Source organism: Mesorhizobium sp. CA8 (assembly GCF_020164955.1).
GTDB lineage: Bacteria > Pseudomonadota > Alphaproteobacteria > Rhizobiales > Rhizobiaceae > Mesorhizobium.
In genome coordinates this window covers 166,724-222,758 of record NZ_JAIUHG010000006.1, presented here as the reverse complement: position 1 = coordinate 222,758, position 56,035 = coordinate 166,724, and the positions used below count along the sequence as shown (strand labels likewise).

55 protein-coding genes and 1 pseudogene (2 of these 56 cut by a window edge) are annotated in these 56,035 nt (G+C 64.0%); 29 read left to right on the top strand and 27 right to left on the bottom strand.

The genetic code is table 11. From position 1 onward, the window contains the following. Both LB553_RS09640 and LB553_RS09635 read right to left on the bottom strand, forming a co-directional pair. Positions 1-341 carry the 5' portion of a DNA polymerase III subunit chi gene (locus tag LB553_RS09640; protein WP_224512617.1) on the bottom strand. Its footprint begins 109 nt before the window's first position, so the window shows 341 of its 450 coding nt (coding positions 1-341); it begins with the start codon at positions 339-341; its stop codon lies beyond the left edge, outside the window. A 3-nt stretch (positions 342-344) separates the two neighbouring features. Next, positions 345-1,886 (bottom strand): leucyl aminopeptidase, encoded by a 1,542-nt coding sequence (locus tag LB553_RS09635; protein WP_224512615.1) that lies wholly within the window; start codon positions 1,884-1,886, stop codon positions 345-347. Between the two features lie 355 nt (positions 1,887-2,241). Here LB553_RS09635 and lptF point away from each other — a divergent pair, with 355 nt between their 5' ends. The 6 genes from lptF (at position 2,242) to rsmA (ending at position 10,046) form a co-directional block, all read left to right on the top strand. Then, positions 2,242-3,438 carry an LPS export ABC transporter permease LptF gene (lptF, locus tag LB553_RS09630; RefSeq protein ID WP_224512613.1) on the top strand — a complete coding sequence of 399 codons (1,197 nt, stop codon included), beginning with the start codon at positions 2,242-2,244 and terminating at the stop codon, positions 3,436-3,438. Positions 3,439-3,440: 2 nt separating this feature from the next. Further along, positions 3,441-4,523: an LPS export ABC transporter permease LptG gene (gene lptG, locus LB553_RS09625; protein WP_224512611.1), complete on the top strand. Its 1,083-nt coding sequence runs from the start codon at positions 3,441-3,443 to the stop codon at positions 4,521-4,523. After that, on the top strand, positions 4,523-6,937 hold the full coding sequence (locus LB553_RS09620) for an LPS-assembly protein LptD (RefSeq protein WP_224512609.1): 2,415 nt from the start codon (positions 4,523-4,525) through the stop codon (positions 6,935-6,937). Before lptG ends, LB553_RS09620 begins: the two co-directional genes overlap by 1 nt. Positions 6,938-7,160: 223 nt before the next feature. Further along, entirely contained in the window at positions 7,161-8,084 is a 924-nt protein-coding gene (locus LB553_RS09615; RefSeq protein WP_224512607.1) for a SurA N-terminal domain-containing protein, read from the top strand. Between the two features lie 74 nt (positions 8,085-8,158). Beyond that, positions 8,159-9,193 (top strand): 4-hydroxythreonine-4-phosphate dehydrogenase PdxA, encoded by a 1,035-nt coding sequence (pdxA, locus tag LB553_RS09610; protein WP_224512605.1) that lies wholly within the window; start codon positions 8,159-8,161, stop codon positions 9,191-9,193. Between the two features lie 7 nt (positions 9,194-9,200). Beyond that, positions 9,201-10,046 carry a 16S rRNA (adenine(1518)-N(6)/adenine(1519)-N(6))-dimethyltransferase RsmA gene (gene rsmA / locus LB553_RS09605; protein WP_224512604.1) on the top strand — a complete coding sequence of 282 codons (846 nt, stop codon included), beginning with the start codon at positions 9,201-9,203 and terminating at the stop codon, positions 10,044-10,046. A gap of 204 nt (positions 10,047-10,250) precedes the next feature. Here rsmA and gmk read toward each other — a convergent pair whose 3' ends face one another. The 7 genes from gmk to fabD all read right to left on the bottom strand — a co-directional run bounded on the left by gmk (position 10,251) and on the right by fabD (position 17,139). Beyond that, on the bottom strand, positions 10,251-10,925 hold the full coding sequence (gene gmk / locus LB553_RS09600; protein ID WP_224512601.1) for a guanylate kinase: 675 nt from the start codon (positions 10,923-10,925) through the stop codon (positions 10,251-10,253). Positions 10,926-10,930: 5 nt separating this feature from the next. Then, positions 10,931-11,821, bottom strand: coding sequence for a YicC/YloC family endoribonuclease (locus tag LB553_RS09595; protein ID WP_224512600.1), 891 nt, complete (start codon positions 11,819-11,821; stop codon positions 10,931-10,933). 241 nt (positions 11,822-12,062) lie between these two features. After that, positions 12,063-13,313 (bottom strand): endolytic transglycosylase MltG, encoded by a 1,251-nt coding sequence (gene mltG, locus LB553_RS09590; protein WP_224512598.1) that lies wholly within the window; start codon positions 13,311-13,313, stop codon positions 12,063-12,065. Between the two features lie 159 nt (positions 13,314-13,472). Then, positions 13,473-14,735: a beta-ketoacyl-ACP synthase II gene (gene fabF, locus LB553_RS09585; protein WP_224512597.1), complete on the bottom strand. Its 1,263-nt coding sequence runs from the start codon at positions 14,733-14,735 to the stop codon at positions 13,473-13,475. 34 nt (positions 14,736-14,769) lie between these two features. Beyond that, a complete protein-coding gene (locus tag LB553_RS09580) occupies positions 14,770-15,006 on the bottom strand; it encodes an acyl carrier protein (RefSeq protein WP_006203723.1) in 237 nt (78 codons plus the stop codon). Positions 15,007-15,226: 220 nt separating this feature from the next. Then, a complete protein-coding gene (gene fabG / locus LB553_RS09575; RefSeq protein WP_224512595.1) occupies positions 15,227-15,964 on the bottom strand; it encodes a 3-oxoacyl-[acyl-carrier-protein] reductase in 738 nt (245 codons plus the stop codon). 233 nt (positions 15,965-16,197) lie between these two features. Continuing rightward, positions 16,198-17,139: an ACP S-malonyltransferase gene (fabD, locus tag LB553_RS09570; RefSeq protein WP_224512594.1), complete on the bottom strand. Its 942-nt coding sequence runs from the start codon at positions 17,137-17,139 to the stop codon at positions 16,198-16,200. Positions 17,140-17,417: 278 nt separating this feature from the next. Between fabD and LB553_RS09565 the strand changes: the two genes are divergently transcribed. Next, positions 17,418-19,346 carry an LTA synthase family protein gene (locus LB553_RS09565; RefSeq protein WP_224512593.1) on the top strand — a complete coding sequence of 643 codons (1,929 nt, stop codon included), beginning with the start codon at positions 17,418-17,420 and terminating at the stop codon, positions 19,344-19,346. A 64-nt stretch (positions 19,347-19,410) separates the two neighbouring features. On the opposite strand, the gene LB553_RS09560 is transcribed toward LB553_RS09565, so the two are convergent. The 7 genes from LB553_RS09560 to LB553_RS09530 form a co-directional block, all read right to left on the bottom strand. Continuing rightward, positions 19,411-21,189, bottom strand: a complete 1,779-nt coding sequence (locus LB553_RS09560) for an ABC transporter ATP-binding protein (RefSeq protein ID WP_224512592.1) — start codon at positions 21,187-21,189, stop codon at positions 19,411-19,413. After that, on the bottom strand, positions 21,186-22,205 hold the full coding sequence (locus LB553_RS09555; RefSeq protein WP_224512591.1) for a glycosyltransferase family 2 protein: 1,020 nt from the start codon (positions 22,203-22,205) through the stop codon (positions 21,186-21,188). Before LB553_RS09555 ends, LB553_RS09560 begins: the two co-directional genes overlap by 4 nt. Then, the gene (locus LB553_RS09550; RefSeq protein WP_224512590.1) at positions 22,202-23,308 is read right to left on the bottom strand and encodes a glycosyltransferase family 2 protein; all 1,107 of its coding nucleotides are present in this window, start codon (positions 23,306-23,308) and stop codon (positions 22,202-22,204) included. Before LB553_RS09550 ends, LB553_RS09555 begins: the two co-directional genes overlap by 4 nt. Next, entirely contained in the window at positions 23,305-24,465 is a 1,161-nt protein-coding gene (locus LB553_RS09545) for an acyltransferase family protein (RefSeq protein ID WP_224512680.1), read from the bottom strand. Before LB553_RS09545 ends, LB553_RS09550 begins: the two co-directional genes overlap by 4 nt. Positions 24,466-24,842: 377 nt before the next feature. After that, entirely contained in the window at positions 24,843-25,658 is an 816-nt protein-coding gene (locus LB553_RS09540) for an oxidoreductase (protein ID WP_224512589.1), read from the bottom strand. A gap of 46 nt (positions 25,659-25,704) precedes the next feature. Beyond that, entirely contained in the window at positions 25,705-27,003 is a 1,299-nt protein-coding gene (gene fabF / locus LB553_RS09535; protein WP_224512588.1) for a beta-ketoacyl-ACP synthase II, read from the bottom strand. Between the two features lie 38 nt (positions 27,004-27,041). Beyond that, positions 27,042-27,620 carry a TetR/AcrR family transcriptional regulator gene (locus LB553_RS09530; protein ID WP_224512586.1) on the bottom strand — a complete coding sequence of 193 codons (579 nt, stop codon included), beginning with the start codon at positions 27,618-27,620 and terminating at the stop codon, positions 27,042-27,044. 85 nt (positions 27,621-27,705) lie between these two features. Between LB553_RS09530 and LB553_RS09525 the strand changes: the two genes are divergently transcribed. From LB553_RS09525 to LB553_RS09515, 3 genes are all read left to right on the top strand, one after another. Then, the gene (locus LB553_RS09525) at positions 27,706-28,830 is read left to right on the top strand and encodes an efflux RND transporter periplasmic adaptor subunit (protein WP_224512584.1); all 1,125 of its coding nucleotides are present in this window, start codon (positions 27,706-27,708) and stop codon (positions 28,828-28,830) included. A gap of 2 nt (positions 28,831-28,832) precedes the next feature. Continuing rightward, entirely contained in the window at positions 28,833-31,949 is a 3,117-nt protein-coding gene (locus tag LB553_RS09520) for an efflux RND transporter permease subunit (RefSeq protein ID WP_224512583.1), read from the top strand. Between the two features lie 131 nt (positions 31,950-32,080). Next, entirely contained in the window at positions 32,081-32,695 is a 615-nt protein-coding gene (locus tag LB553_RS09515) for a TetR family transcriptional regulator (protein ID WP_224512578.1), read from the top strand. Between the two features lie 347 nt (positions 32,696-33,042). Here LB553_RS09515 and LB553_RS09510 read toward each other — a convergent pair. After that, positions 33,043-33,736 (bottom strand): annotated as a pseudogene (locus tag LB553_RS09510) (NYN domain-containing protein). Here LB553_RS09510 and LB553_RS09505 point away from each other — a divergent pair. After that, the gene (locus LB553_RS09505) at positions 33,690-34,061 is read left to right on the top strand and encodes a hypothetical protein (protein WP_224512684.1); all 372 of its coding nucleotides are present in this window, start codon (positions 33,690-33,692) and stop codon (positions 34,059-34,061) included. The pseudogene LB553_RS09510 and the gene LB553_RS09505 overlap by 47 nt on opposite strands. On the opposite strand, the gene LB553_RS09500 is transcribed toward LB553_RS09505, so the two are convergent. The 6 genes from LB553_RS09500 to LB553_RS09475 all read right to left on the bottom strand — a co-directional run bounded on the left by LB553_RS09500 (position 34,011) and on the right by LB553_RS09475 (position 35,919). Beyond that, positions 34,011-34,166, bottom strand: coding sequence for a hypothetical protein (locus LB553_RS09500; protein WP_224512577.1), 156 nt, complete (start codon positions 34,164-34,166; stop codon positions 34,011-34,013). The genes LB553_RS09505 and LB553_RS09500 overlap by 51 nt on opposite strands. Positions 34,167-34,296: 130 nt before the next feature. Continuing rightward, complete coding sequence (locus LB553_RS09495) at positions 34,297-34,548, bottom strand: DUF982 domain-containing protein (protein WP_140756641.1); 252 nt, start codon at positions 34,546-34,548, stop codon at positions 34,297-34,299. Between the two features lie 83 nt (positions 34,549-34,631). Further along, positions 34,632-34,907, bottom strand: a complete 276-nt coding sequence (locus LB553_RS09490; RefSeq protein WP_224512576.1) for a DUF1488 domain-containing protein — start codon at positions 34,905-34,907, stop codon at positions 34,632-34,634. Next, positions 34,904-35,230 (bottom strand): hypothetical protein, encoded by a 327-nt coding sequence (locus LB553_RS09485; protein ID WP_224512575.1) that lies wholly within the window; start codon positions 35,228-35,230, stop codon positions 34,904-34,906. Before LB553_RS09485 ends, LB553_RS09490 begins: the two co-directional genes overlap by 4 nt. Then, entirely contained in the window at positions 35,227-35,469 is a 243-nt protein-coding gene (locus LB553_RS09480) for a hypothetical protein (protein ID WP_224512574.1), read from the bottom strand. Before LB553_RS09480 ends, LB553_RS09485 begins: the two co-directional genes overlap by 4 nt. Positions 35,470-35,559: 90 nt before the next feature. After that, the gene (locus LB553_RS09475; RefSeq protein ID WP_224512573.1) at positions 35,560-35,919 is read right to left on the bottom strand and encodes a hypothetical protein; all 360 of its coding nucleotides are present in this window, start codon (positions 35,917-35,919) and stop codon (positions 35,560-35,562) included. Positions 35,920-36,465: 546 nt separating this feature from the next. Between LB553_RS09475 and LB553_RS09470 the strand changes: the two genes are divergently transcribed. After that, positions 36,466-36,648 (top strand): hypothetical protein, encoded by a 183-nt coding sequence (locus LB553_RS09470; protein WP_224512571.1) that lies wholly within the window; start codon positions 36,466-36,468, stop codon positions 36,646-36,648. Positions 36,649-37,079: 431 nt separating this feature from the next. On the opposite strand, the gene LB553_RS09465 is transcribed toward LB553_RS09470, so the two are convergent. Next, complete coding sequence (locus tag LB553_RS09465; RefSeq protein WP_224512569.1) at positions 37,080-37,418, bottom strand: DUF2188 domain-containing protein; 339 nt, start codon at positions 37,416-37,418, stop codon at positions 37,080-37,082. 56 nt (positions 37,419-37,474) lie between these two features. Next, complete coding sequence (locus LB553_RS09460; protein WP_224512567.1) at positions 37,475-37,630, bottom strand: hypothetical protein; 156 nt, start codon at positions 37,628-37,630, stop codon at positions 37,475-37,477. Positions 37,631-38,002: 372 nt separating this feature from the next. Here LB553_RS09460 and rpsF point away from each other — a divergent pair, with 372 nt between their 5' ends. The 13 genes from rpsF (at position 38,003) to LB553_RS09395 (ending at position 50,045) form a co-directional block, all read left to right on the top strand. Beyond that, positions 38,003-38,497, top strand: coding sequence for a 30S ribosomal protein S6 (rpsF, locus tag LB553_RS09455; protein WP_224512564.1), 495 nt, complete (start codon positions 38,003-38,005; stop codon positions 38,495-38,497). Continuing rightward, positions 38,497-38,745 carry a 30S ribosomal protein S18 gene (rpsR, locus tag LB553_RS09450; protein ID WP_006203718.1) on the top strand — a complete coding sequence of 83 codons (249 nt, stop codon included), beginning with the start codon at positions 38,497-38,499 and terminating at the stop codon, positions 38,743-38,745. The genes rpsF and rpsR overlap by 1 nt, the downstream gene beginning before the upstream one ends. A 215-nt stretch (positions 38,746-38,960) precedes the next feature. Continuing rightward, on the top strand, positions 38,961-39,545 hold the full coding sequence (rplI, locus tag LB553_RS09445; protein WP_224512562.1) for a 50S ribosomal protein L9: 585 nt from the start codon (positions 38,961-38,963) through the stop codon (positions 39,543-39,545). A 294-nt stretch (positions 39,546-39,839) separates the two neighbouring features. Then, the gene (locus LB553_RS09440; protein ID WP_224512561.1) at positions 39,840-41,126 is read left to right on the top strand and encodes an SAM-dependent methyltransferase; all 1,287 of its coding nucleotides are present in this window, start codon (positions 39,840-39,842) and stop codon (positions 41,124-41,126) included. Positions 41,127-41,279: 153 nt separating this feature from the next. Further along, positions 41,280-41,603, top strand: a complete 324-nt coding sequence (locus LB553_RS09435) for a YnfA family protein (RefSeq protein ID WP_224512559.1) — start codon at positions 41,280-41,282, stop codon at positions 41,601-41,603. A 1-nt stretch (position 41,604) separates the two neighbouring features. Further along, positions 41,605-42,570 (top strand): small ribosomal subunit Rsm22 family protein, encoded by a 966-nt coding sequence (locus tag LB553_RS09430; RefSeq protein ID WP_224512557.1) that lies wholly within the window; start codon positions 41,605-41,607, stop codon positions 42,568-42,570. 197 nt (positions 42,571-42,767) lie between these two features. Next, positions 42,768-44,258, top strand: coding sequence for a replicative DNA helicase (locus tag LB553_RS09425; protein ID WP_224512555.1), 1,491 nt, complete (start codon positions 42,768-42,770; stop codon positions 44,256-44,258). Positions 44,259-44,479: 221 nt separating this feature from the next. After that, the gene (radA, locus tag LB553_RS09420) at positions 44,480-45,883 is read left to right on the top strand and encodes a DNA repair protein RadA (RefSeq protein WP_224512553.1); all 1,404 of its coding nucleotides are present in this window, start codon (positions 44,480-44,482) and stop codon (positions 45,881-45,883) included. Between the two features lie 42 nt (positions 45,884-45,925). Beyond that, positions 45,926-46,603 (top strand): CvpA family protein, encoded by a 678-nt coding sequence (locus LB553_RS09415; RefSeq protein WP_224512550.1) that lies wholly within the window; start codon positions 45,926-45,928, stop codon positions 46,601-46,603. A 114-nt stretch (positions 46,604-46,717) separates the two neighbouring features. Continuing rightward, positions 46,718-48,199, top strand: a complete 1,482-nt coding sequence (gene purF / locus LB553_RS09410; protein WP_224512549.1) for an amidophosphoribosyltransferase — start codon at positions 46,718-46,720, stop codon at positions 48,197-48,199. Positions 48,200-48,222: 23 nt separating this feature from the next. Beyond that, positions 48,223-48,966 carry an SDR family NAD(P)-dependent oxidoreductase gene (locus tag LB553_RS09405; RefSeq protein ID WP_224512547.1) on the top strand — a complete coding sequence of 248 codons (744 nt, stop codon included), beginning with the start codon at positions 48,223-48,225 and terminating at the stop codon, positions 48,964-48,966. Between the two features lie 76 nt (positions 48,967-49,042). Further along, a complete protein-coding gene (locus tag LB553_RS09400) occupies positions 49,043-49,684 on the top strand; it encodes a hypothetical protein (protein ID WP_224512546.1) in 642 nt (213 codons plus the stop codon). Positions 49,685-49,820: 136 nt separating this feature from the next. Then, positions 49,821-50,045, top strand: a complete 225-nt coding sequence (locus LB553_RS09395) for a hypothetical protein (RefSeq protein ID WP_041008353.1) — start codon at positions 49,821-49,823, stop codon at positions 50,043-50,045. Positions 50,046-50,212: 167 nt separating this feature from the next. Here the strand turns inward: LB553_RS09395 and LB553_RS09390 are convergent, their stop codons facing one another. After that, entirely contained in the window at positions 50,213-50,716 is a 504-nt protein-coding gene (locus LB553_RS09390; RefSeq protein WP_224512544.1) for an OsmC family protein, read from the bottom strand. Positions 50,717-51,105: 389 nt separating this feature from the next. Between LB553_RS09390 and LB553_RS09385 the strand changes: the two genes are divergently transcribed. The 3 genes from LB553_RS09385 to LB553_RS09375 all read left to right on the top strand — a co-directional run bounded on the left by LB553_RS09385 (position 51,106) and on the right by LB553_RS09375 (position 54,593). Then, complete coding sequence (locus tag LB553_RS09385; RefSeq protein WP_224512542.1) at positions 51,106-52,602, top strand: S10 family peptidase; 1,497 nt, start codon at positions 51,106-51,108, stop codon at positions 52,600-52,602. A gap of 139 nt (positions 52,603-52,741) precedes the next feature. Continuing rightward, positions 52,742-53,638, top strand: coding sequence for a DMT family transporter (locus LB553_RS09380; RefSeq protein ID WP_224512539.1), 897 nt, complete (start codon positions 52,742-52,744; stop codon positions 53,636-53,638). Positions 53,639-53,675: 37 nt separating this feature from the next. After that, a complete protein-coding gene (locus LB553_RS09375; protein WP_224512537.1) occupies positions 53,676-54,593 on the top strand; it encodes a DMT family transporter in 918 nt (305 codons plus the stop codon). A gap of 148 nt (positions 54,594-54,741) precedes the next feature. On the opposite strand, the gene LB553_RS09370 is transcribed toward LB553_RS09375, so the two are convergent. Further along, positions 54,742-55,596 (bottom strand): LysR substrate-binding domain-containing protein, encoded by an 855-nt coding sequence (locus LB553_RS09370; RefSeq protein ID WP_224512535.1) that lies wholly within the window; start codon positions 55,594-55,596, stop codon positions 54,742-54,744. 112 nt (positions 55,597-55,708) lie between these two features. Here LB553_RS09370 and LB553_RS09365 point away from each other — a divergent pair, with 112 nt between their 5' ends. Continuing rightward, positions 55,709-56,035 carry the 5' portion of a tautomerase family protein gene (locus tag LB553_RS09365; RefSeq protein WP_224512533.1) on the top strand. The gene runs 81 nt beyond the window's last position, so 327 of the gene's 408 nt are visible here — the first part of the coding sequence; the start codon lies at positions 55,709-55,711; the stop codon falls past the right edge of the window.

Genomic DNA, 56,035 nt, shown 5'->3' with positions numbered 1-56,035 from the left:
GCATCATGGCCGTCGAACAGGAAGACGGCACGCTCATATCCCGATAGCTCGGGCGGGCTGGCGCCGTCGACAAGGAAACGGATCTGCGCCGCGTTCTGGTTGCCCTCGCCCGTGGTGAGCAGGATCGGCTGCTCGGCCGGATAGGCCTCGCGGTCGGTGGCATGCGCCAAGAAAGAATCGTCGCGGAAAGTCCACAGATGCTGGTCGAGCGCGTCGCGCCGCTCTTCCGTGCCGGTCTGCACCACAGCACGCCAGCCACGCTCGAGGCTGCGCTCGAGCAGGCCGGGCAGCGCCTCCTCCAGCGTCGATTCGGTCAAATGGTAAAACAGGATGTCGGCCATCCCCTAACCTTCGTAGTGATCGCGCACCAGCCTATCGAGCAGCCTCACGCCGAAACCCGAGCCCCAGGACTGGTTGATCTCGCTCGATGGCGCGCCCATCGCGGTGCCGGCGATGTCGAGATGCGCCCAGGGCGTGTCCTTGACGAAGCGCTGCAGGAACTGCGCGGCGATGATGGCACCGCCATATCGCCCGCCGATATTCTTCATGTCGGCGTTCTTGGAATCGATCAGCTTGTCGTATTCAGGGCCGAGCGGCATGCGCCAGACCCGCTCCTGGCTGGCTTGACCTGCGCCGAACAGCCGGCCGGCGAGCTCGTCATTGTTGGAGAACAGGCCGGCATAATGCTGGCCGAGCGCTACCATGATGGCGCCGGTCAGCGTCGCCAGATTGATCATGAATTTCGGCTTGAAACGGTCGTTGGCGTACCAGAGCGCGTCAGCCAGAACGAGGCGGCCTTCGGCGTCTGTGTTCAAGACTTCGATCGTCTGGCCCGACATCGAGGTGACGATGTCGCCGGGGCGCTGGGCATGACCGTCGACGGCGTTCTCGACGAGGCCGATGACGCCGACGACATTGGCCTTGGCCTTGCGCGCGGCGAGCGCATGCAGCAGCCCGGTGACGGCGGCCGCTCCGCCCATGTCGCCTTTCATGTCTTCCATGCCCGAGGCCGGCTTCATCGAATTGCCGCCGGTGTCGAAGGTGACGCCCTTGCCGATGAAGGCAAGCGGCGCGTCCTTGGCCTTGCCGCCGTTCCAGCGCATCACCGCGATGCGCGCGCCGCGCGGCGAGCCCTGGGCGACGCCGAGCAGCGAGCCCATGCCGAGCTTCTTCATCTCTTTTTCAGCCAGGATCTCGACCTCGACGCCGAGCTGCTCCAGCGCCTTGACGCGCTCGGCGAATTCGACCGGCCCCAGCGCATTGGCCGGTTCGTTGACGAGCTCGCGCGCAAGCAGAACGCCGTCCACCACCGCTTCCTCGCCGGCGAAGGCCTTCTTCGCGGCCGCGGGGTCGGCGCAATGGATGGTTATCTTGGCCGGCTTTGCCGCGTCGGCCTTCTTGGTAGCAGCCCCCTTTGCATCGGCCCCCTTGGTATCAGTTTGCCCGTCTTCCTTGTCCTTCCTGGTCTTGTATTTATCGAAGGAATAGCTGCGCAGCAGGATGCCGGCGGCAAGGCTGGCCGCCTGGCGGCCATCGGGCTGCAGATCGGGTAGATCGAGGACAATGGCCACCTCGGTCGCCTTGCGCAGCGAACTTGCAACGGCGCCGCCGAGCTTCAGCCAGGCATTGTCGTCGAGGTTTGAGACGTTGCCGGCGCCGGTCGCCACGAGCCGGTCGACAGATGTTCCTTCCGGCGCCAGCACCTCGACCGAGCTTGCGAACTTGCCGGAAAAATCCGCGACCGGAAAGGCACGCGTAAGCGCGCCGGCCGGATCGCAGGCCTTCGCCGCCTCGCCGAGCCCGCCGCCGTCGGCGGCGAACAGGAAAACGCTGCCCTTTTTCGGCGCGACGAATTTGGCAAAGGAAATGGAGGGTCTCGGCGTCATCAGGTCCTGCTTTCGGGGATAGCCGTGGGGTGTCGGCAAAGGTTTGGCAAGCGTGCGCGACATTTGGTCGTTTTCAGCCATTTGGCAAGACTTGGCCGAAATCGCTGTCTATATCAGCGCCACAAGAGACAAAGGATTCGCCTCGGCACGGCGTTAGCTTGCTGCCGTAACCTGCTGTTAACCATCGATGTTCTGCATTTCTTATTCATTGGCGCGGAGACTCCGCCGCGCCGGGGCACGCGGCGTGGGGCGACAATCCGGAGCGAGCCGCCTATGACCCAGTTGTGTGCGCGTCGCCGGATCACTACTTTGTCGGCGGGCATGATGCCGTTCGGCAAAATCGAGAAAAGCCTTCATGAAGGTCGTTGAACGCTACATCATGCGCCGGGCGCTGACGATGTTCCTCGCCGCGCTGGCCTGGACGCTGGCGATCGTGTGGACGACACAGGTGCTGGCCAAGATCGACCTCGTCACCGACAACGGCCAATCGGCGCTGACCTTCTTCGAGGTCGCGGCGCTCATCATCCCCTCCATCATCCCGATCGTGGTGCCGTTCGCGCTGGTGGTGGCGGTGGCGCAGACGCTGAGCGCGATGAACACCGATTCGGAGCTGGCCGTGCTCAGCGCCGCGGGCGCCTCGCGCTGGACGATCGCGCGGCCGATCCTGCTGCTCGCGGCTTTTGCTTGCGCCTTTTCCTTCATCGTCGACAACGCGATAGACCCCTATGCCAGGCAGAAGAACCGCCAGCTGGTGGCGGCTTCGCGCGCCGACCTCGTGTCGCTGATCATCCAGGAAGGCACGTTCCGCAAGATCGACGACGGTCTCTACCTGCAAGTCGGCGAACGGCTTCCCGGCAACCGGCTGGGCGGCATCTTCGTCGCCGATTCGCGCGAGGAAGGCGCCAGCCTCACCTACTACGCCAAGACCGGCAGCATCGTCGAAAAGGGCGACGAGAAGGTGCTGATGATGAATGACGGCGTCATCAACCGCAAATCGATGACCGGCGACCTTTCCGTCATCCGCTTCACCTCTTACGCCTTCGACATGTCGGCCTTCATGTCGGCGGCGAACGACATCACGCTTTTGCCAAAGGACCGCACGACGGCATATCTGCTCAACCCGGATCCCAACGACAAGATGTTCCAGCGCGAACCGGGCAGCTACCGTGCGGAGCTCAACCAGCGCTTCGCCGAATGGTCCTATTCGCTGGTGTTCGCGCTGATCGCGCTTGCGGTGGCGGGCGATGCGCGCTCGCATCGCGAAGCACGCATCAATCCGCTGATCACGGCAATCGCGATCGCGCTTTTCGTGCGATGGCTGGGCTTCTTTGCCGCCGGTAAAGCCGACAAGGTCTGGTACTATGTCTACCTGCTGTACGGCATACCACTCATCGCTTCCGCGGTTTCGATCTGGTTCATCGTCTCGTCCCGCACCATGGAATTGCCGGTCAGCTGGGCCGACTGGCTGACGGGCCTTGCCAAGCGCGCAGGTGAAAACTGGACGACATTCAAGCTCTGGCTCGCCCGGCGCACTTCGGGCCAGGGAGCCTGACCATGGGCTGGACGCTGGGCCGCTATTTCTTCTTCCGCTACGTCTCGATCACGTTCTGGTTCTTCCTGGGCCTGCTGGCGCTGGTGTTCCTGATCGACTTTACCGAGCTTTCCGGGCGCACGACCGGGCTGCCCGGCTTCACCTACGGCACAGCCTTCGCCATTTCGGCGCTCAGGATGCCGATGATCATGCTGCAGACGGTGCCGTTCGTCGGGCTGTTCTCGGCGATGGCGACGCTGGTGTCGCTCAACCGACGCTATGAGCTGGTCATCGCGCGTTCGGCAGGCGTTTCGGCCTGGCAGTTCCTGTTCCCCTGCTGCGTCGGCGCGCTGATGTTTGGCGTGCTGTCGGTCGCCATCATCAACCCGATCGCCGCGCATGGCTTTTCCTGGTCCGAGCAGATGGAGAACGACCTCAGGGCCGGCAAGTCGAATGCGGTCACGACGAACGTCACGCCGTGGCTCAGGCAAAAGACAGAATCGGGCGACACCATCATCGGCGCCCGCGCCATCCTCAACCAGGGGCTGGAGATGGCGGACGCGGTGTTTTTCATCCTCGGTCCGCAGGGCGACATCGCGGAGCGCAAGGATGCCGCCAGGGCCTTCCTGCGCGAAGGTTACTGGGAATTGCAGGACGTCAAGGTCTTCAAGGGAGGCAATATCCAGGCGCTGGCGTCGGACAAGGTGCCGACCAATCTCAAGCCGGAATTCGTACAGGAGCGCCTGGCGCGCCCGGAGACCATCCCCTTCTACGAGCTGCCGCGCAAGATCGAGGTTGCCCGTTCCTTCGGGCTCAAGGCGAACGCCTTCGCCATGCAATTTGATTCGCTTATCGCGTTGCCGTTCCTTCTCGTCGCCATGACGCTGATTGCTGCAACGGTTTCAATGCGATTTGCGCGAATGGGGCAGTCGGCGACGATGATTCTGGGTGGCGTCGTGGCCGGCTTTCTGCTTTATGTCGTTTCGGTACTGGTCAAGGCATTCGGTGTAGCCGGATTCGTGCCTACGGTGGTGGCTGCATGGGTTCCGGTTGTCGTGGCTATGTTCTTTGGGGTGACGTTTCTGCTATACAAGGAAGACGGCTAGTGAGGGAGGCGGTTTTGCGCAGCCATAGGCAGGCCGGTTTGGCACGCCTCTATGGGGCGACCGCTTTGGCATGCCTGTTCGCTTGTGCGGTGCCGACGGCACCCGCGCTGGCGCAGCAGGTTACTGCCAAGCCCGTCCCCTCCGGCACGCAGATGCTGCTGGCCGCCGATACGCTTGTCTATGACAACGACAAGCACACGGTGACGGCTGTCGGCGGCGTGCAGATCGACTATGGCAGCAACAAGCTGGTCGCCCAGCGTGTGGTCTATAATCGCGACACCAAGCGCCTCGTCGCCAGCGGCGCCGTCGAACTGATCAACAGCGACGGCACCAAGGTCAATTCCGACCATATCGACATCACCGACGATTTCGCCGACGGTTTTCTGAACGCGCTGCGCGTCGAGACGATCGACAAGGCTTATTTCGCCGCCGAGAGCGCCGAGCGCATGGGCGGCGTGCTCACCACCTTCCACAATGGCGTCTACACCGCCTGCGAACCTTGCGAGGACAAGCCGGACAAAGCGCCGACCTGGCGCGTCAAGGCGCGAAAGATCATCTGGAACGGCGAGAAGAAGACGGTCCGCTTCGAGAACTCGAATTTCGAATTCTTCGGCTTCCCGCTAGCCTATCTGCCGGCCTTCGAGATCGCCGACCCGACGGTGAAGCGCAAGAGCGGCTTCCTGATCCCCGGCATCGTCTACAACAACCATCTCGGCGTCGGCGTCAAAGTCCCTTATTACTTCGCCCTGTCCCCGACCTATGATCTAACCGTCACCGGCAGCGGCTATACCAAGCAGGGTTTCCTCGGCGAGGCCGAGTGGCGCCAGCGCTTCAACAACGGCCAGTACACGCTGAAGATCGCCGGGATCAACCAGCAGGATCCCGACGCGTTCATCGGCACAGGCAACCGTTACACCGTCGATTCGGGCGAGCCCGGCGATCCGAACAAATTCCGCGGCATGATGGGCACCAAGGGCCAGTTCGCCATCAACGAGCGCTGGGATTTCGGCTGGGACGTGCTGCTCCAAACCGACAAGAATTTCTCGCGCACCTATAACATCGACGGCTATAGCGACCTCGTCCACCAGTCGTCGATCTATCTGACGGGCTTGAGCGACCGCAATTATTTCGACGTTCGCGCCATGCGCTTCGAGGTGCAGGAGGACACGCTTTCCAGCGATCCAACGGCGCGCTCCGCCAAGCAGCCATGGGTGCTGCCGTCGCTCGACTATGCCTATATTCCCGACACGTCGGTGGCCGGCGGCCAGTTGTCGTTCAACGTCAATACTCGCGTCATCAGCCGCAACCGGCTGGACGCCGTGCTGGCCAATCCTAGCGACCCGAATTCGATAAACAATGTCCGCGGCATCGAAGGCGAGTCCAGCCGGCTGAGCGCGGAAGCCGAGTGGAAGCGCACCTTTACCACCGATGGCGGCCTGCAACTGACGCCGTTGCTGGCGTTCCGCGGCGACGCCGGTTATGTCAACGCCGATTCGGCTTCGCTCGCCGCCGTCAACCAGATGGGGGCGAATCTCGGCGAAGATGTCGACATGCGCTCGTCGCTGGCCCGCTACATGGCGACCCTTGGCCTCGAGGCGCGTTGGCCGCTCCTGTTCTCGATGACAAGTTCCAGCCATGTCCTGGAGCCGACGGCGCAGGTCTTCGTGCGTCCGAACGAGCAATATGTCGGCGGATTGGCCGTCCCCAACGAAGACGCGCAGAGCTTCGTCTTCGATGCCACGACGCTGTTCGAGCGCGACAAATTCTCGGGCTATGACCGGATCGAAGGCGGCACGCGCGCCAATGTCGGCTTCCGGTACTCGGGAGCCTATGACAATGGCTGGGCCACGAACGCCATCTTCGGCCAGTCGTACCAGCTCGCCGGCGAAAACTCCTTTTCCGCACCCGATCTCGTGAATGCCGGGGCCGAGTCCGGCCTGGATAAGCGGACTTCGGATTATGTCGGCCTCGTCGGCTTCAACAGTCCGAGCGGTTTCTCCGGCTCGCTGAGCGGGCGTTTCGACGAGCAGACCTGGGAGGTCAGGCGCGCCGAGGTGAAGGCCGCCTATTCCGGCCTGCCGATATCGCTCAGCGCCAAATATGCGTTCATCGAGGCGCAGCCGCTCTATGGCTTCGCCACCGACCGCCATGAGGTCACGCTCGGCGCCTCGACGCATTTGGCGCAGAACTGGCGGCTGTTCGGCACCGGCACCTACGACCTCGAGACAAATGTACTGGTCAAGGACGGCGTCGGCTTCGCCTATAACGATTCCTGCTTCACCTACATCATGACGTATTCGCAGACGCGCGACACCGTCACGAAGGAAGTGTCGCAGAACATCGGTTTCAACCTGTCGTTCCGCACGCTCGGCGATTTCGGTTCGTCAACAAGCGCGGTCGATACCATCCAGTGACCAAGCGGCAGGCGGCCGGCCTCCGAGCCGTGCGTCGGCTGCGCGCTGATGTCGGGCTTTGGTCTTGATTTGGAGCGTGTTCCTTCGAAAATGGGCCTGATTATCGGCGTCATGCGCCGGCGACATCGTTTCGCCGCATAAAATGGGCATGGGATCAAGTGCATCGCGCACACGTTCGGAGGACGCGCAGCGCTTTTCGCAGCGGGGAAAATTGGAAGGTAAGATGAGGAAATACCTGTTTTCAGCGGGATTCGCGCTTCTGGTGGCGGCGGCCTCGGTTTCGGTCACGGCTGTCGTGCAGCCTGCTTTCGCCGCGGAGATCAAGTATGTCGTCAACGGCATCCCGATCACCTCCGGCGACATCGCGCACCGCGCCGCCTTCTTCAAGCTGCAGCACAAGAAAGGTGATGCCAAGGAGGAGATGATCGACCAGACGCTGCGTCTGGCCGAGGCCAAGCGGCTCGGTATCCGCATCTCCGATCAGCAGGTCGAGGCCGCCTACCAGCGCTTCGCATCGGGCAACAAGATGCCGCTGGCGAAGCTCGATGCGATCATGGCGCAATCAGGCGTCACCAAGGAACACTTTAAGGAATTCATCCGTGCCCAGATGGCCTGGAACCAGGCACTCAGCGCGCGTTATCGCTCCGGCGAAGGTGGATCGGTGACCGAGCAGGACGCCGTGCGGCGCATGCTCGACAAGGGCGGCGCCAAGCCGACCGCGACGGAATACATGCTGCAGCAGGTGATCTTCGTGGTACCGGCTTCGGAGCGCTCCGCCACGCTCGCCAAACGCAAGCGCGAGGCCGATGCCATGCGTGCCCGCTTCAGCGGCTGCAACACCACGCGCGAGTTCGCCAAGGGCCTGCTCGATGTCACCGTGCGCGACCTCGGTCGCGTGCTGGCGCCGCAACTGCCGTCCGACTGGGCCGAGCAGATCAAGGCGACCAAGGTCGGCGGCGCGACGCCGACGCGTGAGACCGAACGCGGCGTCGAGTTCATCGGCGTCTGCTCCTCGCGCGAGGTCTCCGACGACAAGGCCGCGCAAATGGTGTTCCAGGCCGAAGGCAGCAACGACAAGGACGCCGACGAGCTCAGCAAGAAATATGTCGCCGAGTTGCGCCAGAAGGCCAAGATCGTCGAACGCTGAGTGACGAGCGTGTCTCGACACCGCAACAAGTTCACCTTCCGCCGATGCGTCAGCGGTCCGATCCGCGCGTTCGCATGAGCGGACAGAAGACCGATGCCCCGCTTGCGCTCAGCGTCGGCGACCCCTCCGGCATCGGGCCCGAGATCGCCATTGCCGCCTGGCAGGCGGGCGACAGCGCCGGCGTGCCGCCCTTCTATCTCATTGCCGACCCCGCTTTGATCGAAGCCCGCGCGCAGCTCGTCGGCGCAAACGTCACGATTGCCGAGACGCTGCCGGGGCAGGCAGCGCACCATTTTACCCGGGCTCTCCCCGTCGTACCGCTCGATGCGCGCCAGTTCGACAACCCGGGCGAGCCGGACCCGGCCAATGCCGCCGGCACGATCGAAGCCATTGACCGCGCCGTCGCGGACTGCCTCGCCGGCCGCGCAGCGGCGATGGTCACCTGCCCAATCGCCAAGAAGCCGCTCTATGATGCCGGGTTTGGCTTTCCCGGCCACACCGAATATCTGGCGCATCTGGCCTCACGCCACACCGGCAGGGACGTGACGCCGGTGATGCTGCTGGCCGGACCGGACCTGCGCACCGTTCCGGTGACCATCCACATCGCTTTGGCCGACGTGCCGAAGGTGCTCACGACGGAGCTGATCGTCACGACCGCGCGCATCACCGCCGCCGATCTCAAGAGCCGTTTCGGCATCGCCCGGCCGAGGCTTGCGATCGCCGGGCTCAACCCGCATGCCGGCGAAGGCGGCGCGATGGGCTCCGAGGATGCGGCGATTGTCGCCCCGGCGGTCGAGATGTTGAAAGCGGAAGGCATCGACGCCGTCGGGCCGCTGCCGGCGGACACCATGTTTCATTCGCGTGCGCGCGCTTCCTATGACGCGGCGCTCTGCATGTATCACGACCAGGCGCTGATCCCGGCCAAAACTTTAGCCTTCGACGAGGCGGTGAACGTGACGCTTGGCCTGCCCTTCATCCGAACCTCGCCCGATCACGGCACCGCTTTCGACATCGCCGGCAAGGGCTTAGCGCGCCCCGACAGCCTGATCGCCGCGTTGAGGCTGGCACGCCGGCTGGTCGACGGCGGACGGCGGGTCACCGCCGCATGAGGCTCAATTGAACGGGCGCACCACGATCGACGGGTTGCCGCCGCTGCGCGAAGTTATCGAGCGGCACGGCCTGCAGGCCAAGAAAGCGCTCGGGCAAAATTTCTTGCTCGACCTCAACCTGACGGGCAGGATCGCGCGTGCGGCCGGCGATCTCGGCGAGGCGACGGTGATCGAGGTCGGCCCAGGCCCCGGTGGGCTGACACGCGCACTGCTCTTCAATGGTGCTCATCGCGTGATCGCCATCGAGCGCGACGAGCGCTGCCTGGAGGCGCTGGCAGAGGTCTCCAGCCATTATCCCAGCCGGCTCGAGGTCATTCCCGGCGATGCGCTGAAGACGGATTTCGCCGCACTTGCCGGCAGGGCGAACGGCGGGCCGGTGAAGATCGTCGCCAACCTGCCATACAATATCGGCACCGAACTTCTGATCCGCTGGCTGACCGTGGCCGACTGGCCGCCCTTCTACCAATCGATGACGCTGATGTTCCAGCGGGAGGTGGCGGAGCGCATCACCGCGGGGCCGGGCTGCGACGCCTATGGCCGGCTCGGCGTCCTGGCGGGCTGGCGCACGGAGGCGAAAATCGCCTTTGACGTACCGCCGCAGGCGTTCACGCCACCGCCAAAGGTCACCTCCTCCGTCGTGCATCTGGTGCCGCGGCAGTCTCCCCTACCTACGGACGCAAAAAAGCTCGGCCGCGTCACCGAAGCCGCCTTCGGCCAGCGTCGCAAGATGCTGAGGCAAAGCGTGAAGAGCCTGGGCGGCGAAGCCTTGCTGGCGCGGGCCGGCATCGACCCGACGCGGCGGGCGGAGACGCTGAGCGTGGAGGAGTTCGTCAGGTTGACCAACACGGTGTAGCTGCGCCCTTCCCTTCTCCCCTTCTTGTGGGAGAAGGTGGCCGAGCGAAGCTCGGTCGGATGAGGGGTGCTGGAAGGATCGCTACGATGACGAAATCGGCTTTTGAAGCATCTTAGTCTTCAGCGCGTCGTTCCTTCCAACATCTCTCATCCGTCTCGGCGCTTCGCGCCTATCCACCTTCTCCCACAAGAGGAGAAGAAAGAGTCACCCCGTCTTCTCGTCCAGCAAGCCCGAAATAAAATCGAACAGCCCCGGCCGCCTATCGCGCCGCAGCCGCTCCGCCGTGACGATGGCCCGGACCTCGGCGAAGGCGCGGTCGAGATCGTCGTTGACGATGACGAAGTCGTATTCCTTCCAATGCTCGATCTCGAGGCGAGCGTTCTTCAGCCTGGTCTCGATGACGGATTCCTGGTCCTCGGCGCGACGCTTCAGCCGCGCCTTCAATTCCTTCATCGACGGCGGCAGGATGAAGATGGAGACGATGTCGGCGCGCATCTTCTCCTTGAGCTGCTGGGCGCCCTGCCAGTCGATGTCGAAGAGCATGTCGCGGCCTTCAGCCAGGGCCACCTCCGCCGGCTCGCGCGGCGTTGCATAGCAATTGCCGTGAACCTCCGCCCATTCGAGCAGCGCGTCGGAATCGCGCAGCCGCTCGAACTCGCGCATGGAGCGGAAATGATAGTGGACGCCTTCGATCTCCGAGCCCCGGCGCGGCCTCGTGGTGACGGAGACCGATAGCTCAAGGCTTGAATCGCTTTCCAGAAGATTGCGCGCGATCGTCGACTTGCCGGCGCCCGACGGCGACGACAGCACCAGCATCAATCCGCGGCGGCGAATGCGGGACCCCAGGTCCCTGGCGGCCGTCGGCTCCTTGGCAACCATTCCCGTCACTCCAGATTCTGAACCTGCTCGCGAAACTGGTCGACCACCGCCTTGAGCTCCAGCCCGATCGCGGTGACTGCGGCCGCGTTCGATTTGGAGCATAAGGTATTCGATTCGCGGTTGAATTCCTGCGCGAGAAAATCGAGCTTGCGGCCAACGGCGGCGCCGCTTTTGAGCAGCACCCGCGCCGAGGCGACATGAGTCTTCAGCCGGTCGATCTCCTCGCGTATGTCGGCCTTGGTGGCGAGAAAGGCGGCCTCCTGGTGCAGCCGGACGGCATCGAGATTGGCCGAGGCGTCCATCAACAGACGCAGCTGCTCGGAAATGCGCTCGCGGATCGCGGCGGGCTCGCGCGAGGGATCGGCCTCGGCCTTCAATGTCAGCGCCTCGATGGCGTCGATATGGCCTGCAAGCAGTACGCCAAGTGCGTCGCCCTCGCTGCGGCGCGCCTGTTCCAGCCCGCCAAGCGCCGCCTCAAGCGCCGACAGGATTGCGGCGTCGAGGGCTGCCCGCTCCTCATCGGTTTCGACGGCTTCAGGAATGTCGAGCACGCCGCGCAGGGAGAGCAGGCCGTCGGCGGTGGCGGGCTGGGTGCCGAACTGCTCCTGCAAGCGCTTGGCCAGACCGGCCAGGTCTTTAAGGAACGCCTCGTTGACCACCGGCTGGACTTGCTTTGCGGCGGCGCGGCCGACGGTTAACGTCGCTTGAAAATTGCCGCGCGCGAAACGCTTCTGGACGGTTTGTCGGACAGCCGTCTCCAGGCGGTCGAACCCCTGCGGCAATCTCAATCTCACCTCGGCGCTCTTGCCGTTCACCGATTTCACCTCCCAGGCGATCGAGGTGCCGTCGCTCTCGCCGGCGGACCGCGCAAAACCGGTCATGCTTTGCAGGCTCATTGCCCTGTCGTCCCCCTGTCGCAGCCAAAGGCATCCGCGGCCCAGCGCTGCGCGCCCAGAAATCGCCGGACGATCGGCCGGCGCCCCCTAAAAACATGAATACGGCCCCGCGTCAAAGGACGCGTGCGGCAAGCTTAAAGCGCGTCGAGCCGAGACGGATTCAGGCGACGCGTCTCAAGTCTCTGTCTGGTGCATGTCGTTCCCAAAACAGCTGCGCACTTTTGGGCGACATGCATTGCACTTACTGCGCTGCCTCGCCGCCGGCGTCGCCGTTCTCGCCTTTGTCTCCGGTGTCGCCGCTGTCGGTGTTGCCATCGGGAGCGGCCGGCGCCGTCGTCTGGCCGGAAGCCTTGGCGGCAGCATCCGCCTGCTTCTTCTGCACCGCCCGATAGCGGGCGACGTTCTGGTTGTGCTCTTCCAGCGTCGCTGCAAAGACGTGGCCGCCATTGCCGTCAGCGACGAAATAGAGATCGTCGGTCTTCGACGGATTGGCGACCGCTTCGAGCGCCGCACGGCCCGGATTGGCGATCGGCGTCGGCGGCAGGCCCTTGATCATGTAGGTGTTGTAAGGCGTCTGCTTGTCGAGGTCCGACTGGTAGATCGGCCGGTCGGCGGGCTTTCCCTTGCCGCCGAACAGGCCGTAGATGATGGTTGGGTCCGACTGCAGCCGCATGCCCTTGGCCAGGCGGTTGAGGAATACGGCGGCGACCCGCGAACGCTCGTCGCTCCTGCCCGTCTCCTTCTCGACGATCGAGGCGAGCGTGACGAAGTCGTCGATGTTGGCGATCGGCAGGTCGGGCGCGCGATGCGACCAGACATCTTCGACCAGCTTCTTCTGGTCGGCGATCAGCTTATCGATCATCTGCTGCCTTGTGGCGCCACGGGTGAAGCGGAGCGTGTCGGTGGCGATGCTGCCCTCAGGCGGCAAGGTAGCCGGCATGTCGCCGGTGAGCGCCTCCTGATCGGCCACGCGCTGCAGCGCCTGCTCGACCGTCAGCCCTTCGGGAATGGTGAGCGAGTACATCACCGACTTGCCACTCTTGAAGAGTTCCATGATGTCGCGCATCGAAGCGCGCGGCTTGATGGCGTATTCGCCGGCCTTCAGCGCCGATTCATTGCCGGTGACGCGCACGCCGAGCCGGAAGATGCGGGCATCGCTGATCAGGCTGCGGCGTTCGAGCTGGTCGGCGATCTCCTGCACGCCGGTGTTCGGCTTGATCATGAAGGTGTCGCCATTGGCGGACGGACCGGGCTCGACGAAAGCCTGCATGCCGAAATAGAGCGCCGCACCCGAGGCAAGCACCACCAGGATCACCAAGGAGAGGAAGAAATTCAGGAATACGACGAGCTGGCTGCGCGAGGCGCGTGAACGCTTCGACGGCGGCGGCGGCGTGCCGGCTTCCGGGCGCAACGCCTCGGCGGCCGTCTTCGGCACGATCGGCCCCGTCGCGCCTTGCCGTCTGAATTCCCCGTCGCTCGGATTAGTGTTCATGACGCCCTGCCCGTCTGATCTTGCAACGAATCCCTCGCCGAAAAGCTAAGGGCGAATTTGGCAAAAATGACGGCAGTTGGCGGACTGCCGATTGGTCTGTCTCCGAGCAATTCCGGAGGGGAGACCGCGCACTCTCCGTAGGACTGCTCCGGTTGCTACTCAGCCATTGTAACGCTGGAACACGAGCGAGGCGTTGGTGCCGCCGAAACCGAACGAATTCGACAGCGCAACGTCGATCTGGCGCTGGCGCGGCTTGTTCGGCACGAGATCGATCGCCGTCTCGCGTTCCGGATTGTCGAGATTGATGGTGGCGGGCGCAACGTTGTCGCGGATGGCGAGGATCGAGAAGATCGCTTCGGCGGCACCGGCGGCGCCCAGCAGATGGCCGACCGACGACTTTGTCGACGACATCGAGATCTTGGAGGCGGCATTGCCGACCAGCCGCTCGACCGCGCCAAGCTCGATCGTGTCGGCCATGGTCGAGGTGCCGTGCGCATTGATGTAGTCGATGTCGGCCGGGGAAAGCTTCGCCCGGTTCAACGCCGCCGTCATGCAGCGGAAGGCGCCGTCGCCGTCCTCGGCGGGGGCGGTGATGTGATAGGCATCGCCCGTCAATCCATAGCCGGTGACTTCCGCATAGATCTTGGCGCCGCGCGCCTTGGCGTGCTCGAGCTCTTCCAGGACAACGACACCGGCGCCCTCGCCCATGACGAAGCCGTCGCGGTCGCGGTCATAGGGACGCGAAGCGGTTTCGGGGGTGTCGTTACGCTCGGTGGAGAGCGCGCGGCAGGCGGCGAAGCCGGCAATGGACAGCCGGGTGATCGGCGCTTCCGCACCGCCCGCCACCATGACGTCGGCATCGCCCCACATGATCAGCCGGGCCGCGTCGCCGATGGCGTGCGCGCCGGTCGAGCAGGCGGTGACCACGGCATGGTTGGGGCCTTTCAGGCCGTGACGGATGGAGACCTGGCCCGACACCAGATTGATGATCTGTCCGGGGATGAAGAAGGGGCTGATGCGGCGCGGGCCGCGGTCCTTCAGGATCATCGCGTTTTCGGCGATGCCGTCGATGCCGCCGATGCCGGAGCCGATCAGCACGCCGGTGGCGCACTGGTCCTCATGCGCTTCGGGCTTCCAGCCGGAATCGGCCAACGCCTCGTCGGCGGCTGCGATGCCGTAAAGGATGAAGTCGCCGATCTTGCGCAGTTCCTTCGGCTCGAGCACGGCCTCCGGATTGAAGGTTCCGTTCGAGCCGTCGCCGCGCGGGATGATGTGGGCGATCTTGCAAGCAAGATCGTCCACCTCGAATTCGGTGACACGGCGGCAGGCGCTGCGGCCGGAAAGCAATTCCCGCCAGCTGTGCTCGACGCCCATGCCAAATGGCGAAAGCAGGCCAAGGCCCGTGACGACGACACGCCTCATCGCAGGTCCTCCCCGATAATGCCTGCGAAAGACCTCAGGCCGAGGCCTTGTCGATATACTTTACAGCGTCGCCGACGGTCAGGATGGTCTCGGCGGCATCGTCCGGAATCTCGACGCCGAATTCTTCTTCGAAAGCCATGACGAGTTCAACCGTGTCGAGGCTGTCCGCGCCCAGATCGTCGATGAAGCTCGCCTGCTCCGTCACCTTGTCGGCATCGACGCCGAGATGCTCGATGACGATCTTCTTGACGCGCTCTGCGGTGTCACTCATTTGGGGCAATCCTCGTCTTAGGTTGTCTATCTTCGTTAGCGGGCGGAATGCCGCTAATCAAGCTGAAAGATGGTCTTGCGGGCAACGCAACGCCACAGGACCGGTTTTTGCCCGAACCGCCGGGTTGCAGGCCGCATTACACGAAAAATGACGGGCGTCCAAGCCGAAATGGCTGTTTTCACAGGCGCCTGGCCCCGGCCTCCGCCAGATCATCGCCCCCTTAGATCATCGCCATGCCGCCATTCACATGAATGGTCTGGCCGGTGACGTAAGCCGCCTCATTGGAAGCAAGGTAGGCGACGGCGGACGCGACCTCGGCGCTGGTGCCCATGCGCCTGGTCGGGATCGCGGCCATGATCGTCTCTTTCTGCTTGTCGTTGAGCTTGTCGGTCATGGCCGATTCGATGAAGCCCGGAGCGACGCAGTTGACGGTGATGTTGCGGGTGGCGATCTCCTGCGCCAGCGACTTGGAGAAGCCGATCATGCCGGCCTTGGAGGCGCAGTAATTGGTCTGGCCGGGATTGCCGGTGACGCCGACCACCGAGGTGATGTTGATGATGCGGCCATGGCGGCGGCGCATCATCGGATGCGTCAGCTCGCGGGTGAGCCGGAACACGGCGGTGAGGTTGACCTCGATCACGCTGTCCCAGTCGGCGTCCGACATGCGCACAAACAAGCCGTCCTTTGTGATGCCGGCATTGTTGACCAGGATGTCGACGCCCTCGAGCTCGGCTTCCGCCTTCTGACCGAGCGCCTTGACCGCGTCGCGGTTCGTCAAATCAGCCGGAAAGAGCTTTACACGATCGCCGAGCTCGCCGGCCAACGCCTCGAGCTTTTCAACGCGCGTGCCGTGCAGACCAACGATCGCACCCTGGCTGTGCAGCACCCTGGCGATCGCTTCGCCGATGCCTCCCGATGCCCCGGTGACGAGCGCCTTGCGGCCGGTCAGTTCGAACATTTTCCAACCTCATTTTTGCGAATGCGCCACAGGCGATGCGCGTTCCGTATACGTTAAATCGTTCAAACCGTGCCAGAAATCTTCGGCACCAAGGATATCTTCCTGCCCAAGCCCGATGCGCTTCACGACCTCACCTGCGAGGCGACAGTCCTCACGGTCTCGCGAGCGCTGGACTTTGCTCCGCCTTGGCTTTGATCTGGCCATATCGCACCTATGGATAGCGTTCGGTCGTCCTAACCAAGTGCCGCCAGCGCCGCCTCGATTTCCGCCGCCGTGCCCACCGCGCCGGTGGCGATCTCACGGTTGATGCGGCGTGCCAGGCCCGACAGCACCTTGCCGGCGCCGACCTCGTAAAGCGTCGCAACGCCATTGGCGCCGAACCATTCCACCGTCTCGCCCCAGCGCACCCGGGCAACCACCTGCTCGACCAGGCGGCGGGCGATCTCGTCCGGGTCGCTGGTCGGGGTCACGGTGACGTTGGAGACGATCGGAACCACGGGCGCGGATTTGGCGACACCGGCCAGCGCTTCGCGCATGATGTCGGCCGCCGGCGTCATCAGCGCCGAGTGGAAGGGGGCGGACACCTGCAGCATCAGCGCCCGCTTGGCGCCCTTTTCGGTGCACAGTTTCGCCGCCAGCTCAACCGCCGCTTTGGCGCCCGAAATCACCAGCTGGCCGCCGCCATTGTCGTTGGCGACCTGGCAGACGGAGCCCTTGGCTGCTTCCGCGCATGCCGCTTCGACATCGGCCTGCTCCAGCCCGATGATCGCCGCCATGGCGCCCTCGCCGGCCGGGACCGCCGCCTGCATGGCGTTGCCGCGGGTGCGCAAAAGCTTGGCGGCGTCGCCAACCGAAACGAAGCCGGCCGCGGCAAGCGCGGAATATTCGCCCAGTGAATGACCCGCCACATAGGCCACCTTGTCCTTCAGCGAGAAGCCGCGCACTTCGAGCGCCCGCATCGCCGCCAGCGAGACCGCCATCAGCGCCGGCTGGGCGTTGGCGGTCAGCGTCAGCGTCTCTTCCGGCCCTTCCCAGATCAGTTTCGACAGTTTTTCGCCGAGTGCGGCGTCCACTTCCTCGAACACGCGGCGGGCTTCCGGGAAGGCATCGGCGAGGTCCTTGCCCATGCCGACGGCCTGGCTGCCCTGTCCCGGAAAGGTGAATGCGACGGCCATTTGAAGTCTCTCCAGAGGCTGGTTTTTCCCTGCCTCTGGCGCAAGGCGGACGGCCAAGTCAAGCCCGCCGGCGGCCCTTCGACCCGTATTTCAGCTGGAAAAGCTGGCTGAATGCCTGTTCCGAAAGGCTTTTTGGCGATCACACCTGATGAAAACCGCTCACGTTTGGGTTGCTGGCTCTTCTTATTTCAGCCACAGGCGCTAGCTTTGCGTGACATTTCAATGACAGAAGCGTGACGGGCGTGGAAGGCGTGTTGCGTGGCCTGGGGGAAAACACAGTGGCAAGTATCAGGAAAGGCGCGGCCAGGCCCGTACCGGGATTTTTGGAAGACGATCCGTCCACCGGCTATCTGCCCGGACGGACATGGCCGACTGTACGCTACGGCCTGACGACGCTTCTTGCCTCCGCCCTGCTCGTATTCGCGATCGAATGGATCGTGCGCGGCGATTTCTTCGGCACGGTCGATTTCTTCCTGCAGCCCTTCAAGCCGGGCTGGACCACCATCGTCGTCTTCGCGCTGGTGCTGGTCGGGCTTGACGCGGTACTGGGCCGCAGCCATCAGAGCCTGATGATCGTGGCGCCGCTGACGCTGGCGCTTGCCTTTGTCGGCCACCAGAAATCGCATTATCTCGGCGACCCGCTCTATCCCACGGATTTCCTGTTTGCCCGCCAGATCATGGCGCTGATGCCGCTTTTGGTGCGCGAACGGCCGTGGACCGCCATCATGCTCGCCGCGGCCATCGTCGGCGGCCTGACGCTGCTCGTCTATTGCTGGCGAACCTGGCGCCGACGTGTGCCGATCCTTAGCCGCAAGGGCCGTCTGGCGCGGCTGGCGCTTGCCGTGCCGCTGCTCGCTTTCTTCGTCTCGATCATGGACTATGCCACCTTCTCGTGGACGCGCGACCGGCTGCAGATCATCCCGATCATGTGGGACCAGAAGGAGAACTACGCCTCCAACGGCTTTGCGCTCGCCTTCGCGATGAACGTGCCGATGGCGCATGTCTCGGCGCCCCCCGGCTATTCCGAAAAGGCAATGGCCGCGATCCAGCGGCCCGACGTCGCCGCTTCCGTGCCGGACGAGAAGCCGGATATCGTCGTGGTGATGAGCGAATCCTTCTGGGATCCGACGCACCTGCCCGGCGTCATCATCAAGCCCGACCCGATCCCGACAGTGCGCGCCTTGCGCTCCGGCTCGATGTTCTCGCCCGAGTTTGGCGGCATGACCGCCAATATTGAGTTCGAGGCGCTGACCGGCTTTTCCAACGCTTTCCTGCCGGCCGGCTCGATCCCCTATCAGCAATATGTGCGCACCCCAACGCCCTCGCTGGCGACCTTCCTGAAGAGCGAGGGCTACCGGGCGCATGCCATCCACCCGGGCACCAACTGGTTCTGGAACCGGGGCGCCGTCTATGCCGATTTCGGCTTCAACGACTTCCGCTCGGAAGAGACGCTGCCGCCGATGGAGAAGCGCGGGCCGCTGGCTTCCGACGCGGCGATGACCGCCGAGATCATCCGCGAGGCCGACGCCAGCGACGATCCGGTGTTCCTGTTCGCCGTCAGCCTGCAGAACCACGGCCCTTACGAGCCCTACCGCTACTACAATCCGACGCATTCGGTCGATGCGCCGATCAGTTCCTGGGCGCGGGAATCGCTGCTTTCCTATACCGAGGGTTCAGCCGATGCCGACCGGGGCCTGCAGCGGCTGATCGACTGGGCGAAAGCGCGCCGGCGGCCGACCATCATCGCTTTCTTCGGCGACCACCTGCCGCCGCTCGGCCCGGTCTATGTCGAGACCGGCTTCCTCAAGGACAACGTCGCGCCGCGCAAGGAGCCTAGCGCCGACGCCGCGCTCGAACACCACGACACGCCGCTGATCATCTGGTCGAACCGCTCCGGCCCGGTGAAGAACCTGGGCTCGGTGAGCCCGGCCTTCCTGCCCTACCACATCCTGACCACGGCAGGCATCACCCACCCCTACTACACCGGCTTCCTCGGCGCGCTGCGCGAGCGTTATCGGGTGGTCGACCGCAACCTGCTCCTGTCGTCCGCGGGCGACGCCACGCCGGGTTGGGCGAGGCAGAAGCAGATCGATCCGCAGATCAACGATTTCCGGCTCATCCAGTACGACATGATGTTTGGCAAGCGCCACTCGGCGCCGGATTTCTTCCCCGAGACGGTGGAAAAGCTCGTCGCGCATACGAGTTGAGTGGGCGGTTGTTGGAGCCGAGAGGGCAGCCGCGTGCTGAGCAAATAGTGCCCCCGCTCGCTCCTCACTCCGGCCGATACAATTCATCCATGCTGAGCGTCGCCATCTCGGCAAACGGCGCTTGCTTCTTCACCCGGCCGTGCTCCAGGATCACCAGGTCGTCGCAGAAGGAGATCGTCGAGTGATGATGGCTGATGACGATCGTGGTGCGACGGCCGGCGCGCGATTTCAGCGTCTCGACGATCGCAGCTTCCGAAAGCCCGTCCACCGCGTTGGTGGCCTCATCGAGAATCAATATATCGGGATCGCGCACAAGGGCGCGGGCGAGCGCGATGCGCTGTCTTTGCCCAGCCGACAGGTTGATGCCGCGATAGCCGACGACGGTCTGGTAGCCTTGCGGCAGTGTTTCGATAAAGCCATGCGCCTCGGCAAGCTCGGCCGCGCGGCGGGCCTCTTCGGCGCTCGCCGTGTCCTTGCCGTAGGTGATGTTGGCGAGGATGGTGCCGTCGACCAGTTCCAGCTCCTGGCTGGCGAGCGCAATGTTGCGGCGCCAGTCGGCCGGATCGATCTCGCTGAGCGGCACGCCGCCGACGAGGATCCTGCCCCCATCCGGCTCAACGAAGCGGCAGAGCAGGTTGACGATCGTCGTCTTGCCGGCGCCGGACCGGCCGATCAGCGCCGTCGAGCGGCCGCTCACAATGTCGAAGCTCGCAGCGTGCAGCACCGCGGCGCGCTGCTCCTCATTGGCATAGCTGAAGCTCACGCGCTCGAAAGCGATTCTGTCGTTCAAGCCCGCGAACGGCCGGCTGCCCTGAGGAGGTGCCGGCTTGCCTTCGGGGTCGAGCAGCCAAGTCACCTCCTCCAGCGAGCCGGAAAGCCCCTGCAGCTGGCTCCATGTCATCTGCAGCGTCCTGACATGCGGCTGCAGGCGGTAGAGCAGGATGAGGAAGGCAGCAACCAGCGGGAAGCTCAAGCCGGCAAACCAGGCGCCGATCACCACCGCCAGGAACAGCATGGCGTGCAGCACCTCGGTCAGCGGCGCCAGCGCCCCCTGGCGGCTGGAGAGCAGGAAGGCCGCCCGCCGCACCCCGTCCGATGCCTTTTCGAACGCCGCCTTCTCGCGCGCCTCCTGGCCGAAGATGCGGATCAGGCGGCCGGCATGCACCAGATGCAGCATCTGCGAGGCTAAAGCGCTATTGCGTGCCGAAACGCTGCGGCTCGGCGCTCTCAGGCGTGCCGACAGCCCCATATGCGCCGCTTGCACCAGCGCCAGCCCGAGCATCACCAGAAGCGTCATCTGCCAGGAGAGCAGGAGAAGGAAGGCGAGCAGGATGATGGCCGCGGAGATGCTGACGATGCCGCCCAGCACCCCCTGGACGGCGTCGGAGGCGCGCCAGGATTCGTTAGAGATGATGTTGAGCAGCCGCCCGGGACTCTGTTTCAGAAAGAAGGGATAGCCGACGTCGAGAAGACGCTCGGCCAACGCACTGCGTATCGACTGGCTGGCCTTGCCGTAGATATGGGCAGTCAGAACCGAATTGGCGAAGGCGAGCAGGTTCTTGAGCAGGATCGAGCCGAGGATCGCGGCCGAGATCGCGATCAGCCGCTCGCGCTCGCCGAGTCCTGCGCCGACCTTCTGCAACAGCGCGGAAAGGCCGGCCATGCCGGTCGCCTCACTATGCCCCATGATGACGCCGAGCAGCGGGATGATGAGCCCGATACCCAACCCTTCGAGCGCGGCACCGGCTAGCCCGAGCGCGACGACGACGGGCACCAAGCCGAGCTGACGCCGCCCGAGCGCGCGCTGCACTATCGACCAGGCAGGGGATTTGGATCCGGTCATCGCGCACTGGCCTCAGCGCTGGCCTCGATGGTTTCCTGAACGCGTTGCGCTTGCCGATTTGGACGTCCGGCAAGCACGAGCAGCGCAAACTTAGCCGCGCCCGCTAGATTCATCAGCACGATCGGCCAATGCGACAGCCTGAGCTCCCGGTCGAAACACGGCCCACCGATGAGCTCCCGCATGGCCGCCCGCATCGCCCAGTAGAAGTGGCGGAGCAGGAACGGCGCGCGGCGCATATGCTTCAGGCAAAGCGCGCCGTTGCCGAAATGATAATCGCGATGCAGCCGGTCGACCGCCTTGCGGCCACGCCTGCCGTGGTGGTGGAAGATCGTCATATCGGGCACGTATTCCACCGCCATGCCGGCCAGCATGGCGCGCACCAGGTAGTCCGTGTCCTCGGCCGAACGCAGCGACCCGCCGGCGCCGAAGCGTTCGTCGAAGGGACCGATCAAGGCGGCAACATCGCGATGCATGGTCATGTTGCAGCCGAGCACGAAGCCGCCGGGGTGGACGGCGCGCGTCAGCCGCTCATGCTTGTCGCAGCGCTTGATGGTAAAGGGCAGGTCGCGCTCGTCGCCGATCTCGACGCGGCCGCCTCGGATCAGCCATTTCTCGCCGCTCGCATAATGCCGCTCAAGGTCGACCAGGTAGTTGCGGTCGAGCCTGCAGTCGTCGTCGACGAAGACCAGCACGCGCCCGCGCGCCCGCGCCAGCCCGGCATTGCGCGCCGCGGCCAGTCCCGCGCGCGGCTCAGAGATCGCCGTCACCGCAATGTCGGACATCGTGGCTGCCGAAGCAAGATATTCGGCCGTGCCGTCGCGCGAGCCGTTATCCACCACCACCAGCTCGGCGGCGAAAGCCGGATGCGCCGCGCAGGCGACGCGGATCGAGTCGATACAGGCTTCGAGCACCGCGGCGCGGTCGCGCGTGCAGACGATGAAGGAAACCTGCGGCCGCTTCCCGACAGGCGACGGCCGAGCGAGGTGCCGCAGCAGGGGATGGCGCTCGGCGTTCATGCCACCCCCATCCGATAAGGCGCAAGCACCGATGCCGCCGGCGCCGATTTCAATCGGTAGGCCATCCAGTCCGCGCGGCGGGCCGCCCATATCGAGGCTTGGCTCAGCCAAGGCGCCCAGGCACCCGGGCTGAGCGCATATTTCTCCCGGCGGCGGATAACGTTCCACTTCGCCGTCAGGGTCAAGAGCTCGTGCGTCAGCGCCGGCCGCTGCTGGTCGTTGACGAGCTGGTATAGGAAATAAAACAGGTTCAGCGCGCCGGCCTCGAAGCTCGGCCGTGACGCAGCCGGTAACTCGGCGATCCGCTCCTCCAGGCCGCAGATGAAGGCGGCTGCGCGGCGCACGTTGTCGAACGAAACATCGTCGCCGATGGCGCATAGGTCGACGCTGTCCTGTACCAGTCCCTCTGCCTCGAGATTTTCACCGACAATCCGAAGATGCGTGCGCCGCATCTCGCTGGCGTGCCGGCTAGTCACGCTGCCGGGATGCAAGCGATAGACGAGCAGGCTTTCAGACATCATTGCCGCCGGATAGCGACCGGCGAGCCGCCGGAAGAGGTCGAAATCCTCGGCGTGCCGGTAAGAGCAGTTATAATTGAGGTCGGATTCGTCGACGACCCGGCGGTTATAAACCACCGTCGGGTGCATGAAGATCGTGAAAAATTTCGACAGCACAGGCAGCCCGAGCCGGAAAACCGGGTCAAGCTGGCCCCGGGCGATGCGGCCGTGCTGCAGCATGTCGACCACCGAGCCGCAGAAGCCGAGCTCGGGTCGCGCGGCAAACAGCGCGGCCTGCCGCGACAGCCGCCATGGGTAGGCGAAGTCGTCGGCATCCATGCGCGCAATAAGCTCGCCGCGGGCCACCGCCAGCCCCTCGTTGAGGCTGGCGACGAGCCCGCGATTTGCGCGCGAAATAATGGATACGCGGCGGTCGGCGCGGCGGTAGCGCTCAAGGATTTCCAGCGACCGGTCGGTGGAGCCGTCATCGATGGCGATGACTTCGAGCCGGTCGTAGTCTTGCCGCAGAATGGAGTCGACGGCGGCGGCGACGTAGGGTTCGGCGTTGTACACCGGCAGCAATACGGAGATGAGCGGGCGCGTCATGGATAGCTCCGGTCCGTCGGCCGCAGATCGACGGCTGCTTGTGCGCGGGGATAAGTAGCTCCAAACCCCCGGGCTTCGCTCGGCGTGCGTGCGCGCGGCCGCGCCACATAAGGGAAATGGCGCTTGAGGCCGTTGACGGGTTTTTCAAAAAGCACCCATGACAACGAGGCGGCAAGCAGCGTGGCGGCGCCGGCGACGAGGAAGCGCCCAGGTCCCTGTTCCGAGACATTGAGCGGGATCCATGGCTGCGCCTTGACGACATAGGCGAGCAGGATCGGGTGGTAGAGATAGACGCCGTAGCTGATGCGGCCGAGCGCCAGCAGCGGCGGCAGCTCGGCCAGCCTGCCGATCCTGCCGTCAAGGCCGCTTGAGCAGGCGGCGACGATCGCCACCAGCGGCACCAGCGGCAGCACCTGCACCAAAAGCCAGCGCGGCCATTCCCATGCCGAGTCCGCCGGCCCGGGATCGGACCCGACGACGAGGAGGAAAACTGCCGCGAAGGCCGGCCAGCCGCGCCGCACCCAACCCGGCACATCCGCGCCCCTAGCGCGGCGGACGGCGAGCAGCGCACCGCAGGCGAGCGCGTCCATCGAGGCCGGCGGCAAGAGGTCCCGGGCCAAGGCCGGGTTGGCAGCGATCGGCCAGTAGAAGCGGTAGGCGAGCGAGAAGGCGATGACGCCGATGGTGATAGCCTCGATGCGCCTGCGCGGCGCCAGAAGCACAATCAGCGGCCAGGCGAGGTAGAACTGCTCCTCGATGCTGAGGCTCCAGAAATGGCAGAGCAGCCAGGGTGTCCATTCGTTGCGATGCGCGTACCAGAAGTTCGAGAGATAAAGCGCATGCCAGGCGAGCGACGATCCGGCCTGTTCCAGATCGGTGAACCAGACAAAGGCCAGCACAGCGAAATAGGGCGGAAATATCCGGATCGCGCGCCTGGCATAAAAGGAGTATAGCGCCGGCCCGGCCGCGAATTGGGCGCCGTCGCGCGCCTCCAGCAAAAGCCTGGTGATCAGGAAACCGGAAAGCGTGAAGAACAGCCGTACCCCGAGGTGACCGAGGAAGGACGTGCCGCCGGGCGCAAGGAAATGCGCGTAAAGAACGAGCGTGACGGCAAAAGCCCGCAGCGTGTCAAGCTGAAGGTCACGACCACCGGCCATCATTTACAGCCGCCAGCGCTGACAACGTGACCCGGGCCGCCGACCGCAACATCCGTGCTGGTCAACGGAAAACGCAAGCCTGCCGACTCCTAAGCTATATTCGCATACGCTAAATAACTGCAGACAACATGGTGCAGTGCAACACAGAATAGGTAACCGGTTGAACCAAAATGTGATGTCTCGTGCCAGAAAATGCCCTGCCCGTGCCACTATTCCGCCCATTTTGGCGGAGCGGCATTCACCGATCAAGGCGATGCGTCAGGCTCGACAAGCGGCTGGAGACCCTGGCTGGTGGCAGCCCCTCTTGGGCGGCGCCGACTGTGATTGTCTTTAATTTGCCCCGTTGCAATGTCGATAACCGATGATCTCCATTCAGTTCAGGCCGGCAGCCCGAGCTGCTTTCGCAGGCTCTTGTCGAATGCGGATGCGGGGACGAAACGGCGCAGGACACTGACCCGGCGCGCCATCTTTCCGGCCGCATAGCGCCGCTTCGGAGTTGGATCGGTCGCAGCCGCCAGAACGGTGTCGGCCACCACTTCGGGCGCATCGCCTTTGTCCATCGCCTTGCGCACGGCTACTGTCATGCCGGCGCGCGCGGCGTCATAGATCTCGAGCAACCGGTCCGGCTTGGCGAGGTTGTCTTCGAACAAAGTCCGGGTGTAGGCGGGCTCGACCAGCGCGACGCGAATTCCGAACGGCCGCAGCTCGCGGTCAAGCGATTCGGAATAGCCCTCGACGGCGTGTTTGGTCGCCGAATAAAGCGCGAAATAAGGCGCCGGGATGAGCCCCTGCACCGAGCTCAAATTGACGATCCTGCCCTTTCCTTGACGTCGCATGATCGGCAGCACCGCGTTGATCATCCGGATGACACCGAAGACGTTCACGTCGAACAGAGCCTGGGCCTGTGCAGTCGAGGATTCCTCCGCGCCGCCGAGCAGACCCATGCCGGCATTGTTGACCAGTACGTCGATGCGCCCGGCATCGGCCAGCACTTCGTCGACCAGCTTCGCAACGGACGCCTCATCGGCTACGTCGCAGGTCAGCATGGTAATGCCGTCGGTTCTCTTGGAGACTGCGCGACGGCTGGTTCCGAAGACGCGAAAGCCCGCCTTCTGCAGGGCCTTGGCCGTCACCTGCCCGATTCCACTGGATGCCCCTGTGACGATGGCGACGCCAGGATTGGTCCTATTCATGGAGATCACTTTCTTTGGGTTGGACTGGAAAAGCAGGCAAAAGGCGTCAGTCACGAGCGGCTCGACCGTTCACGCCGTGTCCGTCCCAGCGCCGGAACAGCGCGCTGGCATTGACGCCGCCGAAGCCGAAGCCGTTGGCGATCGCGTAGTCCATCTCCATCGGCCGAGCCCTGTTTGCGACGAAGTCTATTCCGTCGCCGGCCGGATCGGGCGCGCTCAGATTGAGGGTCGGCGGCGCCACCTGGTCCCTGAGCGCCAGGATCGTGAAGATCGCGCCAAGCCCGCCGGCAGCCCCCAACAGGTGTCCGGTCGCCGATTTGGTTCCGCTGACGGCTATGGAGAAATCCGTGCCGAAGACGCTTTTGATCGCCTCGATTTCTCCCAGGTCGCCCACCGGCGTGGAGGTCGCGTGAGCGTTGAGATGGCGGATCTCGCGCGGTGAGATGCCGGCCTGCGCAATCGCGATCTCCATGGCACGGCGCGCGCCGCCCCCGTCTTCAGGGCCGGAAGTGACGTGATGCGCATCCGCCGTCGTGCCGTAGCCGACGACCTCGGCGAGTGGTTGTGCGCCGCGCGCCAGCGCATGGTTCAATTCCTCGATGACAAGGATACCGGCGCCTTCGCCCATGACGAAGCCGTCCCGCGAGACGTCGAACGGACGGGAGGCCTGCTCGGGACGATGATTGAATGACGTCGAAAGCGAGCGCGCCGCCGCGAAGCCGCCCAGACTGACGACATTCATACAGGCTTCAGTGCCGCCGCACACAGCGATGTCGGCTTCATTGGCACGGATGATACGTGCAGCATCGCCGATCGCCTGGATGCCGGCGGCGCACGCCGTTACCGGCGCGCCGATGTGGCCCTTGAAGCCATAACGGATCGTGATGTGGCCCGCGGCGAGGTTCACCAGGAACGACGGCACCGTGAAGGGAGAAAGACGCCGAACGCCGCGCTGGTCGACGGTCCGCACCGCCTCGGTTATGGCGGGGAACCCTCCGATGCCTGAAGCAATGATGGTCGCCGTGCGAAGCCGATCCTTTTCCGAGACCGGCTTCCACCCCGCCTGGGCAAGCGCCTCTTCCGCCGCCGCCAGCGCGAAAAGGATGAAGCGGTCGATTTTGCGCTGGTCCTTCGGCGCCAGGAAGGCATTCGCATCGAGACCGGCTTCGGGATCCTCCTCCAGGGAAAGAACCGTTCCGCCGATCTTTGTCGGCAGGGTTTCGACCATTTCGTCGGGAAGCCCGCGGATGCCCGAGCGGCCGGCCAGGAGACGCGACCACGACGTCTCGACATCTGCGGCAAGGGGCGTGACCGCGCCCATGCCAGTGACAACAATCCGTCGCATCTATTCTCCTATCGATCTCAGTCGCCAGCCTGCGCCGTTCAAACGGTGACGGTGGCGCGAACCTGTTCGGTCGCTGCATCCAGGAAGGCCTGGGCGAGGTTGGGATCATTGACGACGCGCGAGAGGACCACCGCACCGACCATCGTCGAGAGGACAGCCATGGCTTTTTCATTGGCTTGCTCGCCGTCCGTCCTGGCAATCATCCTGCCGAGGACCTCAAGATATGCTTTGATCCCGGTTTCGAACGACGCTTTGACGTCGCTCCCTTGCCTGGCGGCGTCCGAGCCAAGCGCCGCGACCGGGCAGCCGTCCATCCTTTCTTCGCGATGGTCCATGCTGAGGTAGAACTCGATCACCGCCCCAAGCGGATCGCCAGGATTCGCTGCGGTCGCCGCCGTCCATCTATCGGCAGCGCTCTCCATCGCCCGCTTGGACGCCTGTGCGGCGAGATCCTCCTTCGACGCGAACTGTTTGTAGAAAGCGCCTTGGGTCAGCCCGGCGCCCTTCATCAGATCCTTGAGGCCGATGCCGTCGAAACCGTGCTCCCGAAAAAGGCGGCTGGCCACATCGATCACGGTTTGCCGGTTCTGCTCAGCCTGAATGCGGCTCACACGCATCGTCATCTCCTTTTTTAGATTGCATTCGTAATCCATATCCGATATAGAGTGCGAATGCAATCTATTTTTACTCGAGGCGATGGGCATGAAAAACAGACCGGCTATTATCGTGGGCGCGATCCTGATCGCGGGGTCAGGAGCGATCGCGGTATCAGGGGCGACGGCATTCGGCACATTTGCCAGTTCCGCCCAGGAAGCCTCCGCAAGCGACCCGAGGCAGGAGCCGCCCGTCGTCAGGCTGGCGACGGTAGCGCCGGTGAGCGGTGCCGAACGCAGCTTCACGGGAATCATAGGCGTGAGGGTGGAGAGCAATCTCGGCTTCCGCGTCCCCGGTAAGATCGTTGAAAGGCTCGTTCATGTCGGCCAGCAGGTAAAGGCCGGTCAGCCGCTGATGCGGATCGACGACACCGACCTTCGCCTCGCGCTTACGGCAAAGCACAATGCCGTTATTGCCGCGCGTGCGATCGTCGTTCAGACGCAACCGGATGAACGGCGATACGCCAATCTGCTGAAGGACGGATGGGTTCCCCGGCAGCGCTACGAGCAGGCAAAGGCCGCGCTGGATACCGCCGCGGCCCAACTCGCCGCCGCCGAGGCGGAAGCGAAGGTCGCTCAGAATGAGGCGACATACGCCGTCCTGCTGGCGGACGCCGACGGAACGGTGGTCGACACGCTTGGCGAGCCGGGCCAGGTCGTCTCCGCCGGCCAGACGATGGTCCGGGTCGCCCAGGCCGGCCCACGCGAAGCGGTGGTCGCGCTTCCCGAAACGATCCGGCCGGCGATCGGCTCGTTGGCCGACGCCAGCGTATATGGGGGCGACGAGCAGCGCCATACGGCGCATCTGCGACAACTGTCCAACTCCGCCGATGCCCAGACCCGCACCTATGAGGCCCGCTATGTGCTTGACGGTGAGGCAGCGGCAGCGCCGCTTGGCGCGACTGTAACCATTCGGCTGGCAACGCAGGCGAGCGAGCCGGAAGTCCAGGTACCGCTGGGAGCCGTGCTCGACGACGGCAAGAAGACCGGCGTTTGGGTTTTGGACAAGGCCGCCTCGACCGTGCATTTTCAACCCGTCAAGCTTGTTCGCGTGACCGGCGAATCCGCCGTGATCTCCGGATTGAACCCCAGCGATCGGTTTGTTTCACTCGGCGCTCACCTCCTGCAGGAGGGCGCCCGCGTCAGAACCGCGTCCGAAAGCGGGAGCAACTGACCATGAACCTCAATCTTTCCGCGATCGCCGTCCGCGAACGCGCCGTCACCCTGTTCTTCATCCTCCTCCTGGTGGCCGCCGGAGCCTACGCCTTCGTCATGCTCGGGCGGGCGGAGGACCCCAACTTCACCATCAAGACCCTGACGGTCACGACGGCGTGGCCCGGCGCGACGGCGCGCGAGATGCAGGATCTCGTCGCCGAGCCCTTGGAGAAGCGGCTTCAGGAGCTGACCTGGTACGACCGCGTGGAGACGACCACACGGCCGGGCTACGCGTATATGACTGTCACGCTGAAGGACAGCACACCGCCATCCGCCGTGCAGGAAGAGTTCTACCAAGCTCGCAAGAAGCTCGGGGATGAGGCGCGCAACCTGCCGCCCGGCGTCTACGGCCCCTTCGTCAACGATGAATATTCGGACGTCAGCTTCGCCCTTTACGCCCTTAAGGCGAAAGGTATGCCGATGCGCGAGCTGGCAAGGCAGGCCGAGACGATCCGCCAGGATCTCCTGCACGTGCCGGGTGTCAAGAAGATCAACATCCTGGGCGAACGTCCGGAGCAGATCTTCGTCGAGTTCTCCCATACCAAGCTGGCAACGCTCGGCGTGTCGGCACGGGATATCGTTGCGGCCTTGCAGCGGCAGAACACCGTTACGCCGGCGGGCTCGATCGACACTGAGGGGCCGCAGGTCTTCATCCGGGTCAACGGCGCGTATGACAGCGTCGAGGCGATCGCCGACACGCCGATCGTCGCAGCGGGGCGGACGCTGAAGCTTTCCGACATCGCCGAGGTCCGCCGCGGCTATGAGGATCCTGCCACCTATCTCATCCGCCGCCAGGGCGAGCCCACCATCATGCTCGCGGCGGTTATGCAGGAGGGCTGGGATGGTCGTGCGCTCGGCAAGGCGCTGGAGGACAGGACGGCCGACATCTTACGGACATTGCCGCTCGGGATGACGCTCGACAAGGTGTCAGACCAAGCCGTCAACATCAGTTCGGCGGTTGACGAATTCATGATGAAGTTCGCGATGGCGCTCGGCGTCGTACTGCTGATCAGCCTGCTCAGCATGGGCTGGCGCGTCGGCATCGTCGTGGCGGCCGCTGTCCCCCTGACGCTCGCCGCCGTGTTCCTCATCATGCTGGAGACCGGCCGGTTCTTCGACCGCATCACGCTCGGCGCCTTGATCCTGGCGCTCGGTCTCCTCGTGGACGATGCCATCATCGCCATCGAGGTGATGGTGGTGAAGATGGAAGAGGGCATGGACCGCATCAGAGCCGCGGCCTATGCGTGGAGCCATACCGCGGCACCGATGCTGTCAGGAACGCTGGTGACGATCGCCGGCTTCCTGCCGGTGGGCTTCGCCCGTTCGACGGCCGGCGAATACGCCGGCAACATCTTCTGGGTCGTGGGGTTCGCGCTCATCGTCTCCTGGATCGTCGCCGTGGTCTTCACGCCCTATCTCGGCGTCAAGATGCTGCCCGAAATCAAGCCGATCGAGGGCGGTCACCACGCGATCTACGACACGCCGAACTATCGGCGCCTGCGGCGGCTCATCACCTTTGCCGTGCGCCACAAGTTCGTGACCTCCGGTATCGTCGCTATCGCCTTCGCGCTTTCCGTTGCCGGCATGGGCGCCGTCAAGCAGCAGTTCTTTCCGACATCCGACCGCCCGGAAGTGCTTGTCGAGGTTCGCCTGCCGGAAGGCACCAGCATCGGGACGACGACCGCCACGGTGGAGAAGCTCGAGCACTGGCTTGACGGCCAGCCCGAGGCCAAGATCGTCACCAGCTATATCGGTCAGGGCGCTCCGCGCTTCTTCTTCGCCATGGCGCCCGAGCTGCCCGATCCCGCCTTTGCCAAGATCGTCGTGCTGACCCCGAACGCCGAGGCGCGCGAGGCCTTGAAGGAGCGGCTCCGAAAGGCGGTATCGCAAGGGGTCGCACCCGAGGCTTACGTGCGCGTCACTCAGCTTGTCTTCGGACCCTACACGCCGTTCCCGGTCGAGTTCCGGGTCGTGGGACCTGACCCCGCAGAACTCTACAACATTTCGGAGAAGGCTCTCGACATCATGCTAACCGTCCCGGACGTGCGGCAAGCCAGCCGCGACTGGGGCAATCGCACACCCGTGCTTCGCTTTGTCCCGGACCAGGATCGTCTGAACCTCATCGGTCTATCGCCGGCCGAGGCTGCGCAGCAGCTGCAATTCCTCCTCACCGGCATTCCGGTCACGCAGGTCCGCGAGGACATCCGCAACGTCCCGATCGTGGCGCGCAGCGCCGGCGGCGAGCGGCTGGATCCATCGCGCCTGGCGGATTTCTCGTTGATGAGCCGGGATGGCCGGCAGATTCCGCTAGACCAGATCGGCCATTCGGAGGTCCGTCTGGAAGAGCCGATCCTGAAGCGCCGCGATCGCACGCCGGTCATCACGATCCGCTCCGACATCAACGAAGCGACCCAGCCTCCGGAGGTCTCGAAGCAGATCATGAAAGCCCTTCAGCCGTTGATCGCATCCCTTCCTGCCGGTTATCGCATCGAAATGGGCGGATCGATCGAGGAGGCGGAGAAGGCCAACACCGCGTTGGGCAAAATCTTCCCGGCTATGATCGCCGCCATGCTGATCGTCATCATGCTGCAGGTGCGATCCTTCTCGACGATGTTCATGGTCGTGCTGACGGCCCCGCTTGGTCTCGTCGGCGTCGTGCCCATGCTGCTTACCTTCAACCAGCCCTTCGGCTTCAACGCCATTCTGGGCTTGATCGGACTGGCCGGCATCCTGATGCGCAACACGTTGATCCTGACCGAACAGATCAAGGAAAACCAAGCTGCCGGCCTGGATGACTATCACGCCGTCATCGAAGCCACGGTGCAGCGCGCGAGGCCTGTGATCCTGACCGCGCTTGCAGCGGTGCTGGCCTTCATACCCCTCACGCACTCCGTCTTCTGGGGATCGATGGCGTATACGCTGATCGGCGGTACCGCGGTCGGCACGGTGCTGATCCTACTCTTCCTTCCCGCGCTCTATACCGCGTGGTTCCGGATCAAGCCGGTGGCGGATGCGATCCCTGAGGATTTGACGCATGAACCGGAACCGGAACTGCGGCTGGCAACGGCTGCGGAATAGGGCTTGCCGGAAGAGACGGGTCAAGGATCCCGCCCGCAGGATCTGCCTTGTGGGCGGGACGAGTTTGCGCGTTTGCAAACAACCGCCCGCACGAGTCCGCAGGTCCCGATCGATCAGTTCCGGAGACATCGATGAACCACCCGATCGGAATGCGAACTGATCTCGAGGAAGTGCGCGCTCGCATTCTGGAGGTGGCGGAGGAGCACTTTCGCCGCATCGGTTACCACAAGACATCGATGGCCGACATCGCCTCCGAACTCGGCATGAGCCGGGCGAATGTCTACCGTTTCTTTCGCTCCAGGGACGCGATCACCGGTTTCATCTGCAAGCGGATTCTGAACGAGGTTGCCGACATCGCCTTTGCGATCGCACGCACGAACGCCACGGCCTCGGAGAAACTAAGTCGGCTTTTGATCGCAGTTCACCACCATGGCAAGGCGACACTGATCGAGCAGAAGCATATGCACGACATGATTGTCGCCGTGATGGAGGAGAACTGGGCGATCATCAAAGCTCATATCGAGTGGATGGTGACGACGTTCGAGGCGATCATTCGCGAGGGCGTCGAGGCGGGCGAACTCGAGGTCGGCGACCCCGCAGAGGCGGCGCGTGCCGTCAAGACGGCGTTCATACCGTTCTTCCACCCGCTTCTGATCGAGCACTGCATTCAACACGGCGAAGACACCGAAGCGAGCCTGCGCGAGCAGATACGCTTCATTCTGAAAGCACTCGGCAAGTCGGACTGAGCCACGTGTCCAATGGTTGCAGCCTGCCGCTGCCGGCCGGCGCGCAGGATCACACAATGCGGTTGTTACCATGCGCGACCACTGGCTGGTCGGGGTCGGCGAGCGCGACGAGATTTTGTGAGGCATGAGCCAAACCGGGCCTCGGGCGCTCAAGCTTCGGAGGTTGGCACCGAGGCGTTCATGGCCCGCGGAACTGGCTCACCCGAAGGAAAGGTCTTGATCGATCTGCTCGACCAGTTGCGCACCGAACAGGCAGTTGCGCACCGAACAGGATCGGGAGATGGAAAAGCTCGGCAATCGATAAATGGCCAACCTGCGAAGACGTCGGCATACCTGCGCCGCAGCGGTCAGGTCTTTCGCCTGCCCCTTCGCGCGGCCTCCGGTTTGATCGCGGCTTCCGGTTTTATTCTGATGCGCAACGTCCCGCCCTCGGGACGGTCGATTTCGAACGCGTTCGTCTTGCGGACGAGATCGCTCAGCTTGCGAAAGCCGAAGGTACGCGGATCGAAGTCGGAAGCCAGGTTGGCGAGCTGTGTCCCGACCGCACCGAGCGGTACCCAGCCGTCTTCGCTTTCCATCTGCGCGATGATTTTGCGGATGATCGGCACGGCCGCTGACGGCGGCTGCAACGGCTTCATGCTCGATACCGCTTCAGGCTCGTTCGCAGGCGCAGACGGCAGCAGGTTCTCGGTATAGACAAATCGCCGGCATGCCTGGCGGAAACTCTCAGGTGTCTTGTGTTCGCCGAAGCCGAACACGTCGATGCCCTGCTCACGAATGCGGGCCGCCAGCCGGGTGAAATCGCTGTCGGAGGAAACCAGGCAGAAGCCATCGAACCGGCCGCTATGGAGCAGATCCATCGCGTCGATGACGAGGGTGATGTCCGAGGCGTTCTTGCCTGTCGTGTAGGCAAACTGCTGCTGGGGTATGATTTGCGTGCTTCGAAAGAACGTCGGCCCACGCTTTCGAGCGCGAGCTGGAAAAATCGCCATAGATGCGACGCACGCTGGCCTCGCCGATCTTGGCGATCTCCTCGAACAGCCCATCGGCAATCTTGGCCGAGGCGTTGTCGGCATCGATCAGAACGGCAAGGCGCGGCGACCGAGGTTCGGATGGCGTCATAGGGCTTTCCTTAGCGCTGTTCATGCCACCTGAAGTTCTTGCTTTCAATGTCAATGATCTCGCCGCAGTTCGCGCATTCCATCTGGGTGTGAGTACGAATCCAGCCGACAAGCGTCTTTGCCTGATGGCGGCAACGGGGGCATTCCACGTCGATTTCGAAGTTGTCCGTCTCGCGCTCTGTCATCGCCATGCCTCAGCTTTCGTCAGCGGCGGGCTCTCGCGCTTCCTTCTGCTCTATGGATGAAGGTTTCTCCTTCGCAGCTTTCCCGGCAAGCTTGGCTTCTTTCTTGGCCGCCTTGGCCTTGTCTCGTTGGCTCCGCTCGTATCGATAGTTCGGCTTCATCGCCATTCGAAATCTCCGTATGCAGGATTGGAGTATGCAGGATTGGGCAAGTTTTAAGCAAACACCGCCGCGGTTTTCCATGGCTGTTGCAAACCGAAAGCGCGCAGATCAGACCGCGCGCTTTCCGTCACCGAGCTCAGTAAATCTCAACGGTGCGGTCGTAGCTGATCCCCGCACTCTTAAGCGCGGCAAGGAAAGCGACACTCGCGTCATCGGCAGCACCATCTTCGGCGCAGCGCTTCATCGCGTCAGTCCAAGCCAGGCTGTCGTTTCCAGGCCAATGGTCAAACAGGAAATCCGAAGCCTGTGCGACGGACTCAATGAGAGTGAAACCGATAGGGCCAGCGATGTAGACAACCACAGGAGCCCGGAATTTTTTGTGAACCATCGTGCACCCTACGCCCGACGGCGCCGAAAGACGAGCGCGGCAGCAACATTATTCAGCCAGCCTTGATCGCATTGCGGATGCCGCTACCGGAAATCAGCGGCGGTCAAAGTGTAGGAGTCGCGGCGGTTGCGGACATAAACCTTGCCGGCCACGTCTTGGATGGTGGCCCGCAAGGCGTCGAATGCCGTAAGACAGGCCGTCTCGGTGCTTACTTTTCCGCCTGGGACAACGCCGGATTTGGCCAACGCCCCTGCCTCGATAAAGAAACGGATCCGAAACATGCCGTCATGGCCGATGAAGCAGACGGCATTGCGCGCTTCGTCGAAGCTGCGACTGGGATTGGGGAAAGCTAGGGTCATGACTGGTCTCCCGATAATTCAGGAACGCCAACAAGAGCTGGCCGCGCGGCGATCCTCCCCTTGCGGCGTTCGCTGGTGCGAAGGTTGAGGGACAGCATATTGTTCGTCGCTTCCGAACGGCTGAGCCCGATCATAGAGGTACCGTTCACATGCGCAGGAATCCGCGTGAAGACATGATAGACGGTCCAGGAACGATCGGCTTCCACGCGGCGGCCATATTGGTGGTCTCTAAACTCGCATGCCTGAGCGCCGCTTGCATTTTGCTCGTCCGGACGAGCCCAGATACTGCGGGCGACATCGGTGGGCTGGTTGCCGGCGTTCATGATGTCGGCCCTTTGTCCATGCCCGCCTGCGCGGCAATGACGCCGGAATAGATCGTCGCGCCGTCGGTGTCGGCAATCGCGACGGCATCTGGCCATTGCGGCATGTTCAGCGTCCTTGCCAGAAGCCGCGCGATCTCGATTGCCGCTTCCAGATCGACCGCTTCCACAGTCTCACGGCCGACGACGGCATGAGCGTCGTCCGCGGCGCGGACGCGATAGAATTCAATCACGACTTTCATCCGAGCCCGTCGCGCACAAACATCCCGCGTCAGCCTTGCTCTTTCCTTGAGCGGACCCCGCCGGCGCCTTTGATTTGAACGAACGCGCTCTCAGGTTTGGCCGGTGTCTTTTCCTGCTTCGGCTTTCTGATCTCGCCGTTCGAGCGCCTCTGTCCCTTGGCCATGTCCGAATGTCCTTTCGATGAGCATCATGCCGTCCTCTGGCACGTCGCCGGCCGTTTCCAGCCGGTCCTCCGTCACGACCCGCTCATGCGGCTCGCTTTCGTTGCGGACGCGGTATTGCGGCGAGTTTCCCCTCGGCGGCAGGGTTCCGGTGACGCGGTAGACTTCACCCGTCTTCGGACCGACGCCGAGGCCGCCCTTCAGCCGGACCGCCTGTCCGATGTCGAAAAGGCGCGCCGGCGCGCCATGCTGGATCGGGCGTGTGTTGCGTTGCAGAAGCGTGGTCATGGTTGTCTCCGTCCCTCGACGAGCCGCAGCGCCGGAAGCGGCGCATGCATTTCATTATCGAAAATTCGGAAGGCGGATGGCGAGGCTTTATCATAACGAAAGCCACCTCGACCAAATCAACGAATTTAATATATGCGTTCCAAGGGCACCGCGGGCAAGGCCGCGGCAGCGTTTATTTTCATCGGATAAATAAAAGTCTAAACACAGATTTCAAAAACACCAAAAAATCGGCTGCTTTTTGCGAGATTTTTTTCGCGTCTCGCAATTTATCTTCGTCGATAATTTTGCGGGGCCGGTAAATAATTTCGGCGCTGCTGGCTATCGCACGGCAAGCCGTCTATAAAAGGATATGCATACTCGTTCAGCCCAAGAAAGAAGTCGCCCTTAAAACTCGGCCGCCCGACAGCCGCGCCAAGCCCGGCATCGAGGACATCCGGCGATCGCGGCAAGGCCGATACTGCGGTTTAGCGCTCCTGGCCCGATCATGTGCGGCATTGTCTGGATAACTGCGGTCCCGGCATCCATTTCACTGAAGGGAGAATACCCATGAGAACCATGAAAACACCGGATACCCCACGTGTCCTGATCGCTGCGGTGACCAAGTCATCCAAGATCATGTCGGCGCGGCTGACCATCAGAACCGACGAAGCAGCAAGGCGCAGGATCGCCGACACAGACGGAACTCTAAGGCGGGCACGTGAACTCGCGGAACGCAATCGCCTGCTTTGAATCGATTGGCGCATGAGCGCCCAGGCAGCCTCCGTTCCGCAACCGGGCGAAGCACGCCGACAGCCGAGGCAGAGACCTCGCTCCATCCCGCTCGAGAGACAGGGCGATCAATGCGTCCGGACCACAACCTGTTGTCCAGCCAAGGTGACCAGCATCTGCTCGGCGCCCTTCGAACAAGAGCGCGACAGTACAGAGGCGGATCGCTCAAATCAGGTGAGGAATTGGTTCAGTTGACCCTGCGGACTGCGATCGAAGAATATGGTTGCCGACCTCCAGACATGAGCCTCCACGATTGGCTACTAAGTATCATGCGGCGGTATTTGCACTGACCGAAGGCGCCCGCGCTGGTCTGGTCTATAATGGTCGCCGCCTCAAAGGCGAGGCATAGGCTCATTTCCCGCCGGCGATCGAGTGAGAGCTTGAACGTCCGTTCATCCCCCGGACCATTCCGTGCGCCACTTGCCGTCTATCCCCTGAACGAGGACCTCAGCTTCGAAGCCGTGCAACGCAGTTTCGTTTGCAGCCTTGATCGCGGCCATGACTGCATCTGCGTTCGACTTATAGACATATTCCTTACCGTCGTAGCCGATCTTCCAGCAATGAGCGTCCTTAAATATATAGTATCTCGCTCCTGCCATGCTGGCCGCCTCTTCAATGCCGAAGAATAAAAATTGGATGGACAACCGCGGTTGCAGCACCGTTATGGAACTGCCTTGAAATAAAGTCTCGGCCGTTAGCAAGGCTGTCCTTGCTGCGTCACGCCGGAGCACTGTGCGCCTTTCCCTCTCGATTAGCTAGTCGCATAATGCTGGACGATGGCTCCCCCTCAGTTGGTGAGCTGCAGCCTGGAAAATTTGTTGGCGATCGTCTGGAATACGTTGGGGAGCTTGGCCGGATCCTCGACGTAGTAATAGTCGCTCGGGTCCGAAGCGCAGGCGCTGTAGAGTGAGCGGTTGGCCGCAGTGTCTGCCTGCAGCACCATAGTGTAGATCTGGACGCCCTGGTTCTTCAGCTGGGTGCAGACATCCTTCGTCCGTCGAGATTGTGCGCCGCCGTTTTCCGAAGCTGCGACACATTGGAGTCTCGCCCGGCACCCTGCCGGCCTTGTCTTCCTGGCAAATTGCTATATAGACGCGCTCAATCTGCCGGTCCTTGCTGGGGGCTGAACGGAGGGCCGTGGTCATCAAAGACCCCGACACGAAGCCAGAAGCGCTTCCTGCCTCCCGTGTCTCCGCTCTCGACCGTCTCGTGATGCTCCTTTCTTCCCCACGCCTTGGCGACCGGGTCAGACAAGTTGCAGAGGCTTAGCCGCGAGGGCCGGTGTGAGAGAAACGAAGAAAGGCAGAAAAACATAATGGCTCTTTACGAACATGTGTTTCTTGCCCGGCAGGACCTGTCGCAGCAGCAGGTTGACGCGCTTGTCGAACAGTACAAGGGCGTCATCACCGCGAATGGCGGCTCGGTCGGCCGGATCGAGAACTGGGGACTGAAGTCCCTCACCTACCGGGTCAAGAAGAACCGGAAGGCTTACTACACGCTGATGGACATCACCTGCCCGCCGGCCGCGCTCAACGAAATGGAGCGCCAGATGGGCCTGTCGGAAGACGTCCTTCGCTTTTTGACCATCAAGGTCGAGGCGCATGAGGAAGGCGCTTCGGCGATGATGCAGAAGCGCGAAGAGCGCTCCGAGCGCGGCGGCTTCGGCGACCGCGATCGTGGCGATCGCGGCCCGCGTTCCTTCGGCGATCGCGACCGCGGTGACCGCGGCCCGCGTTCGTTCGGCGACCGTGACGGCGGCGACCGTGGCCCGCGCCGTCCGCGCGAAGGCGTTGAAGGAGGTGCAGAATAATGGTCGACATCAACCAGATCCCGACCCGGCGTCCGTTCCATCGCCGCCGCAAGACCTGCCCGTTCTCCGGCGCCAATGCTCCGAAGATCGACTACAAGGACGTGCGTCTCCTGCAGCGCTACATCTCCGAGCGCGGCAAGATCGTGCCCTCGCGCATCACCGCCGTCAGCCAGAAGAAGCAGCGCGAGCTCGCCAAGGCGATCAAGCGCGCCCGCTTCCTCGGCCTGCTGCCCTACGTGGTTCGCTGATTTCTCGAGCGGGCGGCTCCCCGCCCGCTCTTTTCACCGGCGCGACGGGCGCGTCGGGTTGAGCATCAAATCCCGAGTTGGGGCCAGTCGGCCTCTAACTGCCCAGACAGGCAGGACAGCGACAAGAGCGGCGACGCCGCACCAAGCTTCCTGACCTGTTCCAATTCAATCAATGTCGATCGAAGGATCGGCGGCACTGACAAAGGAACGAAACCATGGAAGTCATTCTCCTCGAGCGCATTTCCCGCCTCGGTCAGATGGGCGAGACCGTAAAGGTCAAGGACGGGTTCGCCCGCAATTTCCTGCTCCCCCAGGGCAAGGCGCTGCGCGCCAACGAAGCCAACAAGAAGAAGTTCGAAGGCCAGCGGGCCCAGCTCGAAGCCCGCAACCTCGAGCGCAAGTCGGAAGCCGCAAAGATCGCCGAGACGCTCGACGGCAAGAGCTTCATCGTCGTGCGTTCGGCCGGCGAGACCGGCCAACTTTATGGCTCGGTGTCGACCCGCGACATCGCCGATCTGCTCACCGCCGAAGGCTTCACCGTCAACCGCAACCAGATCGAGCTCAACCAGCCGATCAAGACCATCGGCCTCTCCAATGTGGCGATCGCGCTGCATCCGGAAGTCGAGGTCACCGTGACGCTCAACGTCGCCCGTTCGGCCGACGAGGCGGAGCGCCAGGCCAAGGGCGAGACGCTGACCACCGCCGAAGCCATTTATGGCGAGGATATCAACGACAACGCCCGGCCGGAGAATTTCTTCGACCCGAACGCCGAGTTCGAAGGCGGCGAAGAGAACACCTGATCTCTGGGGCCTGATCTCTTAGCCTGATCTCTTAGCCTGATCTCCAGGCCTGATCTCCGGGCCTGATCGGCACAGTTTCCGAGGCATCGCTTCGGCTCGCACATGTCCAGGATTTCTGGACCAACGCCCGGGTCTCCGACCCGGGCTTTTTTGTGCCAAAAGGAACTTTTCGCCACCCTATATCTTGTGCACATTACAGCGTGGCGCGTCGATTGGACGCGGGCGATGCGCCGTGCGGTTCGATTTGGCATCCAGTCCGGTCACCGGGTGGTCCGACTGAGGGGACATTTGGTCATGAATATCCTGTTGAAACACGTTCTCGAGCGCCTGGTGCGCGCCGGCGACCTCAAGGTGACCGGACCGAAAGGCACGACGCACAAGTTCGGCGACGGCAGCGGCGAGCCGGTGCATATCCATATCAAGACCACGCATGCCGAGCGCGCCATCACCTTCGACCCGATGCTGGCGGTGCCCGAAGCCTATATGGACGGCGAGCTGGACGTGCTCGAGGGCGGCGTTCTCGGGCTGATGCGCATCGCGTTCCAGAACATGGGATCGAGCGGCATCGACGTCACCTGGTCGAAGGCGATCGAGGGCCTGCGCCACGCCTTCCGCCGGCTGCAGCAGATCAACACCGCGTCGCGCTCGCGCCGCAATGTCGAGCGCCACTACGACCTGTCCGGCGAGCTCTACAAGCTCTTCCTCGACGAGGACATGCAGTATTCCTGCGCCTATTTCGAACAGCCGGACATGACGCTGGACGAAGCGCAACTGGCCAAGAAGCGCCACATCGCCGCCAAGCTCAGGCTTAAGGCCGGCCAGACGGTGCTCGACATCGGCTCCGGCTGGGGCGGCCTCGGCCTCTATCTCGCCAAAGCCTTCGACGTCGACGTGCAGGGCGTGACGCTGTCGACCGAGCAGCAGGGCGTCTCCACCGACCGCGCGCATGCGCAAGGCTTGCAGGACCGCGTGCATTTCGATCTCAAGGACTATCGCCACATCAACGAGCGCTTCGACCGCATCGTCTCGGTCGGCATGTTCGAGCATGTCGGGGTCAACCACTACCGCACCTTCTTCGACAAGGCTGCGACGCTTCTGAAGCCCGACGGCGTGATGCTGCTCCACACCATCGGCCGCTCCGGCGTGCCGTGGGCGACCAGCGCCTTCATCCGCAAGTACATCTTCCCGGGCGGCTACGTCCCGGCAATGTCGGAGGTGCTGCCGGCGATCGAGAAGTCCGGCCTGGTCGTCACCGACATCGAGATCCTGCGTCTGCACTACGCCGAGACGCTCAAGCATTGGGGGGCCCGTTTCGCCGCCAATCGCGACAAGGCGAAGGCGATCTATGACGAGCGCTTCTGCCGAATGTGGGAGTTCTATCTTGCCGCCTCCGAGGCCGCCTTCCGCTGGCAGGACCTGGTGATCTTCCAGTTCCAGATCGCCAAGAAGAACGACACGCTGCCGATGACGCGCGACTATATGGCCAAATGCGAGAAGGCGCTGGAGCTGCGCGATATCGGGCACAAGGAGCCGGCGGCGCCTGCGCCCGCCAAGCCGACACGCCGCAAGAAGGTGGAATAGGCGATTTAGACCTAAGCCTTGGCAAAGGTCGTCTGTCGGCGGCAGAGCCGGTTTTTGAGCGCTAGCGCCGCCCTTCGGGAATTTCCTTCAGCCCCCGCCAGCCGATGATGACTTGCTATCGGCGTGGCAGCCTGTGACAAGTTCGACCTTGTCATGACCTACCTCATCTACACCGCAGCCGCCCTTGCCGAGATCGCCGGCTGTTTCTCGTTCTGGGCGTGGTGGCGGCTGGAAAAGTCGCCGCTCTGGCTTCTTCCCGGACTCGCCTCGCTGGCGCTCTTCGCCTTGCTGCTGTCGCTGGTCGAGACGGACGCGGCGGGCCGGGCTTACGCTGCCTATGGCGGCATCTACATCGTGGCCTCGCTCGGCTGGCTGTGGCTGGTCGAGGGCGCGCGCCCCGACCGTTGGGACCTGGCGGGCGCGGCGCTCTGCATCGTCGGCGCCTCCGTCATCCTGCTTGCACCAAGGGGAGCCTGAGGTGGAATTGCCCGCCCTGCTCCGACAAGGCATCGACAGCCTCCTGGAGAAGGTGCCATTGCCGGCGCTGAAACAAGCGGCGCGGACGCTCTCGGAACGCTACCGCGCCGAGCTGCGCGACGGCCGCTTGCATATGGGCGAGGAGATGGCCGTCAAGGCCTATCTGGCGACGCGGCTGCCCGCCACCTATGCCGCTGTACGCGCTGGCCTCGATGCGCTGGCCCATGCGCTACCGGATTTCCACCCGAAGACCTTGCTCGACGTCGGCGCCGGGCCTGGCACCATGCTGTGGGCCACCTCAGATGCCTGGCCGGAGTTGGAACGGGCGGTTCTGGTCGAAGCAAGCGCGGCGGTACGCAAGGTCGGGCAATCGCTTGCGGCCGGCACGATCGCCGCCCGCGCCGAATGGGTCGCCGGCGACGCCACCATCGATCTCGACGACATCAAGCCCGCCGACCTCGTCAGCATCGCCTATGTGCTCGATGAGGTCGCGCCGGCTTCGCTGCCGAAGCTCGTCGGTCGCCTCTGGCAGCTCACCGCCGACACGCTGCTTATCGTCGAGCCCGGCACGCCCGCCGGCTGGCAGCGCATCCTTGCCGCCCGGCAACAATTGATCGAAGCCGGCGCGCATATCCTGGCGCCTTGCCCGCACGCGGCGCCCTGCCCGCTCAAGCCGCCAGACTGGTGCCATTTTTCGCGCCGCGTCGCCCGCTCACGCTTGCATCGCCTGGTCAAGGAAGCCGACGTGCCATGGGAGGACGAGAAATTCATTCACCTTGCCGCCTCCCGGCAGCCAGCGCCGGCGCTCCCGGCACGGGTGCTTGCGCCGCCGAAAGGCGGCTCCGGCAAGGTGGTGCTGAAACTCTGCCAGCCGGACGGAAGCGCCGGCGAGCGACTGTTCAGCAAGCGCGACGGGGACGTTTTCAGGGCCGCGCGGCGGGCGGACTGGGGCGATACGCTGGGATAGGAATTTTCTTGTTTTGTTCTCGTTCGAAGCGCTATCTTCAGCCTCTTCGATTCGAGTCAATGACAATTCTTTCCACGTGAAAATTTTGCTGTGAATCGCGAGTATCAAAGTCAGTCGGAATCTTACTGTTGCAGAAAGGTCAGCACCCTTTCTTTCCGTTCTGATATCGAGGAGGCGGGATCGAAATCGGGGAAATCATGGCAGAGGCGGCACTGAAATTCGGCGCGGCGGAAACGCCGCTTTATCGCGAGGCACCGAACAACATCGAGGCCGAGCAGGCGCTGCTTGGCGCCATCCTCGTCAACAACGACGCCTTCTACCGCGTTTCCGATTTCCTCAAGCCAGGACATTTCTACGAGCCGCTGCACCGCCGGATCTTCGAGGTCGCGGCCGAACTCATCCGCATGGGCAAGATCGCGACGCCGATTACGCTCAAGACCTTCCTGCCGGCCGACGAGAAGGTCGGCGACATGACGGTGGCACAGTATGTCGTGCGCCTCGCCGTCGAAGCGGTCACCGTCGTCAACGCCACCGACTATGGCCGGGCGATCTACGACCTCGCGACGCGCCGGGCGCTGATCACCGTCGGCGAGGACATGGTCAACATCGCCTATGACGCGCCGGTCGACATGTCGCCCTCCGACCAGATCGAGGATGCCGAACGGCGGCTGTTCGAGCTTGCTGAAACCGGCCGCTACGATGGCGGCTTCGAAAGCTTCAACGATGCGGTGAAAACCGCTGTCGACATGGCCAACGCCGCCTATATGCGTGACGGCCACCTGTCAGGCATCGCCACCGGGCTGCGCGACCTCGATCGCCGCATGGGCGGCCTGCAGCCCTCCGACCTGATCGTGCTTGCGGGGCGCCCAGGCATGGGCAAGACCTCCTTGGCCACCAACATCGCCTTCAACATCGCCGAGGCTTACGTTCCGGCGCAGCAGGCCGATGGCAGCTTCAAGGCCGCCAATGGCGGCGTCGTTGGCTTCTTCTCGCTCGAAATGTCGTCGGAGCAGCTGGCCACCCGCATCATCTCCGAGCAGACAGAGATCTCGTCCTCGAAGATCCGCCGCGGCGAAATCACCGAGATGGATTTCGAAAAACTGGTCGCCTGCTCGCAGACGATGCAGAAGATCCCGCTGTTCATCGACCAGACCGGCGGTATCTCGATCGCGCAGCTTTCCGCTCGCGCGCGGCGCCTGAAGCGCCAGCGCGGCCTCGATCTCATCGTCATCGACTATATCCAGCTGATGCAGGGATCCTCCGCGCGCGCCTCGCAGAACCGCGTGCAGGAAATCACCGAAATCACCACGGGCCTGAAGGCTTTGGCCAAGGAGCTCGGTGTGCCGATCATCGCGCTGTCGCAGCTGTCGCGTCAGGTCGAAAGCCGCGACGACAAGCGCCCGCAGCTCTCGGACCTGCGCGAATCCGGCTCCATCGAGCAGGACGCCGACGTGGTGCTGTTCGTCTATCGCGAGGAGTATTACCTCAAGAACCGCGAGCCGAAGCTCGGCACCGAGGAATACGTCAAGTGGGAAAACGAGATGAACGAGGCGCGCGGCAAGGCCGAGGTGATCGTCGCCAAGCAGCGCCACGGACCAACTGGCTCCGTCAGCCTGGCCTTCCATGGTGAATTCACGCGGTTTTCGGATTTGGCCGAGGAGCATCATTTGCCTGAGAGGTTTGAGTAGCTCTTGGCAAAGGCCTCATTCCTTCACCCCCCTCTCTGTCCTGCCGGACATCTCCCCCTCAAGGGGGGAGATTGGATGTCGCGTCGGCTTTCGCCAATCACCGACGCGGCAAGATGGGCGCCGTCGGCAAAACTGCTGATCTCCCCCCTAGAGGGGGAGATGTCCGGCAGGACAGAGGGGGGCGCTGTCCCGCCGGCCTATCCAATGTCGGGCCGCGCCTAATGGCCAAATCGCGCGTTCAGTTCATCTGCCAGAATTGCGGCTCGGTGCATCAGCGCTGGGCCGGCAAATGCGATGCCTGTGGCGAGTGGAATACGCTTGTCGAGGAAGGCACGTCCGGCGGCATTGGCTCGGGGCCGGCGAACATGCGCAACGCCCGCAAGGGCCGCGCCGTGGTGCTGACCAGTCTCGCCGGCGACATCGAGGATGCGCCGCGGATCGTATCGGGCATCGGCGAACTCGACCGCGCCACCGGCGGTGGCTTCGTGCGCGGCTCCGCACTTCTTGTCGGCGGCGATCCCGGCATCGGCAAGTCGACGCTTTTGACGCAAGCCGCCGCGGCGCTCGCCTCGAAAGGCCACCGCATCGTCTATGTCTCGGGCGAGGAAGCCGTCGCGCAGATCAGGCTCAGGGCGCAGCGCCTCGGCGTCGCCTCAACGCCGGTGGAACTCGCCGCCGAGACCAATGTCGAGGACATTCTTGCCACCATCGCGGACGGCAGGCGGCCGGACCTCGTCATCCTCGATTCCATCCAGACGCTGTGGACGGACCTTGCCGATTCGGCGCCTGGCACCGTCACCCAGGTGCGCGCCGCCGCCCAGGCGATGATCCGCTACGCGAAATCCACAGGCGCTGCGATCGTGCTCGTCGGCCATGTCACCAAGGAGGGCCAGATTGCAGGCCCTCGCGTCGTCGAGCACATGGTCGACGGCGTGCTCTATTTCGAGGGCGAGGGCAACCACCACTTCCGCATCCTGCGCACCGTGAAGAACCGTTTCGGGCCGACCGACGAGATCGGCGTCTTCGAAATGTCGGACAAAGGCCTGCGCGAGGTCTCAAATCCATCGGAGCTTTTCCTCGGCGAACGTCACGCGAAATCGCCGGGCGCCGCGGTTTTCGCTGGCATGGAAGGCACCAGGCCGGTGCTGGTCGAGATCCAGGCGCTGGTCGCGCCCTCCTCGCTCGGCACGCCGCGCCGCGCCGTGGTCGGCTGGGACGGGGCGCGGCTGTCGATGGTGCTCGCCGTGCTGGAGGCGCATTGCGGCGTGCGCTTCGGCCAGCACGACGTCTATCTCAACGTCGCCGGCGGCTACCGGATCTCGGAGCCGGCCGCCGATCTCGCGGTCGCCGCCGCACTGGTTTCCTCGCTCACCGGTCTTGCCCTTCCCGCCGATTGCGTCTATTTCGGCGAAATCAGCCTATCGGGCGCCGTGAGGCCGGTTGCGCATGCGCAGCAGCGTCTCAAAGAAGCCGAAAAGCTGGGTTTTGGAAGCGCGGTGCTGCCGCTCGGCAGCGAGGAAGTTGCCGGGGGGATCGGGGCCGGCGCGTTCCAGCCCACCGAGCTGGCCGACCTTGTGGCGCGCATAGCCGGCTCACGGCGCGGCCGTGCCGACGACGGGGAGTGATGCGGCTCATCACGCCGCAAGACAGGAAGTGGGGCGACAACCATGCCGATTACGCTGCTTGACGGAATCCTCGTCGGCTTCACTCTGGTCTCAGCAATGCTCGCCATGGTGCGCGGCTTCTCCCGCGAAGTGCTGTCTGTGGTTTCCTGGGTAGCGGCCGCGGCGGCGGCGTTCTTCTTCTACAAGCCGGTCCTGCCCTATGTTCAGCCCTATGTCGACAACGACAAGATCGCGATGGCGGCCTCTGCCGGCATCGTCTTCCTCATCGCGCTGATCGTCGTCTCCGTCATCACCATGAAGCTCGCCGACTGGATCATCGATTCACGCATCGGCGCGCTCGACCGGACGCTCGGCTTCCTCTATGGCGCGGCGCGCGGCATCCTGGTGGTCGCGGTGGCGCTGCTGTTCTTCAACTGGCTGGCGGGCGCCAAGGCGCCCGCCTGGGTCGCCAACGCCAAGTCGCGGCCGTTGCTCGAGACGATCGGCGCCAAGCTCGAAAGCGTGCTGCCCGAGAACACCGAGGAACTGGTCAACAAATACACGCATAAGGGCACGCCGCAGGCCGGCGCGCCGGCGACGACCGATCAGCCGGCGGCTGAGCCGCCGGCCACCGGCGACGACAACGCGCCGGCACCCGACGACAGCGAGGGCGAGGCACCGGCCGACAACGAGCCGGCTCCAGCGCCTGCCCCGGCTCCCGCTCCAGCGCCGGCAAACTGAAGTCCAGGCCAGCCATGGCGCTGGCCTGAGGCGTTTTGTGAATGCCTAACGACGCGCGTTGCGTTCGGCGAGCGATCGCCTTATATGGCGGCTTTAGCGGAGCTTGAGCACCAAATGGCAGACTCAACGGCAGACAGAGGCAAAGTCCTTTCCGCCGAGGCCGACGATCATTTCCACGACGAATGCGGCGTATTCGGCATCTTCGGCCGGCAGGATGCGGCGGCCATCGTCACGCTCGGGCTTCATGCCCTGCAGCATCGCGGCCAGGAAGCGGCCGGCATCGTCTCCTATGACGGCACCCAGTTTCATGTCGAACGCCATGTCGGCCTGATCGGCGATACCTTCACCAAGCAGCGCGTCATCGACAGCCTGCAAGGCAACCGCGCCATCGGACATACGCGATACGCCACCACCGGCGGCGCCGGCATTCGCAACATCCAGCCCTTCTTCGCCGAGCTTGCGGAGGGCGGCCTGGCGGTCGCCCATAACGGCAACCTCACCAACGCGCTCACCGTGCAGCGCGTGCTGCAGAAGCAGGGCTCGATCTTTTCCTCGACCTCCGACACCGAGACGCTGCTGCACCTGATCGCGACCAGCAAGGAGCGCGATTTGAATTCGCGTTTCATCGACGCGATACGCCAGGTCGAGGGCGCCTTCTCGCTGGTGGCGATGACGGCCAAGAAGATGATCGGCTGCCGCGATCCGCTCGGTATCCGCCCGCTGGTGCTGGGCGATCTCGACGGCGCCTGGATTCTCGCTTCCGAAACCTGCGCGCTCGACATCATCGGCGCCCGCTTCGTGCGCGACATCAAGCCCGGCGAGATGGTGGTGATCACCTCGAAGGGGATCGAGAGCATCTTCCCGTTCGAGCCGCAGAAGACGCGCTTCTGCATTTTCGAATATGTCTATTTTGCGCGGCCGGATTCCTCGGTCGAGGGCCGCAATGTCTACGAGGTGCGCAAGCGCATCGGCGCCGAACTCGCGCAGGAAAGCCCGGTCGACGCCGACATCGTGGTGCCGGTTCCGGATTCCGGCACGCCGGCTGCGATCGGTTTTTCCCAGGCCGCCGGCATTCCCTTCGAGCTCGGCATTATCCGCAACCACTATGTCGGGCGCACCTTCATCCAGCCGGGCGATTCGATCCGCCATATGGGCGTTAAGCTGAAGCACAATGCCAACCGCCGCATGATCGAGGGCAAGCGCGTGGTGCTGGTCGACGATTCGATCGTGCGCGGCACCACCAGCCAGAAGATCGTGCAGATGGTGCGGGACGCAGGCGCGAAGGAAGTGCATATGCGCATCGCCTCGCCGCCGACCAGCGCATCCTGCTTCTACGGCGTCGACACGCCGGAGAAGTCGAAGCTCCTGGCATCGCGCATGTCGGTCGAGGAGATGGCGGAATTCATCCGCGTCGATTCGCTCGGTTTTCTCTCCATCGACGGGCTCTACCGTGCCGTCGGTGAAGCGCGCCGCGACAACGACCAGCCGCAATTCTGCGACGCCTGCTTCACCGGCCAATACCCCACCCGTCTGCTCGACTTCGAAGGCCACGACAATGTGCGCACGCTGTCGCTGCTGGCGAGTGGCGGGTCGTAATCGCAGTTTACGGAAATTCCTGAATGACTCTCGACCTTTCCGGCCGCGTGGCGGTCGTAACCGGCGCTTCGCGCGGCATCGGCTATTTCATCGCTAGGGAGCTGGCGGCGGCCGGCGCGCATGTGATCGCGGTGGCGCGCACAGTGGGCGGGCTGGAAGAGCTCGATGACCAGATCAAGGCCGACGGTCGCGGACAGGCGACGCTTGTGCCGCTCGATCTTGCCGACATGGCCGGCATCGACCGGCTGGGCGCAGCGATCCACGAGCGCTGGGGCAAGCTCGACATCCTGGTCGCCAATGCCGGCGTGCTCGGCGTCATCTCGCCGATCGGCCATGTCGAGGCCAAGACCTTCGAGAAGGTGATGACCATCAACGTGACTTCGACCTGGCGGCTGATCCGCTCGGTCGACCCGCTGCTCAGGCTCTCCGACGCGGGCCGCGCCATCATTCTCTCCTCCAACGCGGCGCATTCGGCGCGCGCCTTCTGGGGGCCTTATGCGGCTTCCAAGGCCGCCGTCGAAACGATGATGCGGTCCTGGGCGCATGAGACCGAGAGCCTGCCGCTGAGGGTGAACGCCGCCGATCCGGGCGCGGCCCGCACGGCCATGCGCGCCCAGGCCATGCCCGGCGAGGATCCGGAGACGCTGCCGCATCCGTCCGAGATCGCCAGGCGCATCGTGCCCCTGGCAAGCCCGGAGCTGAAGGAGACGGGCCTGATCTTCCAGGCCAAGCACAACCGCTTCGTCGCCTACCGGCAGCCGGAATAGAAGAAGCTCAGACGGGATTAAGCCGGGCTCCGGCAACGTTCTTCGAATGCAAGGCATTCGAAACCGGAGGACTGATATGCGTAGACTTCTTCTCGTTGCCGCCACCACCACCGTCGCGGCACTTGCCGCATCGGCTGGCGTAGCCCTCTCGCAAGACAAGACGATGAGCTTCTTCGTTACCAGCGTCGGCTCCGGCAAGGGCGCCGATCTCGGCGGCTTGAAAGGCGCCGATGCCCACTGCGCGTCGCTCGCGGAAGCGGCCGGCGTCACCGGCAAGACCTGGCATGCCTATCTTTCCTCCAGCACGGAAGATGCGCGCGACCGCATCGGCAAGGGTCCGTGGTTCAATGCCAAGGGCGAGAAGATCGCCGACGATGTCGCCTCGCTGCACAGCGACGCCAACGGCATCACCAAGCAAACGGCGCTGACCGAAAAGGGCGAAATCATCAACGGCCGCGGCGACACACCGAACCGGCACGACATGCTAACCGGCTCCAAGCCCGACGGCACGAAGATCGCCGACCAGACCTGCGGCGACTGGACGATGAGCGGCGCCGAGGGTGCCGCGATGATGGGCCATCACGACCGCACCGGGCTTGACGATTCGGCGGCGGCGAAGTCTTGGAATTCCTCGCACGCCTCGCGTGGCGGCTGCAGCCAGGAAGCGCTCCAGGGCACCGGCGGCGACGGTCTGTTCTACTGCTTCGCGGTCGAGTGAGCCGCGTCGCGACCACTCCATTCACGGGTCTGTGACCGGGGCGGTGGAAGCGTGTGCCGCCGCCCCGCTTCCGCCGCTCCGAAGGAGTTGCTAGGATCGGTCCGACTCCGACATCTAAGCAAAGCGAGGAATTCCCATGGCTGCTACTCCCAGCGTAGCGTTGGTCTGGTACCTGGTGATCGCCGGCCCGCAAGGCGGCATGGTGGTGCTGCCCAGCACCTTCGACACCCGCGAACAATGCACCAACGCCATTACCGAATATCAGAAGCAGCCGACGCCGCAGGGCTGGGCCGTGCAATGCGTACCGAGCGCCTCGCCGTTCACCGACGAAGGGGATGCGGAAACGCCCTCGGCGCAGTAGGGCCGACTTATCTTTCCCCCTCGAGGGGGAAGATGGCCGCGAAGCGGTCAGAGGGGGGCTCCTCGCGTGGAGCGCCGACCTCTTTCTGAGACGAACAACGCCGGCACTCTATGTGAGACGACCCCCTTGTGTCGCCTTTGGCGACATCTCCCCCTCATGAGGGGAGATCAGCTTGCGCTCACGCTCAACGCCGGCTTGTTGTTGATCGTCTGGAACACCACGCAGTAGCGCTCGGTGAGCTTCACGAGCGCATCGATGCGCTCCTGCGGTTCATCGGTGTCGAGGTCGAATTTCAGCCTTATTTCGCGGAAGCCGACCGGCGCGTCCCGGGCGACGCCGAGCGTGCCGCGAAAATCGAGGTCGCCCTCGGCCTCGACGGTAGCGTTGCCGAGCTTGAACTCCAAGGCGGTCGCTACCGCTTTCAGCGTCACGCCGGCGCAAGCGACCAGCGCTTCCAGCAGCATGTCGCCCGAGCAGAGCTCGAGGCCCGAGCCGCCGGTGGCCGGATGAAGCCCGGCAACCGCAAGCGCCCTGCCCGTCTCCACCTTGCAGGCGATCGACTGGTCGTCGAGCGTGCCGCGGGCTCTCAGCGTGATCAGCGCCTTGGCGGCGTCCTCGCGATAGGCATCCTTCAGCGGAGCCTGCATGGTTTTGAGGGCGGTGGAGTCCATTGTGTGGGGGTCCTTTTCATACTGTCTTTGCCGGTTGATAGCACTGTGTGAGCATGGCAGGGAAATCCTGCTGGCGACTATCATTTTCTGCCAACTCGGAGATTGGTGAAGACGAGAATAACAGCTGATCTCCCCCCTTGCGGGGGAGATGTCCGGCAGGACAGAGGGGGGTGCTGTCCCGCTATCCTATCAGCTGTTCACAGCGCGCGAACTCGGACAGAAGTTGCTGCAGAAAGATGCGTCGACCAGGGCCGAGTTCCGTCACACCCCCCTCTGCCCTGCCGGGCATCTCCCCCGCAAGGGGGGAGATTGGCAGCTTCTGCGCCGCGCCCCTTTGATTTCCCACGCCCCGGCCATACCTTTGCGGTTGTCGTTCCCGCGGAGCCCTCATGCGATCCAAGCTCGTCCCCCTCATCCTCTTGGCGCTCGCCGCCTTCGCGCAGCCAAGCTTCGCCGACACACCGGAACGACCGGCGCCGACCGGCGGCGTGCTGTCGCTGCTGCCGCAGCCACAAGTGACCGAGCATTCGATCACGCTTGGCGGGCGCAAGCTGGATTACCAGGCCAAGGCCGGCACGCTGTCGCTCTTGTCCGGCAAGGGCGAGGTGACGGCCGAGATTTTCTATGTCGCCTACACGCAGCAGTCGCCGGCCCCGGCGAAGGAGCGGCCGATCACCTTCGTCTTCAACGGCGGACCCGGTGCTGCTTCGGCTTACCTGCATCTCGGCGCGATCGGTCCGCGCATCGTCGAGACCGCCGCCGACGGCGAGTTCCTGCGGCCGCCGCAAAAGCTCATCGACAATCCCGACAGCTGGCTCGACATGAGCGATCTCGTCTTCGTCGATCCCGTCGGCACCGGCTACAGCCGCGAAGCGCCGGGGCATGAGCCGAAAGAATTCTGGAGCGTCGACGCCGACGCCAGCTCGGTCGGCGCCTTCATCCGCCTCTATCTGGCGCAGAACGGCCGCACGGGATCGCCGCTGTTCCTCGCCGGCGAAAGCTATGGCGGCTTTCGCGCCGCGCTGCTTGCCCGCACGCTGCAGGAGGATGTCGGCCTGAGCCCCAGCGGCATCGTGCTGATCTCGCCGGCACTGGAGTTCATGCTGGTGCGGCCAGACCAGTTCGACCAGCTGCACTGGGCGTTGGAGCTGCCTTCGCTAGCGGCGACGCGGCTCAAGGCCGACGGCGTGAGCGGCGACGCGTTGCGCGACAGGCTGGCCGAGGTCGAGCATTACGCGCTCGGCGATTACCTGACGGCGCTGAACAGCGGGCTGGAGCAAGGCGGCAAGCTCGCCGGCGGGCGCGTATCGGAGATCACCGGCCTGCCGCTGGAGCTCGTCCAGCGCAATTTCGCCCGCATCCCCATCGGGCTGTTCGCCAAGGAATTCCAGCGCGCCACGGGCAAGGTGCTCAGCCCCTATGACGCCACCATCGGCACCGTTGACATCGCGCCGCAAAGCGCCCGTGAGGCCGGCCCCGACCCGGTGCTCGACCGCAGCGTTCCGGTGCTGACCTCCGCCTTCGTCGCTTACGCCCGCGACGAGCTGAACTACCGCACCAATGTCAGCTACCGCCTGCTCAATGGCGAGGTCAGCCGCAGCTGGGATTACGGCACATCGGGCCAGGGCTATGCCGGTGTGATGAACGACCTGCAACGGGCGCGTTCGCTCAACCCGGCGCTCGGCGTGGTCATCGTCAACGGCTATACCGACCTCGTCACGCCCTATCTCGCCTCGCGCTATCTGGTGAACCAGCTTCCTTCGCTGTCAGACGCCAAGCCGATCCGCATCGACGTCGTCGAGGGCGGCCATATGATGTATCTGCGGCCGGGCGGGCGGCGCGCGCTGAAGGATGCCGCATCGGAGCTCTACCAGGCGACGCAGTAACTCCGACCGGCCTCCGGCAAACGACCTGCGCCAACGCAAGCGTCGCGCTGGAGCAGCGCCGTGCAAGGTTTAGCCCCTATAGCTGGAGCAGCGGTCCCGACTGGGGCGGAACCGCCTCACGCAAACGCGCTGAACCCTCATGGCCGATGTCGTCATCCTGGAAAGCCGCGAAAGGGTGCTGGCCGGCATCCTGTTCACGGCTGCCGCCTATTTCCTGTTTTCGGCGCAGGATGCTTCGATCAAGCTCCTGGTCGTCGGCATGACGGTCTGGCAGATCATGTTCGTCCGCTCGATCACCGTGCTCGTCGCCTGCGGCGCGGTCGGCGGCAAGCGGCTATTCGCCGACACGATCGGCTCGCCGATCGTCAAGCCGATGCTGGTGCGCAGCGCCTTCACGCTCGCCGCCTGGCTTTGCTACTACAACGCCGCCCGCTCGCTGCAACTCGCCGAGCTTACCACCATCTACTACGCCGCGCCGATTATCGTTACCGTGCTGTCCGTGCTGATCCTGGGCGAGACGGTGCCGCTGCTGCGCTGGATCGCGGTGTTCATCGGCTTCGTCGGCGTCTTCATCGCCTGCGATCCGACGCGGCTCGGCTTCTCCGTGCCGGTGCTCCTGGTGTTGGCGGCGGCGGTGCTTTGGGGCATCGCCGTGGTGCTGTTGCGCAAGACGGCGCTGCAAGAGCGCACCATGATCCAGCTCGTTCTCAACAATTTCTATTTCCTGCTCTTCTCAGCGGCGCCGGCACTGCTCTGGTGGCGGATGCCCGACGGGCGGCAGCTTCTTTTGCTTGTCAGCGTCGGGGCACTCGGCGGGGTGGCGCAATATGCGCTGTTCGAGGGCATGAAGCGCGCGCCGGTGTCGATTATTGCGCCGTTCGAATACACCTCGCTGGTCTGGGCCTTCGCGCTGGGCTACGCCATCTGGGGCGACGTGCCCCGCACGGAAGTGTTCATGGGCGCGGCGCTGATCATCGGCGCGGGTCTGCTCATCGTCGGCAACGAGCATTTCCGCAGACGGGAGCAGGCCTCATGACGGAAGGCTGTCAGGAGCAACTGGGTAGGCTGGTGCCATGACGGACACGCTCGACATGCCGGAAAAGATTGCGCCTGCCGCCGCCGACGTGGCAGCCGAGCGCACGCTCGGCATCATCCTGGTGTCGGCATCGGCGATCGCCTTTGCACTCACCGGCGTACTGACCAAGTCGATCCATGCCGATCCGCTGACGATCACCTGCTGGCGCGGTTTTTTCGGCTCGATCCTGATCAGCTTCTACGTGCTGTGGCGCCGGCGCCGCTCGGGTGGGCGCGAGAGCCTGAGATTGGGCTGGCGGGGCTGGCTGCTGGCAGTCGAGGGCGCCGCCGCCAGCATCGCCTTCATCTCGGCCTTCAAATTCACCTATGTCGCCAATGTCGCGGTGATCTACGCGACCTCGCCCTTCATCGCCGCACTTCTTGCCTTCCTTCTGGTGCGGGAAAAATTCCGGCTGCAGACGATGGTTGCGGCCGCCGTGTCCCTGTGCGGCGTCGCCATCATGGTGGGCGCCGGCCTCGGCAGCGGGCACCTGTTCGGTGACGGGCTGGCGCTGCTGATGACCGCCGGCAGTGCGCTCTACATGATCATGGTGCGCGCTTTTCGCGACTCGCCGGTCGTGTGGGCTGGCGCGGTCTCGGCCTTTCTGCTTTTCGTGCTCGGCTGGTTCGTGACCGACCCGCTGGCCGTGTCCGCCCGCGACGTCGCGCTGCTTGCCACCTTCGGCTGCTCTTTCGCGCTGGCCTCGATCCTGTGGACGGAAGGCTCGCGGCTGATCCCGTCGGCGGAAGCCGGGCTGCTCGGTTCCGCCGAGGTGCCGTTCGCCATCCTGTTTGCCCTGCTGTTCCTCGGCGAGGTCCCACCCATGGCCAGCGTCATCGGCGGCGCCATCGTGCTCTGCGCGGTCTTTGCGCATGCCGGACGCGACTGGATGAAGGCGAAATCGGCGGGCTCGTAAATTATTTTCGCAGTCACGGAACCATCATCAGTCTCAGGCATTGTTAGATCGACGGGTCACCCCCCAAGTCCCCCCAAACCCCTCGACCCGTCCGACTAGAAGCCGACCCGCAAAAAGGTCGGCTTTTTCTTTGAGGATTCCTCGCTGTTCAGGACGACAAGGCCAGGCCGCTGCCGAGAAGCTCCGCCAGATCCCGCGCCGGACGCGCAGCTTCGCGGCCGACCCGGATGGCGAAATCGGCCATCGGCAACGGCGGGAGGTCGAAATCGGCAGATGCCTCGACGATGCCGGAATGGGCAAAACGCCGGGTGCGCGGCGTCAGCGCGATGCCGGCATTGACCGCGCTGCGCAGGCCGGCAAGGCTGGCGCTGCCGGCGGCGATGCGGTAACGGCGGCCGGCGGCATCGAGCGCATTGAGCGCGGCCTCGCGGAAGCCGCAATAGGGATCGAGCAGCGCCAGCGGTACCATCTCCTGCCGAGCCGCCAGTCCTTTTTCCGAGCAGAGCCACAGCATCGGCTCGCTGATCAGGGCCGCTTCATCCGGCGAGGGGGCATGGCGCATGGTGATCGCGAGATCGAGTTGACCTGCCTGCAGCGCTGACCCGAGCTCCAGGGAACGGCCGACGCGCAGCTCGATCCTGATGCGCGGATGGCTGGCGGCGAAGGCCCGGAGCAGGTCCGGCAGGCCCTGATCGGCGAAATCCTGCGTCGTGCCTATGGCGATGCGCCCGCCGGCGCGCGCGCCCTTCAGCGCCAGCCACGCCTCGGTGTGAACGGCAAGGATGCGCCGCGCATGGCCGACAAGGTCCTCGCCGGCCGGGGTCAGCCCGCGTCCCCTGCCCTGCGGGATGAGCAGCGGCTCGCCGACGATCTCTTCCAGCCGCTGCATTTGCGCGGTCACCGCCGACGGCGTGCGGCCGATGGTGGATGCGGCCTTGGCGAGCGAGCCGCTGTCGACGAAGGCGAGAAAGGTTTTCAAGAGATCGGGATCGAGCGTTTCCACAGTTCGACAATATCGAAGCAATTGTCAAAAACAATTCGATTTTTTTTAACGTATAGATGAGCCCATATCTCTCCCGTCGAAAGCGCGACGCGCGAAGCCAGAGGAGAGAAAAATGCCGATCATCAACATAAGCGTCACCGGCAAGCCCGACGCCAAGCTGTCCGCCACCATTGCCAAGGAGGCTACCGACATCACTGCGAAGCTGTTGCACAAGGATCCGACGATCACCGCGCTCGCCGTCAATTACATCGATCCGCAGCACTGGTTCGCCGGCGGCAAGTCGCTGGCCGAGCACGGCACCAGCACCTTCTGGCTCGACATCAAGGTGGTCGACGGCACCAACACCAAGCTGGAGCTCGAAGCCTACCTCAAGGCGATCTTCGAGGCTTTCGGACGGCTGCTGGGCGGCGTGCATGAGGAAAGCTACGCCTTTGTGCAC

Coding starts and splice junctions, on each gene's coding strand:
- LB553_RS09635 (WP_224512615.1), bottom strand. CDS start 1,886: ATGACGCCGAGACCCTCCATTTCCTTTGCCAAATTCGTCGCGCCGAAA.
- lptF (WP_224512613.1), top strand. CDS start 2,242: ATGAAGGTCGTTGAACGCTACATCATGCGCCGGGCGCTGACGATGTTC.
- lptG (WP_224512611.1), top strand. CDS start 3,441: ATGGGCTGGACGCTGGGCCGCTATTTCTTCTTCCGCTACGTCTCGATC.
- LB553_RS09615 (WP_224512607.1), top strand. CDS start 7,161: ATGAGGAAATACCTGTTTTCAGCGGGATTCGCGCTTCTGGTGGCGGCG.
- pdxA (WP_224512605.1), top strand. CDS start 8,159: ATGAGCGGACAGAAGACCGATGCCCCGCTTGCGCTCAGCGTCGGCGAC.
- gmk (WP_224512601.1), bottom strand. CDS start 10,925: ATGGTTGCCAAGGAGCCGACGGCCGCCAGGGACCTGGGGTCCCGCATT.
- LB553_RS09595 (WP_224512600.1), bottom strand. CDS start 11,821: ATGAGCCTGCAAAGCATGACCGGTTTTGCGCGGTCCGCCGGCGAGAGC.
- mltG (WP_224512598.1), bottom strand. CDS start 13,313: ATGAACACTAATCCGAGCGACGGGGAATTCAGACGGCAAGGCGCGACG.
- fabF (WP_224512597.1), bottom strand. CDS start 14,735: ATGAGGCGTGTCGTCGTCACGGGCCTTGGCCTGCTTTCGCCATTTGGC.
- LB553_RS09580 (WP_006203723.1), bottom strand. CDS start 15,006: ATGAGTGACACCGCAGAGCGCGTCAAGAAGATCGTCATCGAGCATCTC.
- fabG (WP_224512595.1), bottom strand. CDS start 15,964: ATGTTCGAACTGACCGGCCGCAAGGCGCTCGTCACCGGGGCATCGGGA.
- fabD (WP_224512594.1), bottom strand. CDS start 17,139: ATGGCCGTCGCATTCACCTTTCCGGGACAGGGCAGCCAGGCCGTCGGC.
- LB553_RS09560 (WP_224512592.1), bottom strand. CDS start 21,189: ATGACCGGATCCAAATCCCCTGCCTGGTCGATAGTGCAGCGCGCGCTC.
- LB553_RS09555 (WP_224512591.1), bottom strand. CDS start 22,205: ATGAACGCCGAGCGCCATCCCCTGCTGCGGCACCTCGCTCGGCCGTCG.
- LB553_RS09550 (WP_224512590.1), bottom strand. CDS start 23,308: ATGACGCGCCCGCTCATCTCCGTATTGCTGCCGGTGTACAACGCCGAA.
- LB553_RS09545 (WP_224512680.1), bottom strand. CDS start 24,465: ATGGCCGGTGGTCGTGACCTTCAGCTTGACACGCTGCGGGCTTTTGCC.
- LB553_RS09540 (WP_224512589.1), bottom strand. CDS start 25,658: ATGAATAGGACCAATCCTGGCGTCGCCATCGTCACAGGGGCATCCAGT.
- fabF (WP_224512588.1), bottom strand. CDS start 27,003: ATGCGACGGATTGTTGTCACTGGCATGGGCGCGGTCACGCCCCTTGCC.
- LB553_RS09530 (WP_224512586.1), bottom strand. CDS start 27,620: ATGCGTGTGAGCCGCATTCAGGCTGAGCAGAACCGGCAAACCGTGATC.
- LB553_RS09525 (WP_224512584.1), top strand. CDS start 27,706: ATGAAAAACAGACCGGCTATTATCGTGGGCGCGATCCTGATCGCGGGG.
- LB553_RS09520 (WP_224512583.1), top strand. CDS start 28,833: ATGAACCTCAATCTTTCCGCGATCGCCGTCCGCGAACGCGCCGTCACC.
- LB553_RS09515 (WP_224512578.1), top strand. CDS start 32,081: ATGAACCACCCGATCGGAATGCGAACTGATCTCGAGGAAGTGCGCGCT.
- LB553_RS09505 (WP_224512684.1), top strand. CDS start 33,690: ATGCGACGCACGCTGGCCTCGCCGATCTTGGCGATCTCCTCGAACAGC.
- LB553_RS09500 (WP_224512577.1), bottom strand. CDS start 34,166: ATGGCGATGAAGCCGAACTATCGATACGAGCGGAGCCAACGAGACAAG.
- LB553_RS09495 (WP_140756641.1), bottom strand. CDS start 34,548: ATGGTTCACAAAAAATTCCGGGCTCCTGTGGTTGTCTACATCGCTGGC.
- LB553_RS09490 (WP_224512576.1), bottom strand. CDS start 34,907: ATGACCCTAGCTTTCCCCAATCCCAGTCGCAGCTTCGACGAAGCGCGC.
- LB553_RS09485 (WP_224512575.1), bottom strand. CDS start 35,230: ATGAACGCCGGCAACCAGCCCACCGATGTCGCCCGCAGTATCTGGGCT.
- LB553_RS09480 (WP_224512574.1), bottom strand. CDS start 35,469: ATGAAAGTCGTGATTGAATTCTATCGCGTCCGCGCCGCGGACGACGCT.
- LB553_RS09475 (WP_224512573.1), bottom strand. CDS start 35,919: ATGACCACGCTTCTGCAACGCAACACACGCCCGATCCAGCATGGCGCG.
- LB553_RS09470 (WP_224512571.1), top strand. CDS start 36,466: ATGAGAACCATGAAAACACCGGATACCCCACGTGTCCTGATCGCTGCG.
- LB553_RS09460 (WP_224512567.1), bottom strand. CDS start 37,630: ATGGTGCTGCAGGCAGACACTGCGGCCAACCGCTCACTCTACAGCGCC.
- rpsF (WP_224512564.1), top strand. CDS start 38,003: ATGGCTCTTTACGAACATGTGTTTCTTGCCCGGCAGGACCTGTCGCAG.
- rpsR (WP_006203718.1), top strand. CDS start 38,497: ATGGTCGACATCAACCAGATCCCGACCCGGCGTCCGTTCCATCGCCGC.
- rplI (WP_224512562.1), top strand. CDS start 38,961: ATGGAAGTCATTCTCCTCGAGCGCATTTCCCGCCTCGGTCAGATGGGC.
- LB553_RS09440 (WP_224512561.1), top strand. CDS start 39,840: ATGAATATCCTGTTGAAACACGTTCTCGAGCGCCTGGTGCGCGCCGGC.
- LB553_RS09435 (WP_224512559.1), top strand. CDS start 41,280: ATGACCTACCTCATCTACACCGCAGCCGCCCTTGCCGAGATCGCCGGC.
- LB553_RS09425 (WP_224512555.1), top strand. CDS start 42,768: ATGGCAGAGGCGGCACTGAAATTCGGCGCGGCGGAAACGCCGCTTTAT.
- radA (WP_224512553.1), top strand. CDS start 44,480: ATGGCCAAATCGCGCGTTCAGTTCATCTGCCAGAATTGCGGCTCGGTG.
- LB553_RS09415 (WP_224512550.1), top strand. CDS start 45,926: ATGCCGATTACGCTGCTTGACGGAATCCTCGTCGGCTTCACTCTGGTC.
- purF (WP_224512549.1), top strand. CDS start 46,718: ATGGCAGACTCAACGGCAGACAGAGGCAAAGTCCTTTCCGCCGAGGCC.
- LB553_RS09405 (WP_224512547.1), top strand. CDS start 48,223: ATGACTCTCGACCTTTCCGGCCGCGTGGCGGTCGTAACCGGCGCTTCG.
- LB553_RS09400 (WP_224512546.1), top strand. CDS start 49,043: ATGCGTAGACTTCTTCTCGTTGCCGCCACCACCACCGTCGCGGCACTT.
- LB553_RS09395 (WP_041008353.1), top strand. CDS start 49,821: ATGGCTGCTACTCCCAGCGTAGCGTTGGTCTGGTACCTGGTGATCGCC.
- LB553_RS09390 (WP_224512544.1), bottom strand. CDS start 50,716: ATGGACTCCACCGCCCTCAAAACCATGCAGGCTCCGCTGAAGGATGCC.
- LB553_RS09385 (WP_224512542.1), top strand. CDS start 51,106: ATGCGATCCAAGCTCGTCCCCCTCATCCTCTTGGCGCTCGCCGCCTTC.
- LB553_RS09380 (WP_224512539.1), top strand. CDS start 52,742: ATGGCCGATGTCGTCATCCTGGAAAGCCGCGAAAGGGTGCTGGCCGGC.
- LB553_RS09375 (WP_224512537.1), top strand. CDS start 53,676: ATGACGGACACGCTCGACATGCCGGAAAAGATTGCGCCTGCCGCCGCC.